The 55,888-nt window shown below is 58.9% G+C and carries 52 protein-coding genes, 6 tRNA genes and 3 rRNA genes (2 of these 61 cut by a window edge); 40 read left to right on the top strand and 21 right to left on the bottom strand.

Annotation, left to right across the window (positions count from 1 at the left end):
* The 11 genes from M2497_RS28765 to M2497_RS28715 form a co-directional block, all read right to left on the bottom strand.
* Positions 1-637: the 5' portion of a multifunctional CCA addition/repair protein gene (locus M2497_RS28765; RefSeq protein WP_248484955.1), read on the bottom strand. Its footprint begins 596 nt before the window's first position; only the first 637 of its 1,233 coding nucleotides appear in the window; the start codon lies at positions 635-637; its stop codon lies off the left edge, out of view.
* Between the two features lie 63 nt (positions 638-700).
* Positions 701-2,266 carry a SpoVR family protein gene (locus M2497_RS28760; protein WP_058424761.1) on the bottom strand — a complete coding sequence of 522 codons (1,566 nt, stop codon included), beginning with the start codon at positions 2,264-2,266 and terminating at the stop codon, positions 701-703.
* On the bottom strand, positions 2,263-3,534 hold the full coding sequence (locus M2497_RS28755; protein ID WP_017138057.1) for a YeaH/YhbH family protein: 1,272 nt from the start codon (positions 3,532-3,534) through the stop codon (positions 2,263-2,265). The genes M2497_RS28760 and M2497_RS28755 overlap by 4 nt, the downstream gene beginning before the upstream one ends.
* Positions 3,535-3,647: 113 nt before the next feature.
* A complete protein-coding gene (locus tag M2497_RS28750; RefSeq protein WP_058424763.1) occupies positions 3,648-5,570 on the bottom strand; it encodes a PrkA family serine protein kinase in 1,923 nt (640 codons plus the stop codon).
* A 285-nt stretch (positions 5,571-5,855) separates the two neighbouring features.
* Complete coding sequence (gene glpE / locus M2497_RS28745) at positions 5,856-6,185, bottom strand: thiosulfate sulfurtransferase GlpE (RefSeq protein WP_248484954.1); 330 nt, start codon at positions 6,183-6,185, stop codon at positions 5,856-5,858.
* Positions 6,186-6,194: 9 nt separating this feature from the next.
* On the bottom strand, positions 6,195-7,046 hold the full coding sequence (locus tag M2497_RS28740) for a symmetrical bis(5'-nucleosyl)-tetraphosphatase (protein ID WP_248484953.1): 852 nt from the start codon (positions 7,044-7,046) through the stop codon (positions 6,195-6,197).
* Complete coding sequence (gene apaG / locus M2497_RS28735; RefSeq protein WP_010206973.1) at positions 7,046-7,426, bottom strand: Co2+/Mg2+ efflux protein ApaG; 381 nt, start codon at positions 7,424-7,426, stop codon at positions 7,046-7,048. Before apaG ends, M2497_RS28740 begins: the two co-directional genes overlap by 1 nt.
* A gap of 100 nt (positions 7,427-7,526) precedes the next feature.
* Entirely contained in the window at positions 7,527-8,339 is an 813-nt protein-coding gene (rsmA, locus tag M2497_RS28730) for a 16S rRNA (adenine(1518)-N(6)/adenine(1519)-N(6))-dimethyltransferase RsmA (protein WP_248484952.1), read from the bottom strand.
* Complete coding sequence (gene pdxA, locus M2497_RS28725) at positions 8,336-9,325, bottom strand: 4-hydroxythreonine-4-phosphate dehydrogenase PdxA (RefSeq protein WP_248484951.1); 990 nt, start codon at positions 9,323-9,325, stop codon at positions 8,336-8,338. Before pdxA ends, rsmA begins: the two co-directional genes overlap by 4 nt.
* Positions 9,322-10,662 carry a peptidylprolyl isomerase gene (locus M2497_RS28720; RefSeq protein WP_248484950.1) on the bottom strand — a complete coding sequence of 447 codons (1,341 nt, stop codon included), beginning with the start codon at positions 10,660-10,662 and terminating at the stop codon, positions 9,322-9,324. The genes pdxA and M2497_RS28720 overlap by 4 nt, the downstream gene beginning before the upstream one ends.
* Positions 10,637-13,447: an LPS-assembly protein LptD gene (locus M2497_RS28715; RefSeq protein ID WP_248484949.1), complete on the bottom strand. Its 2,811-nt coding sequence runs from the start codon at positions 13,445-13,447 to the stop codon at positions 10,637-10,639. Before M2497_RS28715 ends, M2497_RS28720 begins: the two co-directional genes overlap by 26 nt.
* Before the next feature lie 130 nt (positions 13,448-13,577).
* Here M2497_RS28715 and M2497_RS28710 point away from each other — a divergent pair, with 130 nt between their 5' ends.
* Genes M2497_RS28710 through M2497_RS28700 form a run of 3 tightly spaced genes read left to right on the top strand, consistent with a single transcriptional unit; the run spans position 13,578 to position 16,043 of the window.
* Positions 13,578-14,603, top strand: coding sequence for a phosphotransferase (locus M2497_RS28710; protein WP_248484948.1), 1,026 nt, complete (start codon positions 13,578-13,580; stop codon positions 14,601-14,603).
* Positions 14,600-15,274, top strand: a complete 675-nt coding sequence (gene murU, locus M2497_RS28705) for an N-acetylmuramate alpha-1-phosphate uridylyltransferase MurU (protein ID WP_248484947.1) — start codon at positions 14,600-14,602, stop codon at positions 15,272-15,274. The genes M2497_RS28710 and murU overlap by 4 nt, the downstream gene beginning before the upstream one ends.
* 1 nt (position 15,275) lies before the next feature.
* Entirely contained in the window at positions 15,276-16,043 is a 768-nt protein-coding gene (locus tag M2497_RS28700) for a TerB family tellurite resistance protein (RefSeq protein ID WP_248484946.1), read from the top strand.
* 3 nt (positions 16,044-16,046) lie between these two features.
* On the opposite strand, the gene M2497_RS28695 is transcribed toward M2497_RS28700, so the two are convergent.
* Entirely contained in the window at positions 16,047-17,021 is a 975-nt protein-coding gene (locus M2497_RS28695; protein WP_248484945.1) for an alpha/beta hydrolase family protein, read from the bottom strand.
* 77 nt (positions 17,022-17,098) lie between these two features.
* Here M2497_RS28695 and M2497_RS28690 point away from each other — a divergent pair, with 77 nt between their 5' ends.
* From M2497_RS28690 to M2497_RS28625, 14 genes are all read left to right on the top strand, one after another.
* On the top strand, positions 17,099-19,093 hold the full coding sequence (locus tag M2497_RS28690; protein ID WP_248484944.1) for a transporter substrate-binding domain-containing protein: 1,995 nt from the start codon (positions 17,099-17,101) through the stop codon (positions 19,091-19,093).
* Positions 19,094-19,111: 18 nt separating this feature from the next.
* Positions 19,112-19,741 (top strand): response regulator transcription factor, encoded by a 630-nt coding sequence (locus tag M2497_RS28685; RefSeq protein ID WP_016977885.1) that lies wholly within the window; start codon positions 19,112-19,114, stop codon positions 19,739-19,741.
* Between the two features lie 224 nt (positions 19,742-19,965).
* Positions 19,966-21,078 carry an ABC transporter ATP-binding protein gene (locus M2497_RS28680; RefSeq protein WP_058424775.1) on the top strand — a complete coding sequence of 371 codons (1,113 nt, stop codon included), beginning with the start codon at positions 19,966-19,968 and terminating at the stop codon, positions 21,076-21,078.
* Positions 21,079-21,121: 43 nt separating this feature from the next.
* Positions 21,122-22,162: an ABC transporter substrate-binding protein gene (locus M2497_RS28675; protein ID WP_248484943.1), complete on the top strand. Its 1,041-nt coding sequence runs from the start codon at positions 21,122-21,124 to the stop codon at positions 22,160-22,162.
* Positions 22,163-22,231: 69 nt separating this feature from the next.
* Positions 22,232-23,479 carry an ABC transporter permease gene (locus M2497_RS28670; RefSeq protein WP_058424777.1) on the top strand — a complete coding sequence of 416 codons (1,248 nt, stop codon included), beginning with the start codon at positions 22,232-22,234 and terminating at the stop codon, positions 23,477-23,479.
* Between the two features lie 12 nt (positions 23,480-23,491).
* Entirely contained in the window at positions 23,492-24,316 is an 825-nt protein-coding gene (locus M2497_RS28665) for an ABC transporter permease (RefSeq protein ID WP_015886162.1), read from the top strand.
* A gap of 217 nt (positions 24,317-24,533) precedes the next feature.
* Positions 24,534-25,682: an iron-containing alcohol dehydrogenase gene (locus tag M2497_RS28660; protein WP_179029317.1), complete on the top strand. Its 1,149-nt coding sequence runs from the start codon at positions 24,534-24,536 to the stop codon at positions 25,680-25,682.
* 84 nt (positions 25,683-25,766) lie between these two features.
* Positions 25,767-26,441 (top strand): ribulose-phosphate 3-epimerase, encoded by a 675-nt coding sequence (gene rpe / locus M2497_RS28655; protein ID WP_025857056.1) that lies wholly within the window; start codon positions 25,767-25,769, stop codon positions 26,439-26,441.
* The gene (locus M2497_RS28650) at positions 26,438-27,256 is read left to right on the top strand and encodes a phosphoglycolate phosphatase (protein WP_248484942.1); all 819 of its coding nucleotides are present in this window, start codon (positions 26,438-26,440) and stop codon (positions 27,254-27,256) included. The genes rpe and M2497_RS28650 overlap by 4 nt, the downstream gene beginning before the upstream one ends.
* Before the next feature lie 70 nt (positions 27,257-27,326).
* On the top strand, positions 27,327-28,808 hold the full coding sequence (gene trpE / locus M2497_RS28645; protein WP_025857058.1) for an anthranilate synthase component I: 1,482 nt from the start codon (positions 27,327-27,329) through the stop codon (positions 28,806-28,808).
* A gap of 10 nt (positions 28,809-28,818) precedes the next feature.
* Positions 28,819-29,412, top strand: coding sequence for an aminodeoxychorismate/anthranilate synthase component II (locus M2497_RS28640; RefSeq protein WP_071490220.1), 594 nt, complete (start codon positions 28,819-28,821; stop codon positions 29,410-29,412).
* Positions 29,413-29,421: 9 nt separating this feature from the next.
* Positions 29,422-30,471 carry an anthranilate phosphoribosyltransferase gene (trpD, locus tag M2497_RS28635; RefSeq protein WP_010206948.1) on the top strand — a complete coding sequence of 350 codons (1,050 nt, stop codon included), beginning with the start codon at positions 29,422-29,424 and terminating at the stop codon, positions 30,469-30,471.
* Positions 30,468-31,304, top strand: coding sequence for an indole-3-glycerol phosphate synthase TrpC (gene trpC, locus M2497_RS28630; protein WP_071494303.1), 837 nt, complete (start codon positions 30,468-30,470; stop codon positions 31,302-31,304). Before trpD ends, trpC begins: the two co-directional genes overlap by 4 nt.
* The gene (locus tag M2497_RS28625) at positions 31,304-32,002 is read left to right on the top strand and encodes a lipoate--protein ligase family protein (protein WP_248484941.1); all 699 of its coding nucleotides are present in this window, start codon (positions 31,304-31,306) and stop codon (positions 32,000-32,002) included. Before trpC ends, M2497_RS28625 begins: the two co-directional genes overlap by 1 nt.
* Here the strand turns inward: M2497_RS28625 and crp are convergent.
* On the bottom strand, positions 31,999-32,643 hold the full coding sequence (crp, locus tag M2497_RS28620; RefSeq protein WP_071494301.1) for a cAMP-activated global transcriptional regulator CRP: 645 nt from the start codon (positions 32,641-32,643) through the stop codon (positions 31,999-32,001). The two genes, M2497_RS28625 and crp, sit on opposite strands and share 4 nt — an antisense overlap.
* Before the next feature lie 246 nt (positions 32,644-32,889).
* On the opposite strand from crp, the gene M2497_RS28615 reads away from it, so the two are divergent.
* Positions 32,890-33,312, top strand: a complete 423-nt coding sequence (locus M2497_RS28615) for an OsmC family protein (RefSeq protein WP_005792019.1) — start codon at positions 32,890-32,892, stop codon at positions 33,310-33,312.
* 55 nt (positions 33,313-33,367) lie between these two features.
* Here the strand turns inward: M2497_RS28615 and coq7 are convergent, their stop codons facing one another.
* The 6 genes from coq7 to hemJ form a co-directional block, all read right to left on the bottom strand.
* Positions 33,368-34,015: a 2-polyprenyl-3-methyl-6-methoxy-1,4-benzoquinone monooxygenase gene (gene coq7, locus M2497_RS28610; protein WP_015886151.1), complete on the bottom strand. Its 648-nt coding sequence runs from the start codon at positions 34,013-34,015 to the stop codon at positions 33,368-33,370.
* Positions 34,016-34,132: 117 nt separating this feature from the next.
* Complete coding sequence (locus M2497_RS28605; protein WP_248484940.1) at positions 34,133-34,471, bottom strand: histidine triad nucleotide-binding protein; 339 nt, start codon at positions 34,469-34,471, stop codon at positions 34,133-34,135.
* A 46-nt stretch (positions 34,472-34,517) separates the two neighbouring features.
* The gene (locus M2497_RS28600) at positions 34,518-35,306 is read right to left on the bottom strand and encodes an SDR family oxidoreductase (RefSeq protein ID WP_248484939.1); all 789 of its coding nucleotides are present in this window, start codon (positions 35,304-35,306) and stop codon (positions 34,518-34,520) included.
* Positions 35,307-35,369: 63 nt separating this feature from the next.
* Positions 35,370-36,332 carry a DUF805 domain-containing protein gene (locus tag M2497_RS28595; protein WP_248484938.1) on the bottom strand — a complete coding sequence of 321 codons (963 nt, stop codon included), beginning with the start codon at positions 36,330-36,332 and terminating at the stop codon, positions 35,370-35,372.
* Between the two features lie 69 nt (positions 36,333-36,401).
* On the bottom strand, positions 36,402-37,364 hold the full coding sequence (locus M2497_RS28590; protein WP_029296746.1) for a nitronate monooxygenase family protein: 963 nt from the start codon (positions 37,362-37,364) through the stop codon (positions 36,402-36,404).
* 24 nt (positions 37,365-37,388) lie between these two features.
* A complete protein-coding gene (gene hemJ / locus M2497_RS28585; protein WP_058424790.1) occupies positions 37,389-37,817 on the bottom strand; it encodes a protoporphyrinogen oxidase HemJ in 429 nt (142 codons plus the stop codon).
* Between the two features lie 135 nt (positions 37,818-37,952).
* On the opposite strand from hemJ, the gene argC reads away from it, so the two are divergent.
* A complete protein-coding gene (gene argC / locus M2497_RS28580) occupies positions 37,953-38,987 on the top strand; it encodes an N-acetyl-gamma-glutamyl-phosphate reductase (protein ID WP_010206935.1) in 1,035 nt (344 codons plus the stop codon).
* 165 nt (positions 38,988-39,152) lie between these two features.
* Positions 39,153-39,503 (top strand): iron-sulfur cluster insertion protein ErpA, encoded by a 351-nt coding sequence (erpA, locus tag M2497_RS28575; protein ID WP_003176443.1) that lies wholly within the window; start codon positions 39,153-39,155, stop codon positions 39,501-39,503.
* A 67-nt stretch (positions 39,504-39,570) separates the two neighbouring features.
* On the opposite strand, the gene M2497_RS28570 is transcribed toward erpA, so the two are convergent.
* Positions 39,571-40,662: an anhydro-N-acetylmuramic acid kinase gene (locus M2497_RS28570; RefSeq protein ID WP_248484937.1), complete on the bottom strand. Its 1,092-nt coding sequence runs from the start codon at positions 40,660-40,662 to the stop codon at positions 39,571-39,573.
* A gap of 2 nt (positions 40,663-40,664) precedes the next feature.
* A complete protein-coding gene (locus M2497_RS28565; protein ID WP_248484936.1) occupies positions 40,665-42,083 on the bottom strand; it encodes a peptidoglycan DD-metalloendopeptidase family protein in 1,419 nt (472 codons plus the stop codon).
* Between the two features lie 209 nt (positions 42,084-42,292).
* On the opposite strand from M2497_RS28565, the gene tyrS reads away from it, so the two are divergent.
* The 20 genes from tyrS to rpoB form a co-directional block, all read left to right on the top strand.
* Entirely contained in the window at positions 42,293-43,492 is a 1,200-nt protein-coding gene (tyrS, locus tag M2497_RS28560) for a tyrosine--tRNA ligase (protein WP_248484935.1), read from the top strand.
* A 553-nt stretch (positions 43,493-44,045) separates the two neighbouring features.
* Positions 44,046-45,582: ribosomal RNA gene (locus M2497_RS28555) — 16S ribosomal RNA — on the top strand.
* An 82-nt stretch (positions 45,583-45,664) separates the two neighbouring features.
* A tRNA-Ile gene (locus tag M2497_RS28550) sits at positions 45,665-45,741 on the top strand.
* 30 nt (positions 45,742-45,771) lie between these two features.
* Positions 45,772-45,847 (top strand) — tRNA-Ala (locus M2497_RS28545).
* 249 nt (positions 45,848-46,096) lie between these two features.
* Positions 46,097-48,988: ribosomal RNA gene (locus tag M2497_RS28540) — 23S ribosomal RNA — on the top strand.
* Between the two features lie 155 nt (positions 48,989-49,143).
* Positions 49,144-49,259 (top strand): 5S ribosomal RNA (gene rrf / locus M2497_RS28535).
* The 16S, 23S and 5S rRNA genes sit together here with 2 tRNA genes alongside, the layout of an rRNA operon.
* A 168-nt stretch (positions 49,260-49,427) precedes the next feature.
* Complete coding sequence (gene birA / locus M2497_RS28530) at positions 49,428-50,387, top strand: bifunctional biotin--[acetyl-CoA-carboxylase] ligase/biotin operon repressor BirA (protein ID WP_248484934.1); 960 nt, start codon at positions 49,428-49,430, stop codon at positions 50,385-50,387.
* Positions 50,377-51,126 (top strand): pantothenate kinase, encoded by a 750-nt coding sequence (locus tag M2497_RS28525; protein ID WP_248484933.1) that lies wholly within the window; start codon positions 50,377-50,379, stop codon positions 51,124-51,126. The genes birA and M2497_RS28525 overlap by 11 nt, the downstream gene beginning before the upstream one ends.
* Before the next feature lie 7 nt (positions 51,127-51,133).
* Positions 51,134-51,580, top strand: coding sequence for a hypothetical protein (locus M2497_RS28520; protein ID WP_248484932.1), 447 nt, complete (start codon positions 51,134-51,136; stop codon positions 51,578-51,580).
* Positions 51,581-51,723: 143 nt separating this feature from the next.
* Positions 51,724-51,808, top strand: a tRNA-Tyr gene (locus M2497_RS28515).
* Positions 51,809-51,832: 24 nt separating this feature from the next.
* Positions 51,833-51,906: transfer RNA gene (locus M2497_RS28510), tRNA-Gly, on the top strand.
* Positions 51,907-51,931: 25 nt separating this feature from the next.
* Positions 51,932-52,007, top strand: a tRNA-Thr gene (locus M2497_RS28505).
* Positions 52,008-52,168: 161 nt separating this feature from the next.
* Positions 52,169-52,244: transfer RNA gene (locus M2497_RS28500), tRNA-Trp, on the top strand.
* Positions 52,245-52,289: 45 nt separating this feature from the next.
* Entirely contained in the window at positions 52,290-52,658 is a 369-nt protein-coding gene (gene secE, locus M2497_RS28495; protein ID WP_025857211.1) for a preprotein translocase subunit SecE, read from the top strand.
* 9 nt (positions 52,659-52,667) lie between these two features.
* Positions 52,668-53,201, top strand: coding sequence for a transcription termination/antitermination protein NusG (gene nusG, locus M2497_RS28490; RefSeq protein ID WP_003176436.1), 534 nt, complete (start codon positions 52,668-52,670; stop codon positions 53,199-53,201).
* 117 nt (positions 53,202-53,318) lie between these two features.
* Positions 53,319-53,750, top strand: a complete 432-nt coding sequence (rplK, locus tag M2497_RS28485) for a 50S ribosomal protein L11 (protein WP_003176435.1) — start codon at positions 53,319-53,321, stop codon at positions 53,748-53,750.
* Positions 53,750-54,445, top strand: a complete 696-nt coding sequence (gene rplA, locus M2497_RS28480; protein WP_003232403.1) for a 50S ribosomal protein L1 — start codon at positions 53,750-53,752, stop codon at positions 54,443-54,445. Before rplK ends, rplA begins: the two co-directional genes overlap by 1 nt.
* Positions 54,446-54,644: 199 nt before the next feature.
* Positions 54,645-55,145: a 50S ribosomal protein L10 gene (gene rplJ, locus M2497_RS28475; protein WP_010174464.1), complete on the top strand. Its 501-nt coding sequence runs from the start codon at positions 54,645-54,647 to the stop codon at positions 55,143-55,145.
* 78 nt (positions 55,146-55,223) lie between these two features.
* Positions 55,224-55,589 carry a 50S ribosomal protein L7/L12 gene (gene rplL / locus M2497_RS28470; protein ID WP_003210093.1) on the top strand — a complete coding sequence of 122 codons (366 nt, stop codon included), beginning with the start codon at positions 55,224-55,226 and terminating at the stop codon, positions 55,587-55,589.
* A gap of 219 nt (positions 55,590-55,808) precedes the next feature.
* A protein-coding gene (gene rpoB / locus M2497_RS28465) for a DNA-directed RNA polymerase subunit beta (RefSeq protein WP_019819139.1) crosses the window boundary here: on the top strand, positions 55,809-55,888 show its 5' portion. It continues 3,994 nt past the right edge of the window; 80 of the gene's 4,074 nt are visible here — the first part of the coding sequence; the start codon lies at positions 55,809-55,811; its stop codon lies beyond the right edge, outside the window.

Below are 55,888 nucleotides of genomic sequence, written 5' to 3'. Positions count from 1 at the left end.
ATGCATCGACCTCGGGAATCAAGGTTTTCAGTGCCTGGCAGTCACGCAGCACCTGGATAAACACCTGCGGTTGATCTTCCATCAGCGCCCGGGAGATTTCTTTCCAGCTGCGCTCCGGCGTCAGGGCTTCCAGTTCGCCGGATTCGCTGAGTTGGCTCATCAGCTCCAGCGTTTGCGGCGCGACGGTAAAACCCAGGGGCGCATAACGTGCAGCAAATCGCGCCACTCGCAGTACGCGCAGGGGGTCTTCGGCGAACGCCGGGGAAACGTGGCGCAGAATGCGCGCTTGAAGATCGCGTTGGCCGTGATAAGGGTCGGTCAAGTTGCCGTCATCGTCTTCGGCCATGGCGTTGATGGTCAGGTCGCGACGGATCAGGTCTTCTTCCAGCGTCACTTCGGGGCTCGCGTGAAACACAAAGCCGCCGTAACCCCGGCCACTTTTGCGTTCGGTGCGGGCGAGGGCGTATTCATCGCCGTTTTTCGGGTCCAGGAACACTGGGAAGTCTGCGCCCACCGGCTTATAGCCCTTGGCTAGCATCTCTTCGGCAGTCGCGCCCACCACGACGCGGTCAATATCGGTGACCGGGATGCCCAAGAGGCGATCCCGTACCGCACCGCCGACTTTGTAGATTTTCATGAAAAAGCCTCCGTTAGCGGCACAGGATACCGCCTGTGCCTGACCAATGGAGGCTTTGCTGTTTCAGAGATGAACGACAGCCAGGTCCAATCGGCCGTAGTCGTTGTCGTTGTGATCGCTGCGCGGTGGCACATGGTGGGTCTTCATCACCTGATCGCCTTGCAGGGTTTCCAGGTGGATATCAAAGCCCCATAGCCGATGCAGGTGCTTGAGTACTTCCTCGGTGGATTCACCCAAAGGTTTGCGGTCGTGCTGCTGGTGCCGCAGGGTCAGCGAGCGGTCGCCGCGCACGTCGATACTGTAGATCTGCACGTTGGGCTCGCGGTTGCCCAGGTTGTACTGCGCCGCCAGGGTTTCACGGATGGTGCGATAGCCCGGCTCGTCGTGGATGGCCGGCACCACCAGGTCATCCTTGAGGTCGTCGTCGAGGATGCTGAACAGCTTGAGATCGCGGATTACCTGAGGCGACAGGTACTGCAGGATAAAGCTCTCGTCCTTGAAGCTGCTCATGGCGAACTTGATGGTGGACAGCCAGTCGCTGCCGGCGATTTCCGGGAACCAGCGGCGGTCCTCTTCGGTGGGGTGCTCACACATGCGGCGGATATCGCGGTACATCGCAAAGCCCAGCGCATAGGGGTTGATGCCATTGTAGTAAGGGCTGTCGAAGCCGGGTTGGAAGACCACGCTGGTGTGGGAGGTGAGGAATTCCATCATGAAACCGTCGGTCACCAGGCCTTCGTCGTACAGGTCATTCATCAGGGTGTAGTGCCAGAACGTGGCCCAGCCTTCGTTCATCACCTGGGTCTGGCGCTGTGGATAAAAGTACTGGGCGATCTTGCGCACGATACGCACGATTTCCCGCTGCCATGGCTCCAGCAATGGCGCGTGTTTTTCCAGGAAGTACAGGATGTTTTCCTGCGGTTCGGCGGGGAAGCGTGCATTGTCCTTGTCGCTGTTTTTTCCTGTCTTTTTAGGAATGGTGCGCCACAGGTCATTGATCTGCTTCTGCAGATGCTCCTCGCGCTCTTTCTGGCGCAGGCGTTCTTCCTCGGCGGAAATCGGGTAGGGGCGTTTGTAGCGGTCGACGCCGTAGTTCATCAGCGCGTGGCAGGAGTCGAGCAGGTCCTCTACCGCATCGATGCCGTGGCGTTCCTCGCACTGCATGATGTACTGCTTGGCAAACACCAGGTAATCGATGATCGAACTGGCGTCGGTCCAGGTGCGGAACAGGTAATTGCCCTTGAAGAAGCTGTTATGCCCGTAGCAGGCATGGGCCACCACCAGCGCCTGCATGCAGATGGTGTTTTCTTCCATCAGGTAGGCGATGCACGGGTCGGAGTTGATCACGATCTCGTAGGCCAGGCCCATTTGGCCGCGGGTGTAGGACTTTTCGGTGCTGAGGAAATGCTTGCCGTAGGACCAATGGTGATAGCCCAGGGGCATGCCCACCGAGGCGTAGGCATCCATCATCTGCTCGGCGGTGATCACTTCGATCTGGTTGGGGTAGGTGTCCAGGGCATAACCCGCCGCGATGCGGCTGATTTCCCGGTCATAGGCCTGGATCAGTTCAAAGGTCCACTCAGACCCCGTGGAGATGGGTTGGCGCTTATGCTCTTTTTTGGCGGTCATGTCACTAACCTGCGCTGGAAGAGTTCACGGAAGACCGGGTAGATATCGCCGGCCGAGACCAGTTGCTGCTGGGCGAACGTGTCGGCAAAGGCTTCGCCGATGCGCTCGTATTCGAACCACAGGGCCTGGTGCTCACGGGGGGTGATCTCAACATAAGTGTAGTACTGCACGAACGGCATGATCTGGTTGATCAGGATGTCACGGCAGATGGGCGAGTCGTCGTTCCAGTTATCGCCGTCCGAGGCTTGCGCCGCGTAGATGTTCCATTCATTGGCCGGGTAGCGTTCGGCCATGATTTCCTGCATCAGCTTCAAGGCGCTGGAGACGATGGTGCCGCCGGTTTCCCGCGAATAAAAGAACTCTTCTTCGTCGACTTCCCGGGCGCTGGTGTGGTGGCGGATGAACACCACGTCGATCTTGTCGTAGTTCCGCTTGAGGAACAGGTACAGCAGGATGAAGAAGCGCTTGGCGATGTCCTTGGTGGCCTGGGTCATGGAGCCGGACACGTCCATCAGGCAGAACATCACGGCCTTGGAGCTGGGGTTGGGTTGTTTGACCAACAGGTTGTACTTCAGGTCGAAAGTGTCCAGAAATGGCACGCGGTGAATACGCGCGCTGAGTTTCTCGATTTCTGCCTCAATTTGCTGGATATCGCCGAAGTTGTCCGGTTCTTCACGCTTCAAGCGCGCCAACTCTTCCTTGGCTTCCTTCAGTTTGGCGCGGCTGCTGCCCGACAGGGCGATACGCCGGGCATGGGCCGAGCGCAGGGTACGGATGATGTTGATGCGCGAGGGGTTGCCCTCGTTGCTGATCCCGGCACGTACGGTCTTGAAGGTGTCGGTGCCGGTCAGGTTGCGCTTGACCAGATTAGGCAGTTCCAGGTCCTCGAACATGAACTCAAGGAACTCTTCCTGGGTGATCTGGAACACGAACTCGTCCATGCCTTCGCCGGAGTTGCCCGCCTTGCCTGGGCCTTTGCCGCCGCCACCGCCTTGGGGACGCTGGATATGTTCGCCGGTGGTGAACTCTTTGTTGCCGGGGTGCACGACGGTCTGCTTACCGCCCCGGCCGTGGTGCAGCACCGGTTCATCGATGTCCCGTCCGGGAATGCTGATTTGTTCGCCATGCTCCATGTCCGTGATGGAGCGGCGACTGACGGCCTCTTCGACGGCCTTTTTGATGTGGTCACGGTAACGCCGCAGGAAACGCTGGCGGTTTACCGTGCTCTTGTTCTTGCCATTGAGGCGTCGGTCGATCACATAGCTCATGGGGAGCCCTCCGGGCAGCTTCACGTTACAAGCTTCAAGCCGCGAGCTGGAAGCTTAGAGACAAGCGGTCGGCTGCCAGGCCAGAAGCCCGGCAGCGCACGCCTGTCGCTGCCTTACTGCGATTTGCGCACCCGCAGGTACCACTCGGATAGCAGCCGTACCTGTTTGTCGGTGTAGCCGCGCTCGACCATCCGTGTGACGAAGTCGTTGTGTTTTTGCTGGTCCTCCTTGCTGGCCTTGGCGTTGAAGCTGATGACCGGCAGCAGGTCCTCGGTGTTGGAGAACATTTTCTTCTCGATGACCACCCGCAGTTTCTCGTAGCTGAGCCAGGTCGGGTTCTTGCCGTTGTTGTTGGCCCGGGCGCGCAGCACGAAGTTGACGATTTCGTTGCGGAAATCCTTCGGATTGCTGATGCCGGCGGGTTTTTCGATCTTTTCCAGTTCCTCGTTGAGGGCCACGCGGTTGAGGATCTCGCCGGTTTCCGGGTCGCGGTATTCCTGGTCCTGGATCCAGAAGTCGGCGTACAGCACGTAGCGGTCGAAGATGTTCTGGCCGTACTCGCTGTAGGACTCCAGGTACGCAGTCTGAATTTCCTTGCCGATGAACTCGATGTAGCGCGGTGCCAGGTATTCCTTGAGGAAACGCAGGTAGCGTTCGCGGGTTTCCGCCTGGAATTGCTCCTGTTCGATCTGCTGTTCCAGCACATAGAGCAAGTGCACCGGGTTGGCAGCAATTTCGTGGGGGTCGAAGTTGAAGACCTTGGACAGGATCTTGAACGCAAAACGCGTCGAGAGCCCGTTCATGCCCTCATCCACACCGGCGGTGTCGCGGTATTCCTGGATCGACTTGGCCTTGGGGTCGGTGTCCTTGAGGTTTTCGCCGTCGTACACGCGCATCTTCGAGTAGATGTTCGAGTTTTCCGGCTCCTTGAGGCGCGACAGCACGGTGAACTGGGCAAGCATCTTCAGGGTGTCAGGTGCGCAATGCGCCTTGGCCAGGGAGCTGTTGAACAGCAGCTTGTCGTAGATCTTGATTTCATCGCTGACCCGCAGGCAGTACGGCACCTTGACGATATAGATCCGGTCGATGAAGGCTTCGTTGTTCTTGTTGTTGCGGAAGGTGTGCCACTCCGATTCGTTGGAGTGGGCCAGCAGGATCCCGGTAAACGGAATCGCACCGAGGCCTTCGGTACTGTTGTAGTTGCCTTCCTGGGTGGCGGTCAGCAGTGGGTGCAGCACCTTGATGGGTGCCTTGAACATCTCCACGAACTCCATCAGGCCCTGGTTGGCCCGGCATAGTGCGCCCGAGTAGCTGTAGGCGTCGGCGTCGTTCTGCGGGTATTCCTCGAGCTTGCGGATATCGACCTTGCCCACCAGCGCCGAGATGTCCTGGTTGTTCTCATCGCCCGGTTCGGTCTTGGCCACGCCGATCTGGTTGAGGATGGAGGGGTAGAGCTTGACCACGCGGAACTGGCTGATGTCACCGCCGAACTCCGCCAGGCGCTTGGTGGCCCAGGGCGACATGATGGTGTTGAGGTAGCGGCGCGGGATGCCGAAGTCCTCTTCGAGGATCGCGCCATCTTCCGTGGCGTTGAACAGGCCCAGGGGCGACTCGAACACCGGGGAACCCTTGATGGCGTAGAAGGGCACCTTCTCGATCAGTTGTTTGAGCTTTTCGGCCAGGGACGATTTACCGCCACCGACGGGGCCGAGCAGGTAGAGGATCTGTTTCTTCTCTTCCAGGCCTTGGGCAGCATGGCGGAAGTAGGAGACGATCTGGTCGATGCATTCTTCCATGCCATGGAAGTCTTCAAAGGCCGGGTAGCGACGGATCACCTTGTTGGAGAATATTCGCGACAGCCGCGAATTGTTCGAGGTGTCTATCAACTGCGGCTCGCCTATCGCCAGCAGAAGACGTTCGGCGGCAGACGCATAGGTGCTGCGATCCTGTTTGCACAGCTCGAGATACTCTTGCAGCGTGAGTTCTTCCTGCTGTGTGGATTCGAAGCGGTTTTTGAAGTGGCTAAAAATACTCATGACGTCGTCACCTCGCTCGATACGTGGAGCCGACGCCGGATCAATCAGTCGATGCTGGCAGACATTGACGAACGCCAATGGCTGTTTTCCCCCCAGAACACCCTGAAACGCTACCGATGACCCGCACGCCGGTGTACCGGCTCTCCCCTGATTCGGATGGCCTGCGCTTAAGGATAGTTCGGAATCGCAGAGGTCAAGGCGCGATGCGCAATTAGTTTGGCTGCGCCGTTCGTCAGAAACGGCGCAAGCCCAAGCGTCACGCGGGGTAGCGGGGTGTGAAAAAAATTATTGCGAATCGCCTGAGGAAATTTCTGCAGGATAGGTCGTACGCCACAGCTCAAAGCCGCCGTCCAGGCTGTAGACGTCGGAGAAGCCTTGGCTGATCAGGTAGGCCGCCGCGCTCTGGCTGGAGTTGCCGTGGTAGCAGGCCACGATTACCGGTGCGTCAAGGTCGGCGGCGCGGATGAAGTCGGCGATGTTGACGTTGTCCAGGTGTTTGGCACCGGTGATGTGTGCGGCGTTGTAGGTCGGCTGGTCGCGGATATCGACCACCACGGCACCTTGCTCGCGCAGGGCCTGGGCTTGTTCGGGAGGGATACGTTTGAATTCGCTCATGGATGGCTCCTAGGGCCTGGCGGCAGCCGGCAGTGTAACGGGCAGGGGGGATTCGCACTGGCAGCTATAACGCTCGCCGGTGTCGATGTTCATCAGGGTCATGGCGCCGCCCCACACGCAACCGGTGTCGAGGGCGAATACGCCAGGCTCATCGCACTTGCCTTCAAGTGCAGCCCAATGACCGAAAATGATCTTGGTGTCACGGGTCTTGCGTTCTTTGTGGGCGAACCAAGGCTTATAGCCGGGAAGCGCGGTGTCGGCGCCTTCCTTGCTCTTGAGGTCCAGCTTGCCCTCGACGGTGCAGAAGCGCATGCGCGTGAAGTAGTTGGTGATGACCCGCAGGCGTGTGACGCCGGTCAGGTCGTTGTCCCACTTGACCGGCTCGTTGCCGTACATGCCGTCGAGGTAGGCGGTGTACAGGTTGTCATCGGCCAGGGCGCTCTCGACTTCGGCGGCGCACTTGAGGGCTTTTTTCAATGACCATTGGGGCGGGATGCCCGCATGGACCAGGGCCACGTTACGGCCTTCGTCGTAATGCATGATTTTCTGGCGGCGCAGCCAGTCGAGCAATTCGGCACGATCGGGCGCTTCGAGGATTTCCCGCAGGGTATCGCCCTTTTTCAGGCGCTCGATGTTGTTGCACGCCGCCAGCAGGTGCAGGTCATGGTTGCCCAGTACGCACACGAGGGAATCGCGCAGGCTATATAAGTAGCGCAGCGTCTCCAGGGACTGCGGGCCGCGGTTGACCAGGTCGCCGACCAACCACAGGCAGTCACTTGCCGGATCGAAGGCTACGCGCTCAAGCAGGCACTTGAGCGGCTCCAGGCAACCTTGCAGGTCACCGACCGCATACGTCGTCATCAGTGCAGGGCTCCCGGCACGGCAAGACGGAACGGCGCGATGATGGCGTCGAACAGTTGGCCGTCGGTGGCCTTCATTTGATACGAGCCTTGCATGGTGCCGACCTTGGAGGTCATCACCGTGCCGCTGCTGTAGGTGTGGCTGGCGCCGCTGTCGATCAGCGGCTGCTGGCCGACCACGCCTGCGCCGCGCACTTCTTCGACCTGGCCGTCACCGTCGGTGATCACCCAGTGGCGTGACAGCAACTTGGCCGGTACCAGCCCGTTGTTTTTCACCGTGATGGTGTAGGCAAAGGCGAAGCGGTTCTGTTCAGGTTGCGATTGGTCCGCCAGGAAGCGGGTGACGACGCTGACGTCGATCTGGTAGCGAGGATCGGACATGCAAGAGGCCTTAAAAGCGGAGGACAGCAGATGCGGGTCAGTCTAGGCCAAGAGGTGGGCACTAGGCCAGACATGCTGTCTGGCCTATCCCAGGGAGGCTCTATTCCGCTGCGGGCGCAGGCTGGATAGCCAACTGGTCGGCCAGGCGCACGAACGCGGCCAGGTCCAGTTGCTCGGGACGCAGGCTGCCATCGACGCCGGCAGCTTCGATCTCGGCATTACTCAGCAAGGCTTTGAGCGTGTTGCGCAGGGTCTTGCGGCGCTGGTTGAACGCTTCGCGTACGACGCGTTCCAGCAGGCGATGGTCCTTGGCCGGGTGCGGCAGTACCGCGTGGGGCACCAGGCGCACAATCGCCGAATCGACCTTCGGCGGTGGGTTGAACGCACCCGGACCGACGTTGAACAGGTGTTCGACACGGCAGTGGTACTGAACCATGATCGACAGGCGGCCCCAATCACCACCACCAGGGCCTGCCGCCAGGCGCTCGACCACTTCCTTTTGCAGCATGAAGTGCATGTCGCGGATGATCCCGGCGTTGTTCAGCAGGTGGAAAATCAGCGGCGTGGAGATGTTGTACGGCAGGTTACCCACCACGCGCAGGCTGTTGGGTGCGGCGTTGAGGGTGTTGAAGTCGAACTTCAGCGCATCGCCCTGATGCAGGTTGAAGTTGGGCTTGCCGGCGAACTGCTGGTTGAGGATCGGGATCAGGTCCTTGTCCAGTTCCACCACGTCCAGTTGGCCACCGCTGGCCAGCAGGCCTTGGGTCAGCGCGCCCTGGCCCGGGCCGATTTCCAGCAGACGGTCTTCGGGCTTGGCATGGATGGAGCGCAGGATGCGATCGATCACGCCAGCGTCGTGCAGGAAGTTTTGCCCGAAGCGCTTGCGCGCCCGGTGTTGGTAATGCTCAGTCATATACGGGTCTCGGCCATCTGATAGGCGGTTTCCAGGGCCACGTGCAGGCTGCCGGTATCGATTTTGCCGCTGCCCGCCAGGTCCAGGGCGGTGCCATGGTCGACGGAGGTGCGGATGATCGGCAGGCCCAGTGTCACGTTGACGGCGGCGCCGAAGCCTTTGTATTTAAGCACCGGCAGCCCCTGGTCGTGGTACATCGCCAGCACTGCATCGCAGTGCTCCAGATATTTGGGGGTAAACAGAGTGTCCGCAGGCAGTGGGCCGCGCAGGTCCATGCCTTCTTGGCGCAGACGCTCCAGGGTGGGTTCGATGATGTCGATTTCTTCGTGGCCCAAGTGGCCGCCTTCACCGGCGTGGGGGTTGAGCCCACAGACCAGGATGCGCGGCTGGGCAATGCCGAATTTCTGTTGCAGGTCGGCGTGCAGGATGCGCGTCACGCGCTCCAGTCGCTCGACGGTGATGGCGTCGGCAATGTCGCGCAGCGGCAGGTGCGTGGTCACCAGGGCGACCCGCAGGCCGTGCGTGGCCAACATCATCACCACCTGCTCGGTGTGGGTCAGTTCGGCAAGGAATTCGGTATGGCCGGAAAAAGCGATGCCGGATTCGTTGATCACACCCTTGTGCACCGGGGCGGTGATCATGCCAGCGAAGTCGCCGTCGATGCAGCCTTGCCCGGCGCGGGTCAGGGTTTCGAGCACGAACGCTGCGTTGGCCTTGTCCAGTTGCCCGGCAATCACCTTGGCTTGCAGTGGGGTGTCCCACACATACAGGCTGCCGGCAGGGGCGGGCAGATCGGGCCAGTTGCCCGGCGCCACGTCCAGCAAAGTGACAGCCACACCCAGCTGCGCGGCCCGCTCAAGGAGCAGGTCACGGCTGGTAATGGCGATCAGGGGATGTGGCTGGGGTTGCGAGGCGAGCAGCAAGCACAGGTCAGGACCAATGCCGGCCGGCTCGCCGGGTGTCACCGCAAAACGCTGGGGTTTCACTGCGCTGCCTGGTCGGTGCCTGTTTGACTGGCGCCTGGCAGCTTGTTTTCCACGTAGGCTTCGTCGCGGATCTGACGCAGCCAGGTTTGCAGCTCTTCGTCGTATTTGCGGTTACGCAGTACGTTCAGCGCTTGTTGCTCGCGGGCTTGAGTGGTGTTGTCGGTGGCGCGACGGCCAAGGACTTCCAGCACATGCCAGCCATATTGAGTCTTGAACGGTTTGGACAGCACGCCTTGCGGGGTCTTGGCCATGACGTCCTGGAACTCTGGCACCAGGGCTTTCGGGTCGATCCAGTTCAGGTCGCCACCGTTGAGGGCGGAACCCGGGTCTTCCGAGAAACTCTTGGCCAGGGTGGCGAAGTCTTCACCGCTTTCGATGCGGTCGTAGATCTTCTGGGCCAATTCCTTGGTTTGCGCTTCGGTGCGGATTTCGCTTGGTTTGACCAGGATGTGACGAACGTGCACCTCATCCTTGAGTGAAGTTTCGCCGCCGCGTTTTTCCAGGAGCTTCAGGATGATGAAACCACCCGGTGTGCGCGCAGGTTGGGTGATGCCACCCACTTCCATTGCACTCAGTTCACGGTCGAACGGAGGAGGCAGTTGAGCGGCTTTACGCCAGCCCATGTCGCCACCTTCCAGTGCGTTGTCGCTGCCAGATTGGGCGATCGCCATTTGGGCAAAATCGGCACCCGCCTTCAAGCGATCATAGATAGCCTGGGTCTTGGCGGCGGCGGCATTGAGCTGCTCGGAGTTGGCGCTGTCCGGAGTCGGGATCAGGATGTTGGCCAGGTGCAGTTCTTCGGAGAGCTGCATCTTGCCAAGGTCCGAGGCCAGGAAGTTCTTCACTTCCTGTTCGGACACCTGGACCCGCTCGGCAACACGGCGCTGACGCACACGGCTGATGATCATTTCGCGGCGGATCTGGTCACGGGCGTCTTCATACGAAAGACCATCGTGGGCCAGGGCCGCGCGGAATTGATCGATACTCATGTTGTTGCGCTGGGCAATGGTGCCAACGGCCTGGTTCAGTTCTTCGTCCGAAATACGGATGCCGGAACGATCACCGATCTGCAGTTGCAGGTTCTCGACGATCAGGCGTTCCAGCACCTGCTGGTCCAGGACACTCGTCGGTGGCACGCCACCGCCACGCTTGGCGATGGTTTGCTGGACTTCCTTGACGCGCTGGTCCAGTTGGCTCTGCATGATCACATCGTTATCGACGATGGCCACGACCTTATCCAGTTGCTGAACTGCAGCGTGCGCCGAAGCGGTACCCAGGAACAGCGCGCCCAGCACTAGCGGGCGCAGACAATCAGAAAGCTTGGTCTTCACGTTCACGATAACCTTCAATGCCTTTGTCGAGGAAGCTCTCTACCTTGGCGCCGGTCAGGCCGCCGAGTCCTTTGAGGACGATCTGGAAGAAGAGCCCGTGGTCACCCTTTTCGTTAAGCGGGGCGATCTGGCTGTATTCGTCGTTGGAAACCCAGTAACGGTTGATGACGCGCAGTTTCCAGCAGCAGTTGTCGTACTCGAAACCACCGAAGGCTTCCAGGGTACGGTTGCGGGCGTAGTCATACTGCCAGCGGGTGATCAGGTTCCATTGTGGAATGATCGGCCACATCATCGAGAAGTCGTGTTGCTGGATCTTGTAGTAATCCTTCACGAAGTTCGGATCACCTGGCTGCCCGTAGTCACCACCGAACTGCCATTTGCCGGTCAGCTGGTTGTAGACGACCTGGTCGTTGCGATAGCGATAACCGACGTTGATGATCTTGTTCGGGTTGTCTTCCGGCTGGTAGTGCAGCATTGCGCTACCGGAACGAGGGCTGTGCTCCTCGGTGTCCCAGTTGTAGTCGGCAGTGGCGCGCCAGTCACGGTTGAAGCGGAACTCGTAGTCCAGGGCGATTGGCGAAACATCGGAACGTGCGTCGGCACGGTCGGCGGCCAGGATACCTGGCAGTTGCACTTCACGATCCTTGAAGTAAACCGCCTGGCCCACGGACACGCGTTGACGCTCGAAGCCATTGTCTTCGATCCAGCGGCTGGTCAAGCCCAGGGACAGTTTGTTCTCGTCGCCGATCCGGTCGGAGCCGCTGAAGCGGTTGTCACGGAACAGCGAGGCGTAGCTGAACGAGTACTCGCTGGTGTCGAAGACCGGGATGTCAGCCTGGTCCTTGTTCGGTACGTACAGGTAGAACGCACGCGGCTCAAGGGTCTGGCGATAGTCTTTGCCGAACCAGTTGGTGTTGCGGTCGAAATACAGGCCGCTGTCGACGCTGGCGATTGGTACCGCGCGGTCTTGCGAGCTCTTGAAGTTGCCACCGGCGTACGGGTTGGCCGCAGTGGCCGCCGCTTGCTGGGCGATGATCTGGTTCTTGCCGATGCTGTCGAGGTCAAGATCGTACTTGGTGTAGACGTACTTGAGCTTCGGCGTGACAAAACCGTAGGTCCAGTTCATCGGGTATTCGACGGCTGGCGCAACGTTCAAGCGTGTGCCGTTGGCGCGGGTCAGGCCGGTGACATAGGTGTCCAGGCGAGGCGACACAAGCCCGTTCTGATCGGTAAACGTGCCTTTTTCAAGGCTGCGTTCAAAGCGAACAGCTTCAGTCTCATAGGTGAAGTTCAGCCCGCCCGGATGGTACGGCAAGGCACCATTGAAGGTGATTTGCGGCAACCGGTCATACGGCGTGATCTGGGAGATCGTCGCCAGCTGGTAGGCCTGGACGTTCAGGCGCGCCTGGTAAGAGTCGCCCCGGTAGGTCACGGAACCCTGCTGGTTGAGAGCATCCCGGCTTTCAACGCCTTCCTGGAACGATTTCAGATCCTGGAAGTAGTAAGGATCGCTGATCCGTGTGTAGTCGACCTGGGTCAGTACGCGCGAATCCAGCCCGCCCTTGTGCTGCCAGTTGAGCATGTAGCGGGTTTTTTCGTAATCGGTCTGCTTGCTGCGCTCGTTGTTGTCATCGTTCAGGTACGCGCCGCCGAACTGGCCTTCGCTGGATTTGGTGAGGTAGCGGAATTCGCCTTCCATCAACAAGCCGCGCTTGGTCATGTATTGCGGGTACAACGTGGCGTCGTAGTTGGGCGCCAGGTTGAAGTAGTACGGCGTGACCAGGGTGAAGCCGGTTTCGCTGCCGGTGCTGAAGCTCGGCGGCAGGAAGCCGGATTGACGACGGTCGTCGATCGGGAAATAGATGTAGGGGGTGTACAGGATCGGAATGTTCTTGATCCGCAACGTCGCGTTGGTGGCCGTACCGAAACCGGTGGCCGGGTTCAACGTGATGTTGTTGCCCTTGAGCTGCCAGGCGTTGCTGTCCGGCTCACAGGTGGTGTATGTGCCGTCCTTGAGACGGATGATCGCGTTCTCGGCACGCTTGGCGTACAGCGCGCTGCCGCGGATACGCGACTTGTGCAGCACGTATTCGGCGTTATCGATCTGCGCCGCGCCGGTGTCGAGTTGCACTTCGGCATGGTCGCCCACGATCAGTGCACCGTTGTCGCGCAGACGGACCTTGCCGTTCAGCTCGCCACGGTTCTCGGCCTGGTACAGGCTGGCTTCCTCGGATTCCAGCTGCATGCTGCCCTGGCGCATGACGACGTCACCGGCCAGGGTTGCCACCTGTTGTTCCTGCTCGTAACGAGAGGCCTTGGCACCGATGAAGGTGGGCGCATCGCTCTTGTTCGTCTTGTCGTTCATGCCAGGGCGAGTCGGCTCGATGTACGCACCGCCGCAGTAAGGGCCGGTTTCAGCCAACTGTGCTGCGGTCAGCTTGTCGCGTGGCACCCAGTCCAGGTGGCTGTAGTCGGCGCTGCGCGAACGCAGGCCACGGCCCTTGGCTTCGGTGACCAGAGCGGTCTTGGGCTCGGCCTCGGCGTTGCCGCCAGCATCGGCCTGCGCCGTGCTGTTGGCGGAGCTGACGGCTGCACCGTCATGCACCGGGCGTGGTGGTAGTGGGGCTGCGGCGGTTTTTGGCGCGCAATCCCAGGCACCCGAAGCAGAGACTGAGCAGTCATACTGTTCCGCGGCGACCACGAATGAGGTGGCGAAGGGTTGCAGGGCCAGCAGACTGCCGGTTACCAGCAACGGAAATTTTCTACGAAACGCGGGGGATTTCAATGCCATCTTATTAGTCCGGGCTTCCTGCGTGCCATCTGCCCGCGGTTTGGGCCGCACGCCTCTCGATGGTCTGAAAAAGATGCGTGATAATAAAGCATGCCCCGCTTGACGGCTAGCGCCGTCGGAGACCCTTGTAATGCCCGAGCAAGATCTACGTTTACAACAGCTGGAAGCCTGGCTGGATGAGCAGTTACCGATCCTTTTCAACACTCAAGGCTGGGGCGCCGTCCCCCCGGCCACATTGACCGCGGCCAGCAGCGACGCGAGTTTCAGGCGCTACTTCCGCTGGGAAGGGGGGGGCCGGACCTTTGTCGTAATGGACGCTCCACCCCCCCAGGAAAACTGCAAACCTTTCGTCGATATCGCTCATTTGCTGGCGAAGTCGGGCATAAATGTTCCAAAAATTTATGCAGAAGATTTGCCGCGAGGCTTTCTTTTGCTCAATGACCTGGGCCAAAAAACCTACCTGGACGTGATTGACGACAAAAATGCCGATCACTTGTTTGCCGATGCCATCGACGCCTTGCTGGCTTTCCAGCAGTTGCCGATGGATGCGCCGCTGCCCAGTTATGACTTCGCCCTGCTGCGCCGCGAGCTGGAATTGTTTCCCGAGTGGTACGTACGCCGGCATCTGGGTATCGAGTTGGATACACAGCAACAGGCGCTTTGGCAGCGCGTCAGTGACCACCTGATCGACAGCGCCCTGGCGCAGCCGAAAGTGCTGGTGCACCGCGACTACATGCCGCGCAACCTGATGATCAGCGAGCCGAACCCCGGCGTGCTGGATTTCCAGGATGCGGTCTACGGGCCGGTCACCTATGACATCACCTGCCTGTTCAAGGACGCGTTCCTCAGTTGGCCCAAGGCCCGCGTGCGGGACTGGCAGCGCGGCTATTGGGAGCGTGCCGCGAAACTGGGCATCCCGGTGCAGGCGGACTTCGAAGACTTCCTGCGCGCCAGCGACCTGATGGGTGTGCAGCGCCACCTCAAGGTTATCGGCATCTTCGCGCGCATCTGCCATCGCGACGGCAAGCCACGTTACCTAGCCGATGTGCCGCGCTTCTTTGCCTATATAGAAGCGGTGCTGGCCGACCGCCCGGAGCTGAGCGAACTGGGTGAATTGCTCGCCAGCCTGCGCCAGCCCGCCGAGGCAAGCGTATGAGGGCGATGATCCTGGCGGCCGGCAAAGGCGAGCGGATGCGTCCGCTCACCTTGCATACGCCCAAGCCGCTGGTGCAGGCCGGCGGCAAACGCCTGATCGAGTATCACCTGGAGGCGCTGGCCAAGGCCGGCTTCACGGATATCGTGATCAACCATGCCTGGCTCGGCCAACAGATCGAGAGTTACCTGGGGGATGGTGCGCAGTTTGGCGTGCGCATCCGTTACTCCGCCGAAGGCGAACCGTTGGAAACCGGCGGTGGGATTTTCCAGGCGCTGCCATTGCTGGGGGACGAACCTTTCCTGGTGGTCAATGGCGACATCTGGACCGATTACGACTTCACCCGGCTCAAGCAACCGCTCAAGGGCCTGGCCCATCTGGTGATGGTCGATAACCCGGCGCATCACCCCTCGGGTGGCGATTTCTACCTGGATCAGGGTTTGCTTCATGATGCGGCGGCCGGTGCCGATAACCTGACCTTCAGTGGCATTTCCGTGCTCGACCCCAAGCTGTTCGAGGGGTGCAGCGCGGGTGCCTTCAAGCTGGCGCCGCTGTTGCGGACCGCCATGGCCAAAGGTCTGGTAACGGGGGAACACATGGCGGGACGCTGGATTGATGTCGGCACGCTGGAGCGCCTGGCGCAGGTCGAAACCCTGCTGACAGCGGGGCAGTAGCATGCTGTGGCCAGGGACGCTGATCGGCGCGGGAGCTGGCTTTGCCATTGCCAGTATTCCGGGGGCCATGTTGGGCGCACTGTTGGGGCAGGCGCTGGACCGCCGCCTGCAACTGCACAGTTGGGCACAATTGCGCGAGCGCCTGGGCGGGCGCCCGGCGTTGCGCAATGACGAGTTGTTGTTTGTGTTGCTGGGGCGCCTGGCCAAGAGCAATGGGCGCGTGGTGGATGGGCATATCCAACAGGCGCGCCAGGAGATGCGTGCGCTGGACATGACCGAGTCGGCCCAGCGCCGTGCGATTGCGGCGTTCAATCGCGGCAAGTCCGGCGCTGACCGGGTGCGCAGCTACTTGCGTGTGCTCAAGGCGCAGCCCCATGCCGCCGAAGGTGTCTTGCGCGCGTGCTGGCGTATGGCGTGGGCCGATGGCAAGGCGGATGACGCCGAGCGCGACCTGATCGACCTGTGGGGCAAATGGCTGGGCTGGACGCCACAACAGCTCCAGGCATTGGCCGCTGACTTCAAGCCTGAGCACCGGCCATTGGTCAGTCGCGGCGTCACTTATCAGGAGGCGTTGCGCTTGCTGGGAGTGACGGCCACCACCGAGCCATCGGGAATCAAGCAGGCTTATCGCAGGCTGCTCAGTCGCCATCACCCGGACAAGATTGCTGGCACGGGTGCCAGCCCCGCGCAGGTGCGTGAGGCGACCGAGCGTACCCGTGAATTGCACAACGCCTATACGTTGATTCGCGAGCGCCGAGATTTCCGCTAGGTTTCAGTCGACGCTGGCCTGCGGGCTCAACCAGCCGCGAACCCTGCGATACAACTGCTCCTGCCCGGCATCACTGTTGCCGGGCAAGGCTTTCAACGACACCTGCTTGTAACCGTCATTCTTCAAACGCTTGGCCGCCTGGGCGCGGGCCACGGCGTTTTTGCGTGATTGAGCGCTGTCTTGATAGAAGACATCGGCGGTCGGCAACTTCAGGCCGGGGGCCAGTTGTTGCACATCCGGATGGCGCCCGGTGGGCGTCTGCGCCGCAACCATGACGAACTTCTGCACCTGGGACGGTTGTTTCTCGCTCAAATAGCGAGCAGCCCACCAGGCGCCGGTGCCATGGCCGAGCAGCACCACGCTGCGTGCGCTCTGGGTCTGGGCGAAGGCCACGGCCGCGTCGATGCGCGCGAAGATGCGCGAAGCGTCGGTCTTGTCCTGTTCATCGGCCCCAGGTACCACGGCCGGGTCGGTGCCTTCGGCTTCGGCGCTGGCGGCTTGTTCGATAGGTTTGTCGGCGGTACTTGCCTCTTTGCTGCTGGTGTCGACAGTAGCCTTGGGCGCTTCCATCACGCGCGGTGGCAGGGTGTCCACGCTCACATCCGGCAGCGACAGGCTGAGGGTGCCCCAATCGGCATCCGGCAATTTGTGCCGCAACGGGCTGATTGCTTGCGGCCAGTCAGCACTTTCGCCGGCGCCCGGTACGATAATCACCACACCCTCGGGCTCGGCGCTGTTGGCCGGTTTCCACAGGGCGAGGAATGAATCGCTGCCGGCCTGCAATTGTTGCTGTTCCTGTTGCGGTATTTTGCGCTCCAGGGCGCTGGCCTCCTCCTGGCTACGCTCGAGCAAAGGCTGGCGTTCGACCGGTTTTTCGGCGGCAGGTGCGGGGGCGTCAGCGGCCTGTACGGAAAAGGCACTGGTAATAAGTAACGACAGGCACAATGCTGGCAGTGCCGAACGGTGAACAAAGGGCATCGTAAATTCCCGGCCAGAAGTGATTCCGGCAGCCTAATGGGTTGGTCAGTATTTGTCAGTGATGTGAGACGTCAATCATGGGTTTTCGCTGTCTGCTGGTTATCGGCTGTTGGTGCCTTGCCTTGATGGCCAATGCCGCCACTGTGCCCGCCACGCCCCAGGCGCAGCTCAATGCGCAGCAACGCGAGTGGCTGGCCCAGCACCCGGAGCTGCGGGTGGGCCTGGTGTTGCAGGCGCCCTACGCGCAATACGACCGGCGTTTGCAACGGCTGTCCGGGGCGAACGTGGAGTTGATGCAGTGGTTGGCCAAGACACTGAACATCGAGCTGACCTGGCGCAACTTCCCCAACCAGGAGCAACTGGAAACCGCCGTGCGCGAGGGCGAGGTGGACATCGCCCCGGGCCTGCAACAAACCCCGGCCGGTTTACGCCTGTGGTTGTTCACCGACCCTTATATGCGCGTGCCGCAGCACATTGTCGGCATCCGCGAGGGCGGCGGCGCGGTGGAGCTGGAGAAACTCGATGAGCAATCCCGCGTTGCCGTGCGCATGCCCAGCGCCGTGGCGGACTACCTTCGCAGCACCTACCCCGGCCTCAACCTGCAAGGCGTGCCGATGGAACGTCAGGCCCTGCAATTGCTGGTCAGCCAGCAGGCGCGTTACGCGGTGGTGGATGAAGCGCAATTGAGTCGCTTGTCCGGCGAGGCGGAGTTCGCCGGGTTGGCGGTGGTGGGGGATATTGGCCTGCCACAGTTGCTGCGGGTGGCCACGCGCCGGGAATGGCCGGAGCTGGCCGGCATCATGGAAAGCGCTTTGCGCGCCATCCCCGCACGCGACCTGGACCAATTGCATAGCCGCTGGCTGCAACCCAAGTACCCACGCCTGACGGAAACCCCGGGCCTGTGGCAAAACCTCAGCCTGTTGCTGGGCCTGTTTTTACTCGCCAGCCTGGCTGTCGTGTTCTGGCAGCGCCGCCAGCAACGGGTGCTCGAACATGGCCTACTGGCCGCCCGCGAAGAAAGCGCCGCCCGCGCCGCCGGCTCCGAAGCCTTGCGGCTGACGCAGTTTTCCATTGATCAGAGCACCGTGGGCATCTTGTGGGTCAACTGGGACAGTCATGTGCGCTATGCCAACCGTGCCGCTGAAAGCATGCTCGGCTATGGCCCCGGTGCACTGATCGAGCGGCCATTGGCTGACTTGGATCCAAGCCTGGACATGGACCGCTGGCTCAACCTGTGGAAACGCGCGCGAGCCAGCGAAGACGGCCCGCAGAACTTTGCCACCGATTGCCGGCGTGCCGATGGCAGCATCCTGCCGACCAACGTGTCCTTGAGTTTTCTGCGGTTTGCCGAAGCCGAATACCTGGTGGTCTACCTCAACGACGTCACCGAGTTGCGCCGGACGTTGGCCGCGTTGCTGCAAAGTGAAGCGCAACTGCGCGAACTCTCCGCGCACCTGGAAACCGTGCGCGAAGAAGAAAAGGCCCGTATCGCCCGTGAAGTGCACGACGAACTCGGGCAGATGCTCACGGTGCTCAAGCTCGAAACCTCGATGTGCGAACTGGCCTATGCGCAACTCGACCCCGGTTTGCACGAGCGCTTGAACAGCATGAAGCGCCTGATCGCCCAGTTATTTCAATTGGTACGCGATGTGGCGACGGCGCTGCGCCCGCCGATCCTGGATGCCGGCATTGCCTCGGCCATCGAATGGCAGGCGCGACGTTTTGAAGCGCGCACGCAAATCCCCTGCCTGGTCCAGGTGCCGGATAATCTGCCGACCCTGAGCGATGCCAAGGCCATCGGCCTGTTCCGCATCCTGCAGGAGGCGCTGACCAATGTGATGCGCCATGCCCAGGCGCATACTGTCGAACTGACCTTGGCAGTGGAAGGCACGCATCTGCGGCTGACCATCAGTGATGACGGCGTCGGTTTCGTCCAGGCCCAGGGCCGTCCGGTATCGTTCGGCCTGGTAGGCATGCGCGAGCGGGTGCTGATCATGGGCGGGCAATTGAGCCTGGACAGCGAGTTGGGGGAGGGCACCACCCTGAGTGTCACGGTGCCGTTGGATGCATAACACCAAGAGGAAAGCCCTGTGATCCGTGTACTGGTAGCCGAAGACCACACCATTGTTCGTGAAGGCATCAAGCAGTTGATCGGCCTGGCCAAGGACCTGCTGGTGGTCGGTGAGGCGAGCAATGGCGAGCAGTTGCTGGAGACCTTGCGCCACGTGGCCTGCGAGGTGGTGCTGCTGGACATCTCGATGCCCGGTGTCAACGGCTTGGAAGCCATCGCGCGCATCCGTGCGCTGAACAATCCGCCGGCCATTCTGGTGTTGTCGATGCACGACGAAGCACAAATGGCCGCCCGTGCCTTGAAGGTCGGTGCCGCCGGGTATGCCACCAAGGACAGTGACCCGGCGCTGTTGCTCACGGCGATCCGCAAGGTGGCGGCCGGCGGGCGCTACATCGACCCGGACCTGGCCGACCGCATGGTCTTCGAAGTCGGCCTCACCGACACCCGGCCGTTGCATTCGCTGCTTTCCGAGCGCGAGTTCTCGGTTTTCGAACGCCTGGCCCAGGGTGCCAATGTCAACGACATCGCCCAGCAATTGGCGCTGAGCAGCAAGACCATCAGCACCCACAAGGCGCGCTTGATGCAGAAGCTCAACATCACCTCACTGGCTGAGTTGGTGAAGTACGCCATGGAACACAAGCTGCTCTAAGCACATACCTGATAACGACACCGCGAAAAACCCGCCAAGCCCATTCTTGCCGCTTGCCGCTCACCCCTTGGCGCTGCACCGTCCTGTATGCGTCATCTGTGTAGGGCAATCCCTACCCCCAACCTTCCATCCGGCTGATGCAATTCTCTCCTGGCCCCCGATTTCCGGGGCCTTGCGCCTGGACTACGCTTGTTCCACAGCAGTCCAAACAAAAAGGTGCGGGTATGAGCGAGGTGGATTCAAATGATGTGCTGGTCAGCTTTCGTGGCGTGCAGAAGAGCTACGACGGCGAGAACCTGATCGTCAAAGACCTCAACCTGGAGATTCGCAAGGGCGAGTTCCTCACCCTGCTCGGGCCTTCCGGTTCGGGCAAGACCACCAGCCTGATGATGCTCGCCGGCTTCGAGACGCCGACCGCAGGGGAAATCCAGCTGGCCGGGCGGTCCATCAACAACGTGCCGCCGCACAAGCGTGACATCGGCATGGTGTTCCAGAACTACGCGTTGTTCCCGCACATGACCGTCGCCGAGAACCTGGCGTTCCCGCTGTCGGTACGGGGCTTGAGCAAGACCGACATCAGCGAGCGGGTCAAACGCGTGTTGAGCATGGTCCAGCTCGATGCCTTCGCCCAGCGCTACCCGGCGCAACTCTCCGGCGGCCAGCAGCAGCGCGTGGCCCTGGCCCGCGCGCTGGTGTTCGAACCGCAATTGGTGCTGATGGACGAACCCCTCGGCGCCCTCGACAAGCAACTGCGCGAACACATGCAGATGGAGATCAAGCACCTGCACCAGCGCCTCGGCGTGACTGTGGTGTACGTGACCCATGACCAGGGCGAAGCGCTGACCATGTCCGACCGCGTGGCGGTGTTCCACCAGGGCGAGATCCAACAGATCGCCGCGCCGCGCACCTTGTACGAAGAACCGAAGAACACCTTCGTCGCCAACTTCATCGGTGAGAACAACCGCCTCAATGGTCGCCTGCACAGCCACACCGGCGAGCGCTGCGTGGTGGAGCTGGCGCGGGGCGAGAAGGTCGAGGCGCTGGCGGTGAACGTCGGCCAGGTCGGCGGCCCGGTGACCCTCTCGGTGCGCCCGGAGCGCGTCAGCCTCAATGGTTCCAGCGAAAGCTGCGTCAACCGTTTCTCGGGGCGGGTGGCGGAATTCATCTACCTGGGCGACCACGTGCGCGTGCGCCTGGAAGTCTGCGGCAAGACCGATTTTTTTGTGAAACAACCGATTGCCGAGCTGGACCCAGCCCTGGCGGTCGGCGACGTGGTACCGATTGGCTGGCAAGTCGAGCACGTTCGCGCACTCGACCCACTTCTAGAGGCGAATTGATCGCCCCCTGGCTTCACCAACCCTGCACGTGGAGAGAACAACAATGTTGAGATCCCTTAAGTATTCGGCGCTGGCCATTGGCTTGATCGGCGCAACCCAGGCCATGGCAGGCCCGGACCTGACGGTCGTGTCCTTCGGTGGCGCGAACAAGGCGGCCCAGGTCAAGGCGTTCTACGCACCGTGGGAAAGCGCGGGCAATGGCAAGATCGTCGCCGGCGAGTACAACGGTGAAATGGCCAGGGTGAAAGCCATGGTCGACACCAAGAGCGTGTCCTGGGACCTGGTGGAAGTGGAATCGCCGGAACTCTCCCGTGGCTGTGACGAAGACATGTTCGAGCCGCTGGACCCGAAACTGTTCGGCAACACCGCCGACTACGTGAAGGGCGCGATCCAGCCATGTGGCGTGGGCTTCTTCGTGTGGTCGACCGTGCTCGCCTACAACGCCGACAAACTCACCTCCGCCCCCACCAGTTGGGCAGATTTCTGGGACACCAAGAAATTCCCAGGCAAACGCGGCCTGCGTAAAGGTGCCAAGTACACCCTGGAATTCGCCTTGATGGCCGACGGCGTTGCGCCGAAAGACGTGTACAAAGTGTTGGCCGGCAAAGATGGCCAGGACCGTGCATTCAAGAAACTCGATGAACTCAAGCCGTCGATCCAGTGGTGGGAAGCCGGCGCACAGCCGCCGCAGTACCTCGCTTCCGGTGACGTCGTGATGAGCTCGGCCTACAACGGCCGCATCGCCGCCGTGCAGAAAGAAAGCAACCTCAAAGTGGTGTGGAACGGCGGCATCTACGACTTCGACGCCTGGGCCATCCCAAAAGGCCTGGCCAAGGACCGTGCCGAAGCGGCGAAGAAATTCATCGCCTTCTCGGTACAGCCTCAGCAACAGAAGACCTACTCGGAAAACATCGCCTACGGCCCGGCCAACACCCAAGCCGTGCCGTTGCTGGCCAAGGACATTCTCAAGGACATGCCGACCACCCCGGAAAACATCGCCAACCAGGTGCAGATCGATGTGAGCTTCTGGGCAGATAACGGCGAGCAGCTGGAGCAGCGCTTCAACGCCTGGGCGGCCAAGTAACCCATGTGGGAGGGGGCTTGCCCCCTCCCACAGGGGGTCTGTATTTATCTTTAAGATTCGGAGTCAGCCATGGCCATCGCCGTTCCCTCGAACGAGGTCAACAGCCCCACCCTCAAGCAGCGCCTGGCGCGTGCCGAGCGGCTCAATCGCTGGAAGGCCCAGGCCTTGATTGCGCCGCTGGTGCTGTTCTTGCTGCTGGTGTTCCTGGTGCCGATCATTGCGTTGCTGTTCAAGAGCGTCGGCAACCCGGAAGTGGTGGGTGGCTTGCCGCGTACCGTGGTCGCGGTGACGGCCTGGGACGGCCGTGGCTTGCCGGGTGAACCGGTGTACCAGGCCCTCAGCGAGGATCTGGGCGAGGCGCGCAAGAACCAGACCCTGGGCGATCTGTCCAAGCGCTTGAACATGGAACTGGCCGGCTACCGCAGCCTGCTGACCAAAACCGCGCGGGCGCTGCCGTTCAGTGAAGCGCCCGGCTCTTATAAAGAAGCGTTGGAAAACCTCGATGAACGCTGGGGCGACCCGGCGTACTGGCAGGCGATCCGGCGCAACACCAGCAGTCTGACGCCGTTCTACCTGCTGGCGGCCGTCGACCATCGCATCGACGACCTTGGCGAAGTCGCCCCGGCCACGCCGGACCAGGCGATCTACCTGGACATCTTCGCCCGTACCTTCTGGATGGGCCTGGTGATTACGGCCATCTGCCTGCTGCTGGCCTATCCCTTGGCGTACCTGCTGGCCAACCTGCCGGCGCGCAAGAGCAACTTGCTGATGATCCTCGTGCTGCTGCCGTTCTGGACCTCGATCCTGGTACGGGTAGCGGCGTGGATCGTGTTGCTGCAGTCCGGCGGCCTGATCAACAGCGCATTGATGGGCATGGGCCTGATCGATAAACCCTTGGAACTGGTGTTCAACCGCACCGGGGTCTACATCTCGATGGTGCATATTCTGTTGCCGTTCATGATCCTGCCGATCTACAGCGTGATGAAGGGCATCTCGCCCACCTACATGCGTGCGGCTATTTCCCTGGGTTGCCACCCATTCACCAGCTTCTGGCGCGTGTACTTCCCGCAGACCTACGCCGGTGTAGGCGCCGGTTGCCTGCTGGTGTTCATCCTGGCGATTGGTTACTACATCACCCCGGCCCTGCTGGGCAGCCCGAACGACCAGATGGTCAGCTACTTCGTGGCGTTCTACACCAACACCAGTATCAACTGGGGCATGGCGACGGCGCTGGGCGGCTTGCTGCTGCTGGCCACCGTGGTGCTGTACCTGATCTACAACCGGCTGGTGGGCGCCAGTCGCCTGCGCCTGAGCTGAGGAGACCTTGCGATGCTGAGCCCTTACATGTCGCCCGTTGAACGGGTCTGGTTCTACAGCTTGCGGATCCTCTGCGGCTTGATCCTGTTGTTCTTGATCCTGCCGGTGCTGGTGATCATCCCGTTGTCCTTCAACAGCGGCAGTTTCCTGGTGTATCCGTTGCAGGGTTTTTCACTGCACTGGTATCAGGACTTCTTTGCCTCCGCCGAGTGGATGCGGGCGCTGAAGAACAGCATCATCGTTGCCCCGGCGGCCACGGTGTTGGCGATGGTGTTCGGCACCCTGGCGGCCATCGGCCTGACACGCGGCAACTTCCCCGGCAAGGCGCTGGTGATGGCGCTGGTGATTTCACCGATGGTGGTGCCGGTGGTGATTATCGGTGTGGCCAGCTACCTGTTCTTTGCACCGTTGGGCCTGGGCAACAGCTTCTTCTCGTTGATCGTGGTGCATGCGGTGCTGGGCGTACCGTTTGTGATCATCACGGTGTCGGCCACGTTGCAGGGGTTCAACCACAACCTGGTGCGGGCGGCCGCCAGTCTCGGGGCTTCGCCACTCACGGCATTCCGCCGGGTGACCTTGCCGTTGATCGCGCCGGGGGTGATCTCCGGCGCGCTGTTTGCCTTCGCCACGTCGTTCGATGAAGTGGTGGTGACGCTGTTCCTCGCCGGCCCTGAGCAAGCGACTTTGCCGCGCCAGATGTTCAGTGGTATCCGTGAGAACCTCAGCCCGACGATTGCGGCGGCGGCAACCTTGTTGATTGCCTTCTCGGTGTTGCTGTTGCTGACCCTGGAGTGGTTGCGGGGGCGTAGCGAGAAACTGCGTACGGCGGCAGTCTAACGGCTTGCTGGAGATTCAAGTGTGGGAGGGGGCTTGCCCCCCGATGAGGGCGTGTCAGTGAATAAATTCTTACCTGACCCACTGCAATCGGGGGCAAGCCCCCTCCCACATGGTTTTGTGTCGTGTTGGAAATCACCATTCAGCCTCTGAATGCTAGGCAACCCAAGTTTCCGAGCTACTCTTGTGCCAGCCCATTTCTTAATAAGAGGCCGCGCACATGAGTACTTCCTCATTCAAGATCGCCCACAAACTGCTCACCGGCGCTGGCGCCATCGAACAACTGGCCTTTGAGCTCACCCGCCTGGATGTGGACAACCCGCTGATCGTCACCGACGCCGCGCTGGTCAAATCCGGCACCGTGGCGCTGGCCCTCGAACACCTGGGCGAACGTGCCTACGAGATTTTCGACCGCGTACTGCCCGACCCGGAAATCGCCATCGTCGAAGATTGCATGCGCGCTTACCGCGAAGGCGGGCATGACGGCCTGATCGGCGTGGGCGGTGGCAGCGCCATCGATATCGCCAAAAGTGTTGCCGCCTACGCCGGTTACCACGGTGCGCTGGCGGACCTCTTTGGCGTCGACCAGGTGCCGCGCAAGGGCCCGCCGTTGATCGCCATCCCGACCACGGCCGGCACGGGTTCGGAGGTGACCAATGTGGCGATCCTCTCCGACAAGGCCGCACAGCTTAAAAAAGGCATCGTCAGCGACTACCTGCTGCCGGATGTGGCGCTGATCAGCCCGCAAATGACCCTGACCTGCCCGCGCAGCGTTACTGCCGCCAGTGGCGTGGATGCGCTGGTGCATGCCATCGAATCCTACCTGTCACTGAATGCCTCGCCGATCACGGATGCGCTGGCCATCGGCGCGATCAAACTGATTGCCAAGGCGCTGCCCAAGGCCTACGCCAACCCGGCCAACCTGCAGGCCCGTGACGACATGGCCACCGCCAGCCTGATGGCCGGCATGGCGTTCGGTAACGCCGGGGTCGGTGCGGTGCATGCGTTGGCGTACCCCCTCGGCGGGCGTTTCAATATCGCCCACGGCGTGAGTAATGCGCTGCTGCTGCCCTATGTGATGCACTGGAACAAACTGGCTTGTGTCGAACGCATGCAGGATATCGCCCAGGCCATGGGTGTGAATGTCAGCGGCTTGAGCGTCAACGACGCGGCCGACCAGGCCGTGGACGCGATGACGCGACTGTGTGCCGCCGTCGAGATCCCGGCAGGCCTGCGCAGTTTCGGCGTGCCCGAGGACGCGATCCCGGCCATGGCGGTTGAGGCGGCAGGCATTGAGCGGCTGATGCGCAACAATCCGCGCAAGCTCAGCGCCGCCGATATCGAGAAAATCTACCGGGCGGCTTACTAGCCGTTGAGCCAGGTCACGGTGCGCGCGGCAAAGCATGAGGTATACAATGCGCGCCATCGTGATTTAGCTCAAAAAAGGTGCGTCATGCAGCCCTTCGTTATTGCTCCATCGATTCTCTCCGCCGATTTCGCCCGCCTGGGTGAGGAAGTGGACAAGGTGTTGGCCGCCGGTGCCGACTTCGTGCACTTCGACGTCATGGACAACCACTACGTGCCCAACCTGACCATCGGCCCGATGGTGTGTGCGGCGCTGCGCAAGTACGGCATCACCGCGCCGATCGATGCGCACCTGATGGTCAGCCCGGTAGATCGCATCATTGGCGACTTCGTGGAAGCCGGCGCGACCTACATCACCTTCCACCCGGAAGCCTCGCTGCACGTCGACCGCACCCTGCAACTGATCCGCGAAGGCGGCTGCAAGGCGGGCCTGGTGTTCAACCCGGCCACGCCGCTGAGCGTGCTTGAGTACGTGATGGACAAGGTCGACATGATCCTGCTGATGAGCGTCAACCCAGGCTTCGGCGGGCAGAAGTTCATCCCCGGCACCCTGAACAAGCTGCGCGAAGCCCGCGCGCTGATCGATGCTTCCGGCCGTGATATCCGCCTGGAGATCGACGGCGGAGTCAACGTCAACAATATCCGTGAAATCGCAGCGGCCGGTGCCGACACCTTCGTGGCCGGCTCCGCGATCTTCAATGCGCCGGACTACCAGGAAGTCATCGACAAGATGCGTGCCGAACTGGCGCTGGCGCGTCCATGAGCGGCTTTGAGCGGCTGTTCCCCGGCAAACTGCCACGGCTGGTGATGTTCGATCTGGACGGTACCTTGATCGACTCGGTGCCCGACCTGGCGGCGGCGGTGGACGAGATGCTGCTCAAGCTGGGGCGCAAGCCAGCCGGGATCGAGTCGGTGCGTGAGTGGGTCGGCAACGGCGTGCACATGCTTGTGCGCCGCGCCTTGGCTAACAACATCGATGCCGAAGGTGTCGATGATGTGGAGGCCGAGCATGCGCTGGAACTGTTCAATGCCGCCTATGAAGACGGCCACGAACTGACCGTGGTTTACCCCGGCGTACGTGACACCCTCAAATGGCTGAGCAAGCAGGGCGTGGAAATGGCCCTGATCACCAACAAGCCGGAACGCTTCGTAGCGCCGCTGCTGGACCAGATGAAAATCGGCCGGTATTTCCGCTGGATCATCGGCGGCGATACCCTTCCGCAGAAAAAGCCCGATCCGGCGGCGCTGTTTTTCGTGATGAAAATGGCCAATATCCCGGCTTCGCAGTCGTTGTTTGTCGGCGATTCACGCAGTGATGTGCAGGCGGCGAAGGCCGCAGGCGTGCAGTGTGTGGCCCTCAGCTACGGCTATAACCATGGTCGGCCGATCGCCGAAGAGTCGCCTTCATTGGTGATTGATGACCTGCGCCTGTTAATCCCCGGTTGCTTGGGAGCGGGCGCTGAGATAACGTTGCCCGATACCGATCCGTCCCCTTCTGGAAATTCCATCGTGGTGGTCACTCGCAAACTCTGGATGAAAGTTATCAAGGCCCTGGCCCGCTGGCGTTGGCGCGCCTGACTGATCCTGGCCGCGCTCTGCGGCACGTTTGCATACCTGACTGTTAGACCCTCAAGCCACGAGGCATATCATGACCCGCGAAGAATTCCTGCGTTTGGCCGCTGCCGGCTACAACCGCATTCCCCTGGCCTGCGAAACCCTGGCCGACTTCGACACGCCGCTATCGATCTACCTGAAACTGGCCGACGAGCCTAACTCCTACCTGCTCGAGTCGGTACAGGGCGGCGAGAAGTGGGGGCGTTACTCGATCATCGGCCTGCCGTGCCGCACGGTGCTGCGGGTACATGACCATCATGTGAGCATTACCCATGATGGCGTCGAGATCGAAAGCCATGATGTAGAAGACCCGTTGGCGTTTGTCGAAGCCTTCAAGGCGCGCTACAACGTGCCGACCATTGCCGGCCTGCCGCGCTTCAACGGCGGCCTGGTGGGTTACTTCGGCTACGACTGCGTGCGTTATGTGGAAAAACGCCTGGGCAAATGCCCGAATCCGGATCCATTGGGGGTGCCGGACATCCTGCTGATGGTCTCCGACGCGGTGGTGGTGTTCGACAACCTCGCCGGCAAAATGCACGCAATCGTGCTGGCCGACCCGTCCCAGGCCGATGCGTTCGAGCAAGGCCGGGCCAGCCTCGAAGCCCTGCTGGAAAAACTGCGTCAGCCGATCACTCCGCGTCGCGGCCTGGACCTCAGTCGTCCGCCGGCGGCCGACCCGGTGTTCCGCTCCAGCTTTACCCAGGATGACTACGAACGTGCGGTCGATACCATCAAGGAATACATCCTTGCCGGTGACTGCATGCAGGTGGTGCCGTCGCAACGCATGTCCATCGACTTCAAGGCCGCGCCGATCGATCTCTATCGCGCATTGCGCTGCTTCAACCCCACGCCGTACATGTACTTCTTCAACTTTGGTGACTTCCACGTGGTGGGCAGTTCGCCGGAAGTGCTGGTGCGCGTCGAAGACAACCTGATCACCGTGCGCCCGATCGCCGGTACGCGCCCACGGGGTGCGACCGAAGAAGCCGATTTGGCGCTGGAAGAAGACCTGTTGAGCGACGACAAGGAAATCGCCGAGCACCTGATGCTCATCGACCTGGGGCGTAACGACACCGGGCGGGTCTCGGAAATCGGCTCAGTGAAGCTCACCGAGAAGATGGTGATCGAGCGTTATTCCAACGTGATGCATATCGTCTCCAACGTTACCGGCGAGCTGAAGGCTGGCCTGACGGCGATGGATGCGTTGCGCGCGATTCTGCCGGCGGGCACCTTGTCGGGTGCGCCGAAGATCCGCGCGATGGAAATCATCGACGAGCTGGAGCCGGTCAAGCGCGGCGTCTACGGCGGCGCCGTGGGTTATTTCGCCTGGAACGGCAACATGGACACGGCCATTGCGATCCGCACGGCCGTGATCAAGGACGGGGAGTTGCACGTGCAGGCCGGTGGCGGGATTGTCGCCGACTCGGTGCCGGCCCTCGAATGGGAAGAAACCCTGAACAAGCGCCGCGCGATGTTCCGCGCCGTTGCGCTGGCTGAACAGACCCCCAATTCCTGAGGTTTCCCCCATGTTGCTGATGATTGATAACTACGACTCCTTTACCTACAACGTTGTGCAGTACCTGGGCGAGCTGGGTGCAGAGGTCAAGGTGGTGCGCAACGACGAATTGACCGTGGCCGAGATCGCTGCCCTGAACCCGGAGCGCATCGTGGTTTCGCCAGGCCCGTGCACGCCGACCGAGGCGGGTATTTCCCTGGAAGCGATCCAGTATTTCGCCGGCAAGCTGCCGATCCTGGGCGTATGCCTGGGCCACCAGTCCATCGGCCAGGCCTTTGGCGGTGACGTGGTGCGTGCACGGCAGGTGATGCACGGCAAGACCAGCCCGGTATTCCATCATGATCAGGGCGTGTTCCATGGGCTCAACTTGCCGGTGACCGTGACCCGCTACCATTCGTTGGTGGTCAAGCGCGAAACCCTTCCGGATTGTCTGGAACTGACCGCCTGGACCCAACTGGAGGACGGCTCGGTCGACGAGATCATGGGCCTGCGCCACAAGACACTGAATATCGAAGGGGTGCAATTCCACCCCGAATCGATCCTGACCGAGCAGGGCTACGAGCTGTTCGCCAATTTTCTCAAGCAGAGCGGCGGCACGCGCTAAGGACTTTCCATGGATATCAAGACTGCCCTGAGCCGTATCGTCGGCCACCTGGACCTGAGCACCGCTGAAATGAGCGATGTGATGCGCGAGATCATGACCGGTCAATGCACCGACGCGCAGATCGGCGCGTTCATGATGGCCATGCGCATGAAGAGCGAGAGCATCGACGAGATCGTCGGCGCCGTGTCGGTGATGCGCGAGTTGGCTGACAAGGTCGAACTCAAGACCCTCGACGGTGTGGTCGACGTGGTCGGCACCGGCGGTGACGGTGCGAACATCTTCAACGTGTCGACGGCGTCTTCTTTTGTCGTCGCGGCGGCGGGCTGCACCGTGGCCAAACACGGTAACCGCGCGGTCTCCGGCAAGAGCGGCAGTGCCGACCTGCTGGAAGCGGCGGGCATCTACCTGAACCTGACTCCGGTACAAGTGGCGCGCTGTATTGACAGCGTCGGCATTGGCTTCATGTTTGCCCAATCCCATCATGGTGCGATGAAGCACGCCGCCGGCCCGCGCAAGGACCTCGGCCTGCGTACCCTGTTCAACATGCTCGGCCCGCTTACGAATCCGGCCGGTGTGAAACACCAGGTGGTGGGCGTGTTCAGCCAGGCGTTGTGCCGCCCACTGGCCGAAGTGCTGCAACGCCTGGGCAGCAAGCATGTGCTGGTGGTGCACTCCAAGGATGGCCTGGACGAATTCAGCCTGGCAGCGCCGACCTTCGTGGCGGAACTGAAGAATGACCAGGTCACCGAATACTGGGTCGAACCGGAAGACTTGGGCATGAAGAGCCAGAGCCTGCACGGCCTGGCGGTGGAAAGCCCGGCGGCTTCGCTGGAACTGATTCGTGATGCACTGGGTCGTCGCAAGACCGAGAACGGTCAAAAAGCCGCCGAGATGATTGTTTTGAATGCTGGCGCGGCACTTTATGCAGCCGACCACGCCTATAGTCTTAAGGAAGGTGTTGCTTTGGCCCACGATGCGCTGCACACCGGTCTGGCTCGTGAGAAGCTCGAAGAGCTGGGAGCATTCACCGCAGTATTCAAGATGGAGAATGAAGGATGAGTGTGCCGACCGTTCTGGAAAAGATCCTGGCCCGCAAGGCTGAAGAAGTCGCCGAGCGGCGTGCCCGCGTGAGCCTGGCCGAGTTGGAAGCCCAGGCAAAGATCGCCGATGCACCGCGCGGCTTCGCCAATGCGTTGATCGCCCAGGCCAAGCAGAAGCAACCGGCCGTGATCGCCGAGGTCAAGAAAGCCTCGCCGAGCAAAGGCGTGATCCGCGAACACTTTGTGCCATCGGAAATCGCCGTCAGCTATGAGAAGGGGGGGGCGACTTGCCTGTCCGTGTTGACCGATATCGACTACTTCCAGGGTTCCGACCTGTTCCTGCAGCAGGCTCGCGCCGCGTGCAAGTTGCCGGTGATCCGCAAGGATTTCATGGTCGACCCGTACCAGATCGTCGAAGCCCGTGCCCTGGGCGCCGACTGCGTGCTGCTGATCGTTTCCGCGCTGGATGACGTGAAGATGGCCGAGCTGGCTGCCGTCGCCAAAAGCGTCGGCCTCGACGTGCTGGTGGAAGTGCACGACGGTGATGAGCTGGAACGCGCCCTGAAAACCCTCGACACACCGCTGGTGGGGGTCAACAACCGCAACTTGCACACCTTCGAAGTCAGCCTGGAAAACACCCTCGACCTGCTGCCGCGCATTCCGCGTGACCGCCTGGTGATCACCGAGAGCGGCATCGTCAACCGCGCCGATGTTGAGTTGATGGAGATCAGCGGCGTTTACTCGTTCCTGGTGGGCGAGACGTTCATGCGTGCCGAGAACCCGGGGGCTGAATTGCAGCGCCTGTTCTTCCCGGAGCGGGGCGTGGCGGTCAGCGGTTCGACGCTGGATTGATGATGACGCAGCCGGTTGCGATGACCGTCGAAGCCGGACTTGCCGCCGAGCAGGACCTGCTGGCTGCTGTTTGCGCAGGTGAGCGGGAGTATGGGTTGTTGTTCTGGCAACCCAGCGACCAGGCTTTGGTTATGCCACGTCGGTTGAGCCGCTTGCCGGCCTTTGAAACTGCCAGCCAAGTCTCCGCCGACGCCGGTTGGCCGGTGCTGCTGCGTGAAACCGGCGGTGAGCCGGTGCCGCAGTCGAGCGCCACGGTCAACATTGCCCTGGTCTACGCCCCGCCGCGCAGTGAAGGCGACCAGAATCGTATCGAAACCGGTTACTTGCGTTTATGCCAACCGATCTGCGACTTGCTGATCGAGTTGGGTGGCAAAGCGTCTGTCGGCGAGATCGACGGCGCATTTTGCGACGGTCGCTACAACGTCAATCTCAATGGTCGCAAAATGGTTGGCACTGCCCAGCGCTGGCGTCAAAGCGGGGGGCGCCCGGTGGGCCTGGTGCACGGTGCACTGTTGCTGGAAAACGATCGTGAAGAACTGATCGCGGCGGTCAACCGCTTCAATCAAGCCTGCGGTCTCGACCAGCGGGTGCGTGCCGAGAGCCATATCGCCCTGCACGAAGCCTTCCCGGCGCCGGATGCGATCAGCCGGCTCGACACGTTGTACCGTCAGATGTTGGCCAGCTTCCTGCCGGCTTAACGGGTACCGAATACCACCATCGTCTTGCCTTTGACGTGCACCAGGTTGCGTTCTTCCAGGTCCTTGAGTACGCGCCCGACCATCTCCCGTGAACAGCCGACAATGCGCCCGATTTCCTGGCGCGTGACCTTGATCTGCATGCCATCGGGGTGCGTCATGGCGTCGGGTTGCTTGCACAGGTCAAGCAGGCAGCGGGCAACGCGACCGGTGACGTCGAAGAATGCCAGGTCGCCGACTTTGCGCGTGGTATCGCGCAGGCGTTGCGCAATCTGGCCGCTGAGGACGTAAAGGATGTCCGGGTCGTGCTGGGCCAGTTCGCGGAACTTGGCGTAGCTGATCTCGGCCACTTCGCACTCGACCTTGGCGCGTACCCATGCGCTGCGTTCCTGCTCTTTGCCGGCTTGTTCGAACAGCCCCAGTTCCCCAAAAAAATCCCCGGTGTTCAGGTAGGCGATGATCATTTCGCGACCGTCTTCATCTTCGATCAGGATGGTGACCGAGCCTTTGATAATGAAGAACAGCGTTTCGGAGCGTTCACCGGCGCAAATGATGTTGTGTTTGGCCGGGTAGCGGCGGCGCTGGCAATGCATCAGCAGTTTGTCGAGATTCTTGATCTTGGGTATGGGAGTAAGGGCAACCATGGTTGTATCCCGAAAAGACTGCGCGAAATAGTTGGAGTTGTTGTATTCATCGGTATCGGCATTGATACACGCTGTATAAAGGGTGGCATTACGCCATCGATTTGGCGTCAGCTTAACAGACACATTCTGACTCGATTAACCAATTTTCCGCGCAAACCCTGCTATTGATCGCTTTTGTGCGAAACGCTGAGGCACGGAGGCGCTGTGCTAAGCTGGCGACCCTTTTTTTACAGTGGAGTCTGGGCGATGAAGGCACGCATCCAATGGGCGGGCGAAGCCATGTTCCTCGGTGAGTCGGGCAGTGGTCATGTGGTGGTCATGGACGGCCCGCCGGAAGCCGGTGGCCGCAACCTGGGCGTTCGCCCGATGGAAATGCTCCTGCTTGGCGTAGGCGGTTGCAGCAATTTCGACGTGGTCAGCATCCTGAAGAAGTCACGCCAGGCTGTGGAGAGCTGCGAAGCTTTCCTGGAGGCCGAGCGTGCCACTGAAGATCCGAAGGTATTCACCAAGATCCATATGCATTTCGTGGTGAAGGGGCGGGCGCTGAAAGAGGCGCAGGTGAAGCGCGCTATCGAACTGTCGGCCGAGAAGTACTGCTCGGCATCGATCATGCTAGGCGCGGCCGGGGTGGCCATCACCCATGATTACGAAATCATCGAACTGGGTTGATCGCTCAATCGACGGGCAAAAAGAAAGGGCGCTGTGATAGCGCCCTTTTTTGGGCTCAGATTCGGTACGTGCTTTTAGTCATGACCTTGGCCAATAGGCTCATGCCAAACCGCACCGGTGCCGGAAAGCGAAAACCACCGGCATCCAGCGCGCTTTCTGCGTGATGTTCTTCATCGATACGCATCTGTTCAAGAATGGCCCGGGATTTTTCATCTTCGGCCGGCAGTTGTTCCAGATGCTCGTCCAAGTGTTTGCACACCTGATGTTCAGTTGCTGCGACAAAGCCCAGGCTGACCTTGTCGCTGATCAGGCCGGCTGCAGCGCCGATCCCGAACGATAAACCGTAAAACAGCGGGTTCAACACGCTGGGGTGGCTGCCCAGTTGGCGAATGCGTTGCTCGCACCAGGCCAAATGGTCGATTTCTTCCTCGGCGGCATGTTCCATGGCGGCGCGAACCTGCGGCAGCTTGGCGGTCAGCGCCTGGCCCTGGTACAGCGCCTGGGCGCAGACTTCGCCGGTATGGTTGATGCGCATCAGGCCGGCGACGTGGCGGGTCTCGGTCTCGCTCATCTGCGCGTCGGGCTGCACGATGGCAGGCGAAGGGCGATACGGTTGGCCGCTGAAGGGCAGCAGCGTACGCATGGCCATGTCGGCTTGCAGCAACAGACGGTCAATCGGCGAGTAGTGACGTTGGGTAGTCATGCTGACCTCCGGGAAGAATCTCGGCGGCCAGTTTACCGCAAGAGAGGGGCAAGCGTTTGCGTTGCGTCAAGTGCATGGGGTCGCAGCCAGGGGCCGCGACCCTTGTTCGGGGGGGAATCAGCCCGGCGGCCAGTTCATCTGGCGCTGACCCAGCACATGCATATGGATGTGATAAACGGTTTGCCCGCCTTTCGGGTTGCAGTTCATCACCACCCGAAAGCCTTCCTCACAGCCTTGTTCCACGGCCAGGCGCTGGGCAGTGAACAGAATGTGGCCGGCCAAGGCTTTGTCTTCTTCGGTCAGGTCATTGAGGGTGGGGATGTACTTCTTGGGAATGACCAGGAAATGCACAGGCGCCGCCGGGTGGATGTCCTTGAACGCCAGGACTTGGTCATCTTCGTAGATGATGTCCGCGGGTATTTCTCTGTTGATGATCTTGGTGAACAGAGTATCCACAGCTGTTTCTCCATTATGAAAGTGCAGGGTGAGTGTACCCAGCCCGTCAGCGTGGGCAATAGGCCTTGTTGATGGCGCCGGCGATCTTGCGGGTCAGCCAGCGTGGGCTGAAGCGTGGGCTGAAGGCGATCCAGCGGTTGCGACGGCCAGGAATGATGATGGCTTTGTTCTTTTCCAGGGCGCGTACGGTATAGAGCGCCACTTCTTCGGGGCTCATCAGCTGTTGGCTGCGATCGAGCTTGGCAGTGTCCATTTGCGCGGTGCCGAAGAAGGCGGTGCGCGTCGGGCCGGGGCAGAGGACCGAGACCTTGATGCCGCAGGTCTTCAATTCTTCGCGCAGGCCTTCGGAGAAGTGCAGTACATAGGCTTTGCTGGCGTAGTAGGTGCTCATCCAGGGGCCGGGCTGGAATGCCGCGACAGATGCCACATTGAGAATCTGCCCGCCGCCGTGCAGCGCCATGGCATTGCCGAGCGCGTGGCACATACGGGTCAGGGCCAGGATGTTGACCTCCATCAGGTCCTGTTCAGTCATCCAGTCCTGGGCCAGGAACGGCCCGCTGGTGCCAATGCCGGCGCAGTTCACCAGCAGGTCGATCTGGCGTTCGCCTTCTTCAAGCTCCAGCAGGAACCCGGACAAGCGCAGCGGCTCGCCCAGGTCGCAGGCCCGGAACAGCACCTCGACGCCAAAGCGTTGAGTCAATTCGATTGCAATGCTTTCCAACTGATCACGCTGGCGGGCCACCAGAATCAAGCTGCGGCCGCGACGTGCCAGTGCTTCGGCCAGGGCCAGGCCGATGCCGCTGGAGGCGCCGGTGATCAGAGCGTAACGGGTCATGCCTTTCTCCATCGCAACGCCGCCGCGCCTGTAACAAAGGCATTACAGGCCGGGGGCGTTTCTTCACTGTTCTGGAGAGTCTACAGGTTCGCCCGCTTCGTCAGCACTCTGCGCTTCGTCTTCTTCAGCGGTGGTGGCTTGGTCGGCGTCTTCATCGGAGGTGATGGAGCTGCTTTCGTAGCTGCTGTCCACGTTGGCTTCGAGCTGGTCCAGGTAACCGTTCATGCCCAAGGTCACCACGATGGCAAGCATGACCGGAATAAACGCCAACCACAGCGTGGCCAGGACTTTTACCGCGGTGGAGTTACGTGGCGGTGGCGCGCCGTACTGGTTGGCGCCCGCATTGCCCGGCAATACCAGCAACAGGATCGGGAAGACACTGTTTACCAGCGGCACCAGGTTGAGGAGATACAACCAGCCCGACCAGCCCAGGTCATGCAGGCGCTGCACGCCGATCTGCACACTGACCCATACCAGCGCCACAAACAGCGCGAGACCCAGTAGTACTCCGATGATGGTGCCCGCAATCGGCGACGCGGTGGCCACGGCAAAGCTGACGGTGCTGATGATGCCGCCCGCAACCAGCATCGCCAGGGTCAACACCAGGGTCCATGCCAGGTAGCGCAGGCGGCCGATGCGGCCATGGATAGTGAAGACTTTGAGGGTCGCGTACTCGGGCAAATCATCACCTACCGTCGCCCGGGGCGGAGCATAAGGTGACGCCGCCGGTCGCGCGAAGCCAGAAGGACCGGAGTCCGTCTCGTGGGTCTCGGCAAGGCTGAAGGCCACGGGTTGTTCAGGTTCGATACGCGCGTCGACCCCGGCGTTTTTCAGCGCGGTGAGGTAGGTTTCCGCATCCGGGCGAGACAGGTCGCGCTTGAGTGCAACCGGGCGGCCGGTAAAGAGCTTCTCGATGGCTTCGACTTCGCTCTTGAAGAGCTCGGCCAGGTTCAGTTTGGCCGTGGTGCTTTCGACACCCGGGAGCAAGGCTCCATCAAACACAATCTTGAAACGGTTGTCGCTCATGCGGGCTTCCTTGTCACTTGTTCAGGGAGGTAGGGCAGGCCTGTTCAGTCGGCAGGCCTAGCGGTTGGGTCACCGTGGCCAGCGCAGTTGTGCCGCCTGTTCGCGTGCCTTGCGGTATTCGGCATCCAGGCGCGCAACGAGTTCATCGACGCTGGGCAAATCATCAATCTCACCGACGCCTTGGCCAGCAGACCATACAGTCTTCCAGGCCTTGGCCTCGTCGCTCAACGGCTTGAGCTTGGAGCCGAAGTTGACTTCACCTTTGCCTTGCAGGGCGGCGAGGTCGAAACCGGCGTTTTCCAGGCTCTGGCGCATAAAGCTGGCGGGTACGCCGGAGACAGCGGGAGTGTGCACGATGTCGGCGGCGCGCGATGTGAGCAGCATCTCTTTATACGCATCAGGGGCATGGCTTTCGGTGGTGCCGATAAAGCGCGTGCCGAAATAGGCCAGGTCTGCACCGAGCAGTTGGGCTGCGAGAATCTCGTGCCCGTGGTTGAGGCAGCCGGCCAACAGCAGGGTTTTGTCGAAGAACTGGCGGATCTCGGCAATCAACGAGAATGGGCTCCAGGTGCCGGCATGGCCACCGGCACCTGCCGCCACGGCGATCAGGCCATCCACACCGGCCTCGGCAGCCTTCTCGGCATGGCGGCGGGTGGTGACATCGTGGAACACCAGGCCGCCGTAGCTATGCACCGCGTCCACCAACTCTTTGACGGCACCCAGGCTGGTAATGACGATGGGCACTTTATGCTCAACGCAAATCGCCAGGTCTGCCTCCAAGCGGGGATTGCTGTTGTGCACGATCAGGTTGACGGCGTAGGGCGCAGGGTTGTCCAGCAGCGCCAGGCCCGCTTCGATTTCCTCCAGCCAAGCCTTGAAGCCACTGCTTTCGCGTTGGTTAAGCGCCGGGAAACTCCCGACCACCCCATTGCGGCAGCACGCCAGGACCAGTTGCGGGTTGGAAATCAGAAACATCGGCGCCGCCACGACGGGCAGGCGCAGACGTTGTTCAAGCAGAGCGGGCAGCGACATTGGAGGTACCCCGAGTAATTGAAGTTAGAACGGTTTGACCACGACCAAAATTACGATAGCCAGCAATATCAGAACGGGCACTTCATTGAACCAGCGATAAAAGACATGGCTGCGGGTGTTTTCGCCACGTGCGAAGCGTTTTACCTGCGCGCCGCACATATGGTGGTAGCCAATGAGCAGTACGACGAGGGTCAGCTTGGCGTGAATCCACCCGCCCGAATGAAAGATGCTGGGGTTCAGGTAGATCAGCCAGCCGCCGAAAATCAGCGTGGCGATCATCGCCGGCCCCATGATGCCGCGATACAACTTGCGCTCCATGACGCTGAAACGCTCTTTGCTGACGGTGTCCTCGCTTTGGGCGTGATAGACGAACAGGCGTGGCAGGTAGAACAGCCCGGCAAACCAGCAGACGATGCTGACGATATGGAAGGCTTTGACCCATAGATAAAGCATTTTTAGTTATTCCCAGGTTCACGGTAGCCGAGATAGTAGTGGCTCATGCGCCCGTACGTCACGTTGACGGTTGTCGCAGGACGATACGGCCCCTATTATCGACGGCTTTCCAGTGGGTTCGTTGAGGGCAGGTTTATGGTCAAGGTCGGTATCGTCGGCGGCACGGGTTATACCGGTGTCGAATTGCTGCGTCTGTTGGCTCAGCATCCGCAAGCTGAGGTAGTGGTCATCACCTCCCGATCCGAGGCCGGGCTGGCCGTGGCCGATATGTACCCGAACCTGCGAGGCCACTATGACGGCCTGGCGTTCAGCGTGCCGGACATCAAGACCTTGGGCGCCTGCGATGTGGTGTTCTTCGCCACGCCGCACGGGGTTGCCCATGCGTTGGCCGGTGAACTGTTGGCTGCGGGTACCAAGGTCATCGACCTCTCGGCGGACTTCCGTCTGCAGGACGCTGACGAGTGGGCCAAATGGTACGGCCAGCCGCACGGCGCGCCGGAGTTGTTGGAAGAGGCGGTGTACGGCCTGCCGGAAGTGAATCGTGAACAGATCAAGCAAGCGCGCCTGATTGCGGTGCCAGGTTGCTATCCAACCGCCACACAGTTGGGCTTCCTGCCATTGCTGGAAGCGGGGCTGGCGGACGCTTCGCGCTTGATTGCGGACTGCAAATCGGGCGTCAGCGGTGCCGGCCGTGGTGCTGCGGTCGGTTCGCTGTACTCTGAAACGTCGGAAAGCATGAAGGCCTATGCGGTAAAGGGGCATCGTCACTTGCCGGAAATTCGCCAGGGGCTGCGTCGTGCGGCTGGGAAGGATGTGGGCCTGACCTTCGTTCCGCACTTGACCCCAATGATCCGCGGCATTCACTCCACGTTGTACGCCACTGTGGTCGATCGCTCGGTCGACCTGCAGGCGCTGTTCGAAAAACGGTATGCCAACGAACCGTTCGTCGATGTGATGCCGGCCGGCAGCCATCCGGAAACCCGCAGCGTGCGCGGTGCCAACGTGTGCCGGATTGCCGTGCACCGCCCGCAAGATGGTGACTTGGTCGTGGTGTTGTCGGTGATCGATAACCTGGTCAAGGGCGCGTCCGGGCAGGCGGTGCAGAACATGAACATCCTGTTTGGCCTGGATGAGAAGTTGGGGCTGTCCCACGCGGGCATGCTGCCTTAAGGCTGTTGAGTCGCGAAGCAAAAGGCCCGTTGATCGGGCCTTTTGTGTTTTTAATGGCGACAGCGCAGATTGATATACCGTAACAATAGTTGACCGCTTTTCTAGGAGAAGCGGATAATGCCGGGCATTACGCATATGGCGGCGCTACGCCGGGAGATTATCAGCATGAGCGTTGAATCCTTCACCCCCACGGCTTTGCAATTCACCCACGGTGCTGCGCACAAGGTGAAGAGCCTGGTCGATGAAGAGGGTAATGATCGCTTGAAGCTGCGCGTATTCGTTACGGGCGGCGGTTGTTCAGGGTTTCAGTACGGTTTTACCTTCGATGAAGATGTGGCCGATGATGACACCATCGTTGAGCGCGAAGGCGTGAGCCTGGTTGTGGACCCGATGAGTTTCCAATACCTGGCAGGTGCCGAGGTGGATTACCAGGAAGGTCTGGAGGGTTCGCGTTTTGTGATCAAGAACCCTAATGCCACCACCACCTGTGGTTGCGGGTCTTCGTTCTCGATCTGATCGACAGCGGACGCAAAAACGCCGCTTGGCTGTGATAGGCCAAGCGGCGTTTTGCTGTCTGGAGATTTTACGCTGGGTAGATGGCGCCCAGTACCCTAAGTCCTCGTGCCCCTGTGACACTTGGGCGGTTGGCTGCGATACCTTCGAGACAGCAATGGGCCAGCCATGCGAAGGCCATGGCCTCGACCCAGTCGGGATCTACTCCGTAGGCGGCGGTGCTGCTGACTTGAGTTGACGGTAGCAGGGCGGCCAGGCGATTCATCAGCGTGGCGTTGTGGGCACCGCCACCACACACCAGCAGTGTTCTGGTCTGGGGCTGGGCGGCCTGCAGGGATTCGATGATGGTCAGGGCGGTCAGTTCCAGCAGGGTGGCCTGAACATCCTGAGGCTCGAATGTTGGTAAGCGACCCAGGTGTTGGTGCAGCCACTCCAGATTGAACACTTCGCGGCCGGTGCTCTTGGGGCCCGTAGTCACGAAGAAAGGGTCGCTGAGCAGGGCGTTGAGTAGCGCAGGCTCGACCTTGCCGCTAGCCGCCCACTGGCCATTACGATCAAAGTGTTCACCGCGTTGCTGGTGAATCCACGCATCCAGCAGGACATTGCCTGGGCCGCAGTCGAAGCCGGCTACAGGTTTGCCGGTCTCAATCAGACTGAGGTTGCTGAAACCTCCAACATTCAATACGGCACGGTTACCGCTGTGCTCGCCAAACAGTGCTTCATGGAACGCAGGGACCAATGGGGCGCCCTGGCCGCCGGCGGCGACGTCGCGGCCACGGAAATCGCTGACCACGGTGATGCCTGTGAGCTCGGTGAGCAAGGCCGGGTTGCCGATCTGTACGGTAAAGCCCCGGGCGGGTTCATGGCGGATGGTCTGGCCATGGCTGCCAATTGCGCGAATGTCCTGGGGCTTGAGGTTTTGCTGGTCGAGTAAAGCGTGGATACCTTGAGCAGCGAGATTTACCCAGTTCTGTTGGGCAATGGCTGAGCGGGCGATCTCATCCGGCCCGCTGGCGCAAAGAGCAAGCAGCTCGGTGCGCAGGGTATCGGGCATGGGAATGTAGTGTGTGGCGATCAGCTTGATCGCCGGGGACTGCTCGATCAAGGCGATGTCCAGGCCATCAAGGCTGGTCCCGGACATCACACCGATATAGAGCGCCATACTTAACGCTTCGCCGAAGCCAGCAGGGTGGAGCGCTCTTGATCCATGCGCGCCATCAACGGCTGGCTCTGTTGCATGAAGCGGGCGCGTTCAGCCTTGGCGATCGGGTCGGCCATGGGCAGTTTCTGGCCCAGTGGGTCGACGTGAACGCCATTGACCTGGAACTCATAGTGCAAGTGCGGGCCGGTAGACAGCCCGGTAGTGCCGATATAGCCAATCACCTGGCCTTGTTTCACGGTGCCGCCGGTTTGCACGCCCTTGGCAAAGCCTTGCATGTGGCCATACAGCGTACGGTAGGTATTGCCGTGCTGGATGATCACCGTATTGCCATAGCCACCACGACGCCCTGCCAGCAGGACTTTACCATCACCGGCTGCCTTGATCGGCGTGCCACGCGGTGCGGCGTAATCGACCCCTTTGTGGGCACGGATTTTGTTCAGAATTGGATGCTTGCGACCCATGGAGAAACGCGAGCTAATACGAGCGAAGTCCACCGGCGTACGGATAAAGGCCTTGCGCATGCTGTTGCCGTCGGCGGTGTAGTAGCTGCTGTTGCCTTGTTTGTTGGTGTAGCGCACGGCGGTGTAGGTCTTGCCGCGGTTGGTGAAACGTGCGGAGAGAATGTTGCCGGTGCCGACGACTTTGCCGTTGGCGACTTTCTGCTCGTAGATTACGTCGAATTCGTCGCCCTGGCGGATGTCCTGGGCGAAGTCGATGTCGTAGCCGAACACGTTGGCCATGTCCATGGTCATGCTGTGGGACAGGCCTGCCCGCGCGGCGGATTGTGACAGGGAGCTGTTGATCACGCCGTGTACGTAGGCGGAGCGCATCACAGGTTTGGTGGTGATGCGATTGAAGGCAAAGCCTTTGGCACCCTTTGTCAGAGTAATGCTTTCGAGGTCGCTGACATTGCTGTGCAGGTTGTTCAGTTGGCCATCGGGGGTGAATTCAAATTCGAGCTTCTGGCCGTGCTTGAGTTGGGTGAACTGCTTGGCTTGTTTGTCGCTGGCAAGCACTTCATTAACTGTAGCGGCGGGGAGGCCGACCTTCTCGAAGAGTGTCGACAGTGTGTCGCCCTTGGCCACGATCACTTCGCGGTGCTGGGGGTTCTTGGCCGTGTCGGCAACAGGCGCAGATGGGCTTTGAGCTGCTTGCTGGGTGTCTTCGGGGCTGTTTTCTATCTGTGCGAACGGCGACTCGGTGCCAAGGTTTGTGGCTTGTTGCGCGTCGGAAGCGTCTTGATCTTGTGTCAGTTGTTCAACGGGACTTTCCAGGTCAAGGCTCAGGGATGTTCGTTTGGCTTCTACGTCACTGGAAGGGAATACCAGGAGTGCCAGGCTGAGAAGGGCGGCGATACCACTTGCGGCGAGCAGGTGGGTCTTCGGGTAAAGCGGCGGCGCTTTAGACGGTTCAGTGGTCATAGGTAATTTTGACTTTGAAGATGAAATGGAAAAGATGAATGACATGATGAAGATGAAATAACTGTATAAAATATAACCAAATCATCTGTGGCGCAAGCTCGCGAACGCTGGGCTTGCTGAACGGTGTCCGTTCGCAGGGCAAAACTTGTAATTAGTCCCTGATCTTGTATGGTTGGTTCCCTTTTGAATCTGAGCCTTGCGGGTCTGTTATGAAGTCGGTTGAAGAGCAGCTAGCGCTGATAAAACGTGGTGCGGAAGAACTGTTGGTCGAAGCTGAGCTGATCGAAAAGCTCAAGCGTGGTCAGCCCCTGCGTATTAAGGCTGGCTTTGATCCGACTGCGCCGGATCTGCACCTGGGGCATACCGTGCTTATTAATAAGCTGCGCCAGTTCCAGGAGTTGGGGCACCAGGTCATCTTCCTTATAGGTGACTTCACCGGAATGATCGGTGATCCGAGCGGCAAGAGCGCCACGCGTCCGCCGCTGACCCGTGAGCAGGTGCTTGATAATGCCGAGACCTACAAGACTCAGGTATTCAAGATTCTTGATCCGGCCAAGACCGAAGTGGCGTTCAACTCCACTTGGATGGATCAGATGGGGCCGGCGGACTTCATTCGCTTGACCTCTCAGTACACTGTTGCGCGCATGCTTGAGCGTGATGACTTCGACAAGCGCTACTCCACCAATCAGCCGATCGCCATTCACGAGTTCCTCTACCCGTTGGTCCAGGGCTATGACTCGGTAGCGTTGCGTGCGGACGTTGAGCTGGGCGGCACTGATCAGAAGTTCAACCTGTTGATGGGGCGTGAGCTCCAGCGTGCATATGGGCAGGAAGCCCAGTGCATCCTTACCATGCCGTTGTTGGAAGGGTTGGATGGCGTCAAGAAGATGTCCAAGTCCCTGGGGAACTATGTCGGTATCCAGGAAGCGCCGGGCGTTATGTACGGCAAGCTGGTTTCGATTCCTGATGCTTTGATGTGGCGTTACTTCGAGTTGCTGAGCTTCCGGTCGATGGATGAAATCAATGCGCTGCGTGCTGATGTAGAGGCAGGCGCTAATCCGCGTGACGTGAAGATTAAGCTGGCGGAAGAGATTGTTGCGCGGTTCCATGGTGAAGAGGCTGCGGCCAACGCTCACCGTGCTGCGGGTAATCGCATGAAGGATGGCGAGCTGCCTGATGATCTGCCGGAGATCGAGCTGTCTGCTGCCGAGGCGATGCCGATTGCTGCTGTGCTTAATAAGGCGGGCCTGGTTAAGAACTCGGCAGTTGCGCGCGACCTTCTGGGGTCGGGTGGTGTGCGTATAGATGGTGAGGTTGTGGATCGCACCTTTATATACGAGCTGGGTGCTACCCACATTTGTCAGGCTGGGAAGAAGGCATTTGCGCGTATTACGCTCAAATCCGAATAAAACTGAAATTAGGTGTTGACGGCGAATTATATCTGTCTATAATTCGCCCCACTTCCGGCGCAGTCGAAACGAAAAACTCCTTGGTAAACAAAGAGTTACGCAGAATTCGACAGCGAGTTGCTTCAGTTCATCGAAGCCCAGAAGGAGTTGGTAGAGCAGTGTTGTCTGGCTCTATTAGCGTTTCGATCTTCTCGGTCGAAAGCGGAGAAAAAGAGGTGTTGACAGCAGCGTGTAACGCTGTAGAATTCGCCTCCCGCTAACGAGAGATCGGAAGCGCAAGTGGTTGAAGTTGTTGAAGAAATCTTCGAAAACTTCTGAAAATAATCACTTGACAGCAAATGAGGCTGCTGTAGAATGCGCGCCTCGGTTGAGACGAAAGATCTTAACCAACCGCTCTTTAACAGCTGAATCAAGCAATTCGTGTGGGTGCTTGTGGAGTCAGACTGATAGTCAACAAGATTATCAGCATCACAAGTTACTCCGCGAGAAATCAAAGATGTAACCAACGATTGCTGAGCCAAGTTTAGGGTTTCTTAAAAACCCAAAGATGTTTGAACTGAAGAGTTTGATCATGGCTCAGATTGAACGCTGGCGGCAGGCCTAACACATGCAAGTCGAGCGGTAGAGAGAAGCTTGCTTCTCTTGAGAGCGGCGGACGGGTGAGTAATGCCTAGGAATCTGCCTGGTAGTGGGGGATAACGTTCGGAAACGAACGCTAATACCGCATACGTCCTACGGGAGAAAGCAGGGGACCTTCGGGCCTTGCGCTATCAGATGAGCCTAGGTCGGATTAGCTAGTTGGTGAGGTAATGGCTCACCAAGGCGACGATCCGTAACTGGTCTGAGAGGATGATCAGTCACACTGGAACTGAGACACGGTCCAGACTCCTACGGGAGGCAGCAGTGGGGAATATTGGACAATGGGCGAAAGCCTGATCCAGCCATGCCGCGTGTGTGAAGAAGGTCTTCGGATTGTAAAGCACTTTAAGTTGGGAGGAAGGGCAGTTACCTAATACGTGATTGTTTTGACGTTACCGACAGAATAAGCACCGGCTAACTCTGTGCCAGCAGCCGCGGTAATACAGAGGGTGCAAGCGTTAATCGGAATTACTGGGCGTAAAGCGCGCGTAGGTGGTTTGTTAAGTTGGATGTGAAATCCCCGGGCTCAACCTGGGAACTGCATTCAAAACTGACTGACTAGAGTATGGTAGAGGGTGGTGGAATTTCCTGTGTAGCGGTGAAATGCGTAGATATAGGAAGGAACACCAGTGGCGAAGGCGACCACCTGGACTAATACTGACACTGAGGTGCGAAAGCGTGGGGAGCAAACAGGATTAGATACCCTGGTAGTCCACGCCGTAAACGATGTCAACTAGCCGTTGGAAGCCTTGAGCTTTTAGTGGCGCAGCTAACGCATTAAGTTGACCGCCTGGGGAGTACGGCCGCAAGGTTAAAACTCAAATGAATTGACGGGGGCCCGCACAAGCGGTGGAGCATGTGGTTTAATTCGAAGCAACGCGAAGAACCTTACCAGGCCTTGACATCCAATGAACTTTCTAGAGATAGATTGGTGCCTTCGGGAACATTGAGACAGGTGCTGCATGGCTGTCGTCAGCTCGTGTCGTGAGATGTTGGGTTAAGTCCCGTAACGAGCGCAACCCTTGTCCTTAGTTACCAGCACGTAATGGTGGGCACTCTAAGGAGACTGCCGGTGACAAACCGGAGGAAGGTGGGGATGACGTCAAGTCATCATGGCCCTTACGGCCTGGGCTACACACGTGCTACAATGGTCGGTACAGAGGGTTGCCAAGCCGCGAGGTGGAGCTAATCCCATAAAACCGATCGTAGTCCGGATCGCAGTCTGCAACTCGACTGCGTGAAGTCGGAATCGCTAGTAATCGCGAATCAGAATGTCGCGGTGAATACGTTCCCGGGCCTTGTACACACCGCCCGTCACACCATGGGAGTGGGTTGCACCAGAAGTAGCTAGTCTAACCTTCGGGAGGACGGTTACCACGGTGTGATTCATGACTGGGGTGAAGTCGTAACAAGGTAGCCGTAGGGGAACCTGCGGCTGGATCACCTCCTTAATCGACGACATCAGCTGCTCCATAAGTTCCCACACGAATTGCTTGATTCATTGAAGAAGACGATAAGAAGCAGCCCGAAATTGGGTCTGTAGCTCAGTTGGTTAGAGCGCACCCCTGATAAGGGTGAGGTCGGCAGTTCGAATCTGCCCAGACCCACCAATTTTGTGTGGGAAACGCCTGTAGAAATACGGGGCCATAGCTCAGCTGGGAGAGCGCCTGCCTTGCACGCAGGAGGTCAACGGTTCGATCCCGTTTGGCTCCACCACTACTGCTTCTGAAAGTTTTGAAAGCTTAGAAATGAGCATTCCACCAAGACGGTGATGAATGTTGATTTCTAGTCTTTGATTAGATCGTTCTTTAAAAATTTGGGTATGTGATAGAAAGATAGACTGAACGTTACTTTCACTGGTAGCGGATCAGGCTAAGGTAAAATTTGTGAGTTCTCTTAGTTGAGAAATTCGAATTTTCGGCGAATGTCGTCTTCACAGTATAACCAGATTGCTTGGGGTTATATGGTCAAGTGAAGAAGCGCATACGGTGGATGCCTTGGCAGTCAGAGGCGATGAAAGACGTGGTAGCCTGCGAAAAGCTTCGGGGAGTCGGCAAACAGACTTTGATCCGGAGATGTCTGAATGGGGGAACCCAGCCATCATAAGATGGTTATCTTGTACTGAATACATAGGTGCAAGAGGCGAACCAGGGGAACTGAAACATCTAAGTACCCTGAGGAAAAGAAATCAACCGAGATTCCCTTAGTAGTGGCGAGCGAACGGGGACTAGCCCTTAAGTGGCTTTGAGATTAGCGGAACGCTCTGGAAAGTGCGGCCATAGTGGGTGATAGCCCTGTACGCGAAAATCTCTTAGTCATGAAATCGAGTAGGACGGAGCACGAGAAACTTTGTCTGAATATGGGGGGACCATCCTCCAAGGCTAAATACTACTGACTGACCGATAGTGAACTAGTACCGTGAGGGAAAGGCGAAAAGAACCCCGGAGAGGGGAGTGAAATAGATCCTGAAACCGTATGCGTACAAGCAGTGGGAGCAGACTTTGTTCTGTGACTGCGTACCTTTTGTATAATGGGTCAGCGACTTATTTTCAGTGGCGAGCTTAACCGAATAGGGGAGGCGTAGCGAAAGCGAGTCTTAATAGGGCGTCTAGTCGCTGGGAATAGACCCGAAACCGGGCGATCTATCCATGGGCAGGTTGAAGGTTGGGTAACACTAACTGGAGGACCGAACCGACTACCGTTGAAAAGTTAGCGGATGACCTGTGGATCGGAGTGAAAGGCTAATCAAGCTCGGAGATAGCTGGTTCTCCTCGAAAGCTATTTAGGTAGCGCCTCATGTATCACTGTAGGGGGTAGAGCACTGTTTCGGCTAGGGGGTCATCCCGACTTACCAAACCGATGCAAACTCCGAATACCTACAAGTGCCGAGCATGGGAGACACACGGCGGGTGCTAACGTCCGTCGTGAAAAGGGAAACAACCCAGACCGTCAGCTAAGGTCCCAAAGTTATGGTTAAGTGGGAAACGATGTGGGAAGGCTTAGACAGCTAGGAGGTTGGCTTAGAAGCAGCCACCCTTTAAAGAAAGCGTAATAGCTCACTAGTCGAGTCGGCCTGCGCGGAAGATGTAACGGGGCTCAAACCATACACCGAAGCTACGGGTATCACGTAAGTGATGCGGTAGAGGAGCGTTCTGTAAGCCTGTGAAGGTGAGTTGAGAAGCTTGCTGGAGGTATCAGAAGTGCGAATGCTGACATGAGTAACGACAATGGGTGTGAAAAACACCCACGCCGAAAGACCAAGGTTTCCTGCGCAACGTTAATCGACGCAGGGTTAGTCGGTCCCTAAGGCGAGGCTGAAAAGCGTAGTCGATGGAAAACAGGTTAATATTCCTGTACTTCTGGTTATTGCGATGGAGGGACGGAGAAGGCTAGGCCAGCTTGGCGTTGGTTGTCCAAGTTTAAGGTGGTAGGCTGAGATCTTAGGTAAATCCGGGATCTTAAGGCCGAGAGCTGATGACGAGTTACCTTTTAGGTAACGAAGTGGTTGATGCCATGCTTCCAAGAAAAGCTTCTAAGCTTCAGGTAACCAGGAACCGTACCCCAAACCGACACAGGTGGTTGGGTAGAGAATACCAAGGCGCTTGAGAGAACTCGGGTGAAGGAACTAGGCAAAATGGCACCGTAACTTCGGGAGAAGGTGCGCCGGTGAGGGTGAAGGACTTGCTCCGTAAGCTCATGCCGGTCGAAGATACCAGGCCGCTGCGACTGTTTATTAAAAACACAGCACTCTGCAAACACGAAAGTGGACGTATAGGGTGTGACGCCTGCCCGGTGCCGGAAGGTTAATTGATGGGGTTAGCTAACGCGAAGCTCTTGATCGAAGCCCCGGTAAACGGCGGCCGTAACTATAACGGTCCTAAGGTAGCGAAATTCCTTGTCGGGTAAGTTCCGACCTGCACGAATGGCGTAACGATGGCGGCGCTGTCTCCACCCGAGACTCAGTGAAATTGAAATCGCTGTGAAGATGCAGTGTATCCGCGGCTAGACGGAAAGACCCCGTGAACCTTTACTATAGCTTTGCACTGGACTTTGAATTTGCTTGTGTAGGATAGGTGGGAGGCTTTGAAGCGTGGACGCCAGTTCGCGTGGAGCCATCCTTGAAATACCACCCTGGCAACTTTGAGGTTCTAACTCAGGTCCGTTATCCGGATCGAGGACAGTGTATGGTGGGTAGTTTGACTGGGGCGGTCTCCTCCTAAAGAGTAACGGAGGAGTACGAAGGTGCGCTCAGACCGGTCGGAAATCGGTCGTAGAGTATAAAGGCAAAAGCGCGCTTGACTGCGAGACAGACACGTCGAGCAGGTACGAAAGTAGGTCTTAGTGATCCGGTGGTTCTGTATGGAAGGGCCATCGCTCAACGGATAAAAGGTACTCCGGGGATAACAGGCTGATACCGCCCAAGAGTTCATATCGACGGCGGTGTTTGGCACCTCGATGTCGGCTCATCACATCCTGGGGCTGAAGCCGGTCCCAAGGGTATGGCTGTTCGCCATTTAAAGTGGTACGCGAGCTGGGTTTAGAACGTCGTGAGACAGTTCGGTCCCTATCTGCCGTGGACGTTTGAGATTTGAGAGGGGCTGCTCCTAGTACGAGAGGACCGGAGTGGACGAACCTCTGGTGTTCCGGTTGTCACGCCAGTGGCATTGCCGGGTAGCTATGTTCGGAATAGATAACCGCTGAAAGCATCTAAGCGGGAAACTAGCCTCAAGATGAGATCTCACTGGAACCTTGAGTTCCCTGAAGGGCCGTCGAAGACTACGACGTTGATAGGTTGGGTGTGTAAGCGCTGTGAGGCGTTGAGCTAACCAATACTAATTGCCCGTGAGGCTTGACCATATAACACCCAAGCAATTTGACTACTCTAACGAGCATCAGATTGCGGTGTGTGAAGACGAAATGAACCGAAAGTTCGATGTTCACAAAACACCGAAAGCTGTCACATACCCAATTTGCTGAAGCGAGGCCCAGGCCACGACTCAGTACCCGAATTTCTTGACGACCATAGAGCATTGGAACCACCTGATCCCATCCCGAACTCAGTAGTGAAACGATGCATCGCCGATGGTAGTGTGGGGTTTCCCCATGTGAGAGTAGGTCATCGTCAAGATTAAATTCCAGAACCCCTGATTGCTTATGCAGTCAGGGGTTTTGTTTTGGGCGGTCGAAAAGTGCGAAGAGATCCGCGTGCGTGGCCTCCAGCGCTAAAGTCCGGCCTTTCTATGCAATGACCCTGCGCATGGCTATCATGCGTGCCTCATTGTGAGGCGATACTTGCATGCTGACGTTGTTGAAACTTCTGAAAGATGGCCGATTCCATTCCGGAGAAGCACTGGGTGCCGCTCTTGGCGTCAGTCGCAGTGCTGTATGGAAGCAACTCCAGCACCTGGAGGCAGAGTTGAATCTGCCAATTCACAAGGTGCGAGGCAAGGGGTATCAATTGGCATCCCCACTAGTGTTCTTGAGTGCTGAAGATATTTCGCAGAGTACGCCATCCTTGACATGGCCCGTTCATATATCTGATTCCATTGACTCCACTAATGCTGAAGCTTTGCGGCTGGTAGACGCTGGATGCGCGGCGCCGTTCCTGGTGCTCGCAGAGCAACAAACTGCGGGAAGAGGTAGGAGGGGACGAAAGTGGGTCAGCCCGTTCGCGCAAAACGTTTATTACAGTCTCGTTTTACGTATTGAGTCAGGTCTGCGACAGCTGGAGGGGCTGAGCCTGGTTGTGGGCTTGGCAGTCATGCAGGCTTTGCGCGAGTCCGGGGTGCAGGGCGCCGCCCTGAAGTGGCCAAACGATGTTTTGGTAGGGCAGAAGAAAATCGCTGGAATTTTGCTGGAGTTGGTAGGTGATCCTGCGGATATCTGTCACGTAGTTCTCGGAATAGGTATCAACGTGAATATGCAGAGGGCTGATGAGGTTGATCAGCAATGGACCTCAGTGCAACTTGAGACGGGTGCTCCGGTGAATCGCAATCTTCTGGTGTCGGAACTGGGGCGGCAGCTGCAAGGCTACCTTGAGCGGCATCGGGAAGGCGGTTTTGTCGCGCTTCAGGGAGAGTGGGAGCAGAATCACGCCTGGCAGGGCCGGCCGGTCTCCCTTACCGCGGGTGTCAACCAGGTCGATGGGGTTGTGCTGGGTGTAGATCGCCAGGGGGCATTGCGCTTGAGTGTTAATGGTGTTGAGAAAATATACAGTGGTGGTGAGTTAAGCCTGAGGTTGCGTGATGATTCTTGAGCTCGACTGTGGAAATAGCTTTATCAAATGGCGTGTGCTTGATTCGGAATCGGCGAATACCTCCGCAGAAGGGGTTGTAGGCTCGGATCTGGCGTTGATTGAGAGCCTGGTAGCGCTTTCTGGGCTTCTACTGACACGTTGCCGATTGGTAAGCGTTCGTGCCCTGGAAGAAACAAGCAAGTTGGTCACTGCCTTGCAAGACACTTTCGGCGTTATCGTTTCCTGCGCGGCCCCGGCGCGAGAAATGGCGGGAGTGCGCAACGGATACGAAGATTTCGAACGTCTTGGGCTTGATCGCTGGCTGGCGATGCTGGGTGGGTTCAAGCTCGCGCGTGGGGCCTGCCTGGTGCTTGATTTTGGTACGGCCGCCACTGCAGATTTTATTGCTGTGGACGGTGAGCACTTGGGTGGGTTCATTTGTCCTGGAATGCCCCTTATGCGCAATCAGTTGCGAACCCACACGCGCAAGATACGCTACGACGACGCTGCCGCTGAAAGGGCGCTGGAGCGTCTCTCTCCGGGCCGTACGACGGTAGAAGCCGTTGAGCGCGGCTGTACGTTGATGCTCAGAGGGTTTGTACTGACTCAGTTGGAGTTGGCGAGGGGCTACTGGGGGGATGACTTTACCGTGTTCCTGACCGGCGGGGATGCTGATTTGGTAGCGGATGCGGTGCCCCAGGCGCGGCTCGTGCCCGATCTGGTCTTTGTCGGTTTGGCGATGGCTTGTCCTTTGTCCTGAGGTGATTATGCGTTGGCTGTTTTTGCTTTTACTGGTTCTCAACGCCTTCTACTACATCTGGCACCAGCAAGAAGCGCCATTGCGCGCTAAGGATGTCACGCCCTTGAGCCTTTACAAGGGCTCGCAGCAAGACATCCGACTACTCAGTGAATCTTCTGATGCGGTGGTGCGCAGGGATCGCGCAAAAACATCCGAGGCGCAAAACACTTGCCTGTACATCGGTGGTTTTGCGGACCAGCGCCAGGCGCAGTCCGTTGAGCAGCGACTCACGAGCTTGGATATCAAGGTCAAGGTCCAGTTGCTCAATACGGCTGATGCCTCTGGCTACTGGCTGCGTGTAGCCCCTGAAAGTCGACGCCTGGCTGACGATCTGCCCTTTGAAAACCTTGCTAAGGAATTCAATGAGTTAAAACATAAAATAATGTTGTGCGAAGGCGTTGCAACTCTCGAATAGTTTGCATAGAATGGCGCCCGCTTCGCAGTGAAGACCTTCTAGGTCAATAGTGTGAAGCGAAGGTCAATGCAGCTAACCTCATATTTTTAAATGAGAAAATGCTTGACAGAAGGTCGGCGTAATGTAAAATGCCGGCTCGCTTAGGAGGGGTTCCCGAGCGGCCAAAGGGATCAGACTGTAAATCTGACGTCTACGACTTCGAAGGTTCGAATCCTTCCCCCTCCACCATTTTTAGCGTGAGCTGCAAGCTCCGCGGGTATAGTTTAGTGGTAGAACCTCAGCCTTCCAAGCTGATGATGCGGGTTCGATTCCCGCTACCCGCTCCAAGTTTGCAGGTTGTGCAGGTGTTTTGCTCTTGTAGCTCAGTTGGTAGAGCACACCCTTGGTAAGGGTGAGGTCAGCGGTTCAAATCCGCTCAAGAGCTCCATATAACAAGGCAGATATGAAAATATCTGCCTTTGTTTTAACAGCTGCCTCGGCTTGAAGGCGTTCTGTCTGGCGTTGTTGCCAGGTGATTTCAGGTCTAGTGGGGTTGGTTGTTGTAAAGTCTTTTTCAGGCCTGCATAATGGTCGGCCTGATTTTGTTTTAGGTCAGTAGCTCAATTGGCAGAGCGACGGTCTCCAAAACCGTAGGTTGGGGGTTCGATTCCCTCCTGACCTGCCAGATTCACGTGGTGTGTCTGGCTTTCTTTTCACAGGATCTTCATAGATGACTCCTAAGGCTGAAGCTCAAAGCTCTCGTTTCGATCTGGTCAAGTGGCTCGCTGTAGTTGCCTTGGTGGTCGTAGGCGTTGTTGGCAATCAGTACTATTCTGCTTCGCCGATCCTGTACCGCGTACTCGCTTTGCTTGTTCTCGCTGCTGTAGCTGCCTTTGTAGGCCTGCAGACTGCCAAAGGCAAGTCTTTCGCGGTCCTGGTAAAGGAAGCTCGCACCGAAATCCGTAAAGTCGTTTGGCCGACTCGCCAAGAAACTACGCAGACCACATTGATTGTTGTGGCTGTTGTTCTGGTTATGGCGTTGCTGTTGTGGGGGCTCGATTCCCTGCTCGGCTGGCTTGTTTCCTTGATTGTTGGCTAAGGGTGTCCCGTGGCTAAGCGTTGGTACGTTGTGCATGCTTACTCGGGTTACGAGAAGCATGTTATGCGCTCTTTGCTGGAGCGCGTAAAGCTGGCAGGCATGGAAGATGGCTTCGGCGAAATTCTGGTTCCCACTGAAGAAGTGGTTGAAATGCGGAATGGTCAGAAGCGCAAAAGCGAACGCAAGTTCTTCCCTGGCTATGTGCTGGTTCAGATGGACATGAATGAAGGTACTTGGCATTTGGTCAAGGACACTCCTCGTGTCATGGGTTTTATCGGCGGAACTGCTGATAAGCCTGCTCCTATCACTGACAAGGAGGCGGAAGCAATTCTGCGCCGTGTTGCTGATGGTAGCGACAAGCCTAAGCCGAAGACGCTTTTCGAGCCGGGTGAGGTTGTTCGTGTTACAGATGGTCCGTTTGCTGATTTCAACGGTACTGTCGAAGAAGTTAACTACGAAAAGAGCCGGATCCAAGTGGCAGTGCTCATTTTCGGTCGCTCTACTCCGGTAGAGTTGGAGTTCAGCCAGGTCGAGAAGGTCTAGCTGAGCAAGCATCCCAACCCCACAGCCTTAGGCTGTGGGGTTTTGTCGTCACTGGGATAAACGCGCAAGTAACCGGGGAGCCTTTCGAGGCGTTCGAACCCGTAATTGGAGTGCCTCATGGCCAAGAAGATTACCGCTTACATCAAGCTGCAAGTGAAGGCCGCTCAGGCCAACCCTAGCCCACCCGTCGGTCCAGCTCTGGGTCAGCACGGCGTGAATATCATGGAATTCTGCAAGGCCTTCAACGCCCGTACTCAGGGTCTTGAGCCAGGTCTGCCGACTCCAGTGATCATCACTGTATACAGCGACCGTAGCTTTACTTTCGAAACCAAGTCGACTCCGGCTTCGGTTCTGTTGAAGAAAGCTGCTGGTCTGACTAGCGGTTCCGCTCGTCCGAACACCGTTAAGGTTGGCACCGTAACTCGTGCTCAGCTGGAAGAAATCGCGAAAACCAAAAACGCGGATCTGACTGCAGCTGATATGGATGCAGCCGTGCGTACCATCGCCGGTTCTGCTCGTAGCATGGGCCTTAACGTGGAGGGTGTGTAATGGCTAAGCTGACCAAGCGCCAAAAGGCTATCGCCGGCAAAATCGAAGCAGGCAAGGCCTACAACTTTGTAGACGCCGCTGCCCTGCTGACCGAGCTGTCGACTGTCAAGTTCAGCGAGTCCGTTGACGTTGCTGTAAACCTGGGTGTTGACCCACGTAAATCCGACCAGGTCGTTCGTAGCGCTACTGTGCTGCCACACGGTACTGGCAAGACTGTACGTGTAGCTGTCTTCACCCAAGGCCCGGCAGCTGAAGCTGCTCTGGCCGCTGGCGCTGATCGCGTTGGCATGGACGACCTGGCTGCCGAAATGAAAGGCGGCGACCTGAACTACGACGTAGTTATTGCATCCCCGGATGCAATGCGTGTTGTAGGTCAGTTGGGTCAGATCCTGGGTCCACGTGGTCTGATGCCTAACCCGAAAGTCGGCACCGTAACGCCAGACGTAGCCACTGCGGTCAAAAACGCCAAGGCTGGTCAGGTTCGTTATCGCACTGACAAAAACGGCATCATTCACACCTCCGTTGGCAAAGTCGGCTTCGATGCCGTCAAGTTGAAGGAAAACGTTGAAGCCCTGATCGCTGATCTGAAGCGTATCAAGCCAGCTTCTTCGAAAGGTATCTACGTCAAGCGCGTTACCCTGAGCACCACTATGGGCCCAGGTCTGGTCATCGACCAAGGCTCGCTGGACGTATAAGACACAAATTGGTGCGAGCGATCGCGCCAATTGAAAAAATTGGGGTCCCTGCCTGGCGGGGGCTATCCAAGACCGTAGGCGACGCAAGTCTTAAACCACAAGCCTACGCAGATGGTGCTCCCGGTTCCTTACCGAATCAGACACCAAAACGACATCCGGCTTCGGCCAGATGAAACGGTAACAAGCAGGAGTTAAACCCGTGGCAATTAATCTCGAAGACAAGAAGGCCATCGTCGCTGAAGTCAACGAGGCTGCCAAAGCTGCTCTGTCCGCTGTCGTGGCTGATGCCCGTGGTGTGACAGTAGGCGCTATGACCGGACTCCGTAAAGAGGCTCGTGAAGCTGGCGTATACGTACGTGTTGTACGTAATACCCTGCTCAAGCGCGCTGTTGCTGACACTGAATACAGTGTCCTCAACGACGTGTTCACCGGCCCGACTCTGATCGCGTTCTCCAAAGAACATCCAGGCGCTGCTGCCCGTTTGTTCAAGGAATTTGCCAAGAGTCAGGATAAGTTCGAGATCAAGGCAGCTGCGTTCGAGGGCAAGTTCCTCGCAGCTAACCAAATCGACGTACTGGCAACACTGCCGACCCGCAACGAAGCCATTTCGCAGCTGATGAGCGTGATTCAAGGCGCTACCAGCAAGCTGGCTCGTACTCTGGCCGCAGTTCGCGAGCAAAAAGAAGCTGCCGCAGCCTAAGGCTGAGCGACTTCTCTCGCGTATTTTTGTTTATTTCGATGGCCGAGTAGGCCGTCCCCCAATTCAGGAAATACAGCAATGTCTATCTCCCAAGACGATATCCTCAACGCCGTAGCTGAAATGTCGGTTCTGCAGGTTGTTGAGCTGATCAAAGCTTTCGAAGAAAAATTCGGCGTTTCCGCTGCCGCTGCTTCCGCTGGCCCAGCTGTTGCTGCTGTTGCTGCTGAAGAGCAAACCGAATTCAACGTCATGCTGCTGGAAGCTGGCGAGAAGAAAGTAAACGTGATCAAGGCAGTACGTGAACTGACCGGTCTGGGCCTGAAAGAAGCCAAGGCTGTAGTTGACGGCGCTCCTGCCCAGGTTCTGGAAGCAGTGTCGAAAGACGCCGCTGACAAAGCCAAAGCAGTGCTGGAAGAAGCAGGCGCTAAAGTCGAGCTGAAGTAAGCATCGACCTTGCGTCTCCAGCCCAAGCGTTAAGCTGAAGGCTGATGGCTGGTGGCTCTTGCCACCGGCCTTTTTCCGTTCTTGGCTGTCGACTCGGTCGCCGCCAATAACGCGCTGTAACCACCCGATGCGGTGGTGCAAACCATGGGGTTTGCAAGATTTTCTGGCTGCTCCCGTCGGAGGGGCCAAACAAGCAGGTGACCAAGCTGGGGAACGCTGATGGCTTACTCATATACTGAGAAAAAACGTATCCGCAAGGACTTTAGCAAGTTGCCGGACGTCATGGATGTCCCGTACCT

Origin of the sequence: Pseudomonas sp. CYM-20-01, from assembly GCF_023169845.1 — a bacterium.
Classification (GTDB): Bacteria; Pseudomonadota; Gammaproteobacteria; order Pseudomonadales; family Pseudomonadaceae; genus Aquipseudomonas; species Aquipseudomonas azotoformans.
Note: the sequence above shows the minus strand (reverse complement) of the source record. Positions and strands in the feature narration are given on the sequence as shown.

What these genes read in the sequence shown, in the direction of transcription:
- M2497_RS28695 (WP_248484945.1), bottom strand. Translation starts at nt 17,021, where the DNA reads ATGCCCTTTGTTCACCGTTCGGCACTGCCAGCATTGTGCCTGTCGTTA.
- glpE (WP_248484954.1), bottom strand. Translation starts at nt 6,185, where the DNA reads ATGAGCGAATTCAAACGTATCCCTCCCGAACAAGCCCAGGCCCTGCGC.
- M2497_RS28740 (WP_248484953.1), bottom strand. Translation starts at nt 7,046, where the DNA reads ATGACGACGTATGCGGTCGGTGACCTGCAAGGTTGCCTGGAGCCGCTC.
- erpA (WP_003176443.1), top strand. Translation starts at nt 39,153, where the DNA reads ATGAGCGTTGAATCCTTCACCCCCACGGCTTTGCAATTCACCCACGGT.
- hemJ (WP_058424790.1), bottom strand. Translation starts at nt 37,817, where the DNA reads ATGCTTTATCTATGGGTCAAAGCCTTCCATATCGTCAGCATCGTCTGC.
- M2497_RS28715 (WP_248484949.1), bottom strand. Translation starts at nt 13,447, where the DNA reads ATGGCATTGAAATCCCCCGCGTTTCGTAGAAAATTTCCGTTGCTGGTA.
- M2497_RS28760 (WP_058424761.1), bottom strand. Translation starts at nt 2,266, where the DNA reads ATGACCGCCAAAAAAGAGCATAAGCGCCAACCCATCTCCACGGGGTCT.
- M2497_RS28590 (WP_029296746.1), bottom strand. Translation starts at nt 37,364, where the DNA reads ATGTCGCTGCCCGCTCTGCTTGAACAACGTCTGCGCCTGCCCGTCGTG.
- M2497_RS28755 (WP_017138057.1), bottom strand. Translation starts at nt 3,534, where the DNA reads ATGAGCTATGTGATCGACCGACGCCTCAATGGCAAGAACAAGAGCACG.
- M2497_RS28700 (WP_248484946.1), top strand. Translation starts at nt 15,276, where the DNA reads ATGCTGTGGCCAGGGACGCTGATCGGCGCGGGAGCTGGCTTTGCCATT.
- M2497_RS28710 (WP_248484948.1), top strand. Translation starts at nt 13,578, where the DNA reads ATGCCCGAGCAAGATCTACGTTTACAACAGCTGGAAGCCTGGCTGGAT.
- apaG (WP_010206973.1), bottom strand. Translation starts at nt 7,426, where the DNA reads ATGTCCGATCCTCGCTACCAGATCGACGTCAGCGTCGTCACCCGCTTC.
- M2497_RS28570 (WP_248484937.1), bottom strand. Translation starts at nt 40,662, where the DNA reads ATGGCGCTCTATATCGGTGTGATGTCCGGGACCAGCCTTGATGGCCTG.
- M2497_RS28525 (WP_248484933.1), top strand. Translation starts at nt 50,377, where the DNA reads ATGATTCTTGAGCTCGACTGTGGAAATAGCTTTATCAAATGGCGTGTG.
- M2497_RS28650 (WP_248484942.1), top strand. Translation starts at nt 26,438, where the DNA reads ATGAGCGGCTTTGAGCGGCTGTTCCCCGGCAAACTGCCACGGCTGGTG.
- crp (WP_071494301.1), bottom strand. Translation starts at nt 32,643, where the DNA reads ATGGTTGCCCTTACTCCCATACCCAAGATCAAGAATCTCGACAAACTG.
- trpC (WP_071494303.1), top strand. Translation starts at nt 30,468, where the DNA reads ATGAGTGTGCCGACCGTTCTGGAAAAGATCCTGGCCCGCAAGGCTGAA.
- coq7 (WP_015886151.1), bottom strand. Translation starts at nt 34,015, where the DNA reads ATGACTACCCAACGTCACTACTCGCCGATTGACCGTCTGTTGCTGCAA.
- M2497_RS28680 (WP_058424775.1), top strand. Translation starts at nt 19,966, where the DNA reads ATGAGCGAGGTGGATTCAAATGATGTGCTGGTCAGCTTTCGTGGCGTG.
- M2497_RS28665 (WP_015886162.1), top strand. Translation starts at nt 23,492, where the DNA reads ATGCTGAGCCCTTACATGTCGCCCGTTGAACGGGTCTGGTTCTACAGC.
- M2497_RS28600 (WP_248484939.1), bottom strand. Translation starts at nt 35,306, where the DNA reads ATGACCCGTTACGCTCTGATCACCGGCGCCTCCAGCGGCATCGGCCTG.
- rpe (WP_025857056.1), top strand. Translation starts at nt 25,767, where the DNA reads ATGCAGCCCTTCGTTATTGCTCCATCGATTCTCTCCGCCGATTTCGCC.
- rplA (WP_003232403.1), top strand. Translation starts at nt 53,750, where the DNA reads ATGGCTAAGCTGACCAAGCGCCAAAAGGCTATCGCCGGCAAAATCGAA.
- M2497_RS28675 (WP_248484943.1), top strand. Translation starts at nt 21,122, where the DNA reads ATGTTGAGATCCCTTAAGTATTCGGCGCTGGCCATTGGCTTGATCGGC.
- M2497_RS28690 (WP_248484944.1), top strand. Translation starts at nt 17,099, where the DNA reads ATGGGTTTTCGCTGTCTGCTGGTTATCGGCTGTTGGTGCCTTGCCTTG.
- trpE (WP_025857058.1), top strand. Translation starts at nt 27,327, where the DNA reads ATGACCCGCGAAGAATTCCTGCGTTTGGCCGCTGCCGGCTACAACCGC.
- M2497_RS28660 (WP_179029317.1), top strand. Translation starts at nt 24,534, where the DNA reads ATGAGTACTTCCTCATTCAAGATCGCCCACAAACTGCTCACCGGCGCT.
- M2497_RS28640 (WP_071490220.1), top strand. Translation starts at nt 28,819, where the DNA reads ATGTTGCTGATGATTGATAACTACGACTCCTTTACCTACAACGTTGTG.
- secE (WP_025857211.1), top strand. Translation starts at nt 52,290, where the DNA reads ATGACTCCTAAGGCTGAAGCTCAAAGCTCTCGTTTCGATCTGGTCAAG.
- rplL (WP_003210093.1), top strand. Translation starts at nt 55,224, where the DNA reads ATGTCTATCTCCCAAGACGATATCCTCAACGCCGTAGCTGAAATGTCG.
- argC (WP_010206935.1), top strand. Translation starts at nt 37,953, where the DNA reads ATGGTCAAGGTCGGTATCGTCGGCGGCACGGGTTATACCGGTGTCGAA.
- M2497_RS28595 (WP_248484938.1), bottom strand. Translation starts at nt 36,332, where the DNA reads ATGAGCGACAACCGTTTCAAGATTGTGTTTGATGGAGCCTTGCTCCCG.
- M2497_RS28625 (WP_248484941.1), top strand. Translation starts at nt 31,304, where the DNA reads ATGATGACGCAGCCGGTTGCGATGACCGTCGAAGCCGGACTTGCCGCC.
- trpD (WP_010206948.1), top strand. Translation starts at nt 29,422, where the DNA reads ATGGATATCAAGACTGCCCTGAGCCGTATCGTCGGCCACCTGGACCTG.
- rplK (WP_003176435.1), top strand. Translation starts at nt 53,319, where the DNA reads ATGGCCAAGAAGATTACCGCTTACATCAAGCTGCAAGTGAAGGCCGCT.
- M2497_RS28565 (WP_248484936.1), bottom strand. Translation starts at nt 42,083, where the DNA reads ATGACCACTGAACCGTCTAAAGCGCCGCCGCTTTACCCGAAGACCCAC.
- rsmA (WP_248484952.1), bottom strand. Translation starts at nt 8,339, where the DNA reads ATGACTGAGCATTACCAACACCGGGCGCGCAAGCGCTTCGGGCAAAAC.
- M2497_RS28520 (WP_248484932.1), top strand. Translation starts at nt 51,134, where the DNA reads ATGCGTTGGCTGTTTTTGCTTTTACTGGTTCTCAACGCCTTCTACTAC.
- murU (WP_248484947.1), top strand. Translation starts at nt 14,600, where the DNA reads ATGAGGGCGATGATCCTGGCGGCCGGCAAAGGCGAGCGGATGCGTCCG.
- tyrS (WP_248484935.1), top strand. Translation starts at nt 42,293, where the DNA reads ATGAAGTCGGTTGAAGAGCAGCTAGCGCTGATAAAACGTGGTGCGGAA.
- birA (WP_248484934.1), top strand. Translation starts at nt 49,428, where the DNA reads ATGCTGACGTTGTTGAAACTTCTGAAAGATGGCCGATTCCATTCCGGA.
- M2497_RS28750 (WP_058424763.1), bottom strand. Translation starts at nt 5,570, where the DNA reads ATGAGTATTTTTAGCCACTTCAAAAACCGCTTCGAATCCACACAGCAG.
- M2497_RS28615 (WP_005792019.1), top strand. Translation starts at nt 32,890, where the DNA reads ATGAAGGCACGCATCCAATGGGCGGGCGAAGCCATGTTCCTCGGTGAG.
- M2497_RS28670 (WP_058424777.1), top strand. Translation starts at nt 22,232, where the DNA reads ATGGCCATCGCCGTTCCCTCGAACGAGGTCAACAGCCCCACCCTCAAG.